General features: G+C 63.0%; 50 protein-coding genes, 1 pseudogene and 1 riboswitch (1 of these 52 only partly in view). Of the genes and pseudogenes, 24 read left to right on the top strand and 27 right to left on the bottom strand.

The annotated features are described in order from the left end of the window. The 12 genes from phaZ to gshB all read right to left on the bottom strand — a co-directional run. A protein-coding gene (gene phaZ, locus ACYCCG_RS05910; RefSeq protein ID WP_209969576.1) for a poly(3-hydroxyalkanoate) depolymerase crosses the window boundary here: on the bottom strand, positions 1-475 show its 5' portion. It extends 377 nt beyond the left edge of the window; only the first 475 of its 852 coding nucleotides appear in the window; the start codon lies at positions 473-475; the stop codon falls past the left edge of the window. 62 nt (positions 476-537) lie between these two features. Next, positions 538-2,217 (bottom strand): class II poly(R)-hydroxyalkanoic acid synthase, encoded by a 1,680-nt coding sequence (gene phaC / locus ACYCCG_RS05905; RefSeq protein WP_209969579.1) that lies wholly within the window; start codon positions 2,215-2,217, stop codon positions 538-540. 268 nt (positions 2,218-2,485) lie between these two features. Then, on the bottom strand, positions 2,486-2,863 hold the full coding sequence (locus ACYCCG_RS05900; protein ID WP_003249306.1) for a gamma-butyrobetaine hydroxylase family protein: 378 nt from the start codon (positions 2,861-2,863) through the stop codon (positions 2,486-2,488). Between the two features lie 166 nt (positions 2,864-3,029). Then, a complete protein-coding gene (gene hslU, locus ACYCCG_RS05895) occupies positions 3,030-4,373 on the bottom strand; it encodes an ATP-dependent protease ATPase subunit HslU (protein WP_459669717.1) in 1,344 nt (447 codons plus the stop codon). Between the two features lie 76 nt (positions 4,374-4,449). After that, positions 4,450-4,980, bottom strand: a complete 531-nt coding sequence (gene hslV / locus ACYCCG_RS05890) for an ATP-dependent protease subunit HslV (RefSeq protein ID WP_003249309.1) — start codon at positions 4,978-4,980, stop codon at positions 4,450-4,452. Between the two features lie 211 nt (positions 4,981-5,191). Beyond that, entirely contained in the window at positions 5,192-6,463 is a 1,272-nt protein-coding gene (locus tag ACYCCG_RS05885) for a dihydroorotase (RefSeq protein ID WP_459669715.1), read from the bottom strand. Further along, a complete protein-coding gene (locus ACYCCG_RS05880) occupies positions 6,460-7,464 on the bottom strand; it encodes an aspartate carbamoyltransferase catalytic subunit (RefSeq protein WP_021783749.1) in 1,005 nt (334 codons plus the stop codon). Before ACYCCG_RS05880 ends, ACYCCG_RS05885 begins: the two co-directional genes overlap by 4 nt. A gap of 12 nt (positions 7,465-7,476) precedes the next feature. Next, positions 7,477-7,995 carry a bifunctional pyr operon transcriptional regulator/uracil phosphoribosyltransferase PyrR gene (gene pyrR, locus ACYCCG_RS05875; RefSeq protein ID WP_176683065.1) on the bottom strand — a complete coding sequence of 173 codons (519 nt, stop codon included), beginning with the start codon at positions 7,993-7,995 and terminating at the stop codon, positions 7,477-7,479. A gap of 49 nt (positions 7,996-8,044) precedes the next feature. Then, positions 8,045-8,470, bottom strand: coding sequence for a Holliday junction resolvase RuvX (gene ruvX / locus ACYCCG_RS05870; RefSeq protein ID WP_003249316.1), 426 nt, complete (start codon positions 8,468-8,470; stop codon positions 8,045-8,047). Then, positions 8,470-9,039, bottom strand: coding sequence for a YqgE/AlgH family protein (locus ACYCCG_RS05865; RefSeq protein ID WP_252458851.1), 570 nt, complete (start codon positions 9,037-9,039; stop codon positions 8,470-8,472). Before ACYCCG_RS05865 ends, ruvX begins: the two co-directional genes overlap by 1 nt. Positions 9,040-9,208: 169 nt before the next feature. Then, positions 9,209-10,114, bottom strand: coding sequence for a TonB family protein (locus ACYCCG_RS05860; RefSeq protein ID WP_459669712.1), 906 nt, complete (start codon positions 10,112-10,114; stop codon positions 9,209-9,211). Positions 10,115-10,205: 91 nt separating this feature from the next. Next, the gene (gene gshB / locus ACYCCG_RS05855; RefSeq protein ID WP_252458849.1) at positions 10,206-11,159 is read right to left on the bottom strand and encodes a glutathione synthase; all 954 of its coding nucleotides are present in this window, start codon (positions 11,157-11,159) and stop codon (positions 10,206-10,208) included. Positions 11,160-11,397: 238 nt separating this feature from the next. On the opposite strand from gshB, the gene ACYCCG_RS05850 reads away from it, so the two are divergent. From ACYCCG_RS05850 to trhA, 7 genes are all read left to right on the top strand, one after another. After that, positions 11,398-11,799 carry a response regulator gene (locus ACYCCG_RS05850; protein ID WP_003249324.1) on the top strand — a complete coding sequence of 134 codons (402 nt, stop codon included), beginning with the start codon at positions 11,398-11,400 and terminating at the stop codon, positions 11,797-11,799. Between the two features lie 47 nt (positions 11,800-11,846). Beyond that, a complete protein-coding gene (gene pilH / locus ACYCCG_RS05845) occupies positions 11,847-12,212 on the top strand; it encodes a twitching motility response regulator PilH (protein WP_014592657.1) in 366 nt (121 codons plus the stop codon). Further along, positions 12,209-12,763, top strand: a complete 555-nt coding sequence (locus tag ACYCCG_RS05840; RefSeq protein ID WP_252458848.1) for a chemotaxis protein CheW — start codon at positions 12,209-12,211, stop codon at positions 12,761-12,763. The genes pilH and ACYCCG_RS05840 overlap by 4 nt, the downstream gene beginning before the upstream one ends. Before the next feature lie 47 nt (positions 12,764-12,810). Continuing rightward, positions 12,811-14,835, top strand: a complete 2,025-nt coding sequence (locus ACYCCG_RS05835) for a methyl-accepting chemotaxis protein (RefSeq protein WP_392520996.1) — start codon at positions 12,811-12,813, stop codon at positions 14,833-14,835. A gap of 12 nt (positions 14,836-14,847) precedes the next feature. Continuing rightward, entirely contained in the window at positions 14,848-19,788 is a 4,941-nt protein-coding gene (locus ACYCCG_RS05830) for a hybrid sensor histidine kinase/response regulator (protein ID WP_459669708.1), read from the top strand. After that, positions 19,781-20,254 (top strand): chemotaxis protein CheW, encoded by a 474-nt coding sequence (locus ACYCCG_RS05825; RefSeq protein WP_209969600.1) that lies wholly within the window; start codon positions 19,781-19,783, stop codon positions 20,252-20,254. Before ACYCCG_RS05830 ends, ACYCCG_RS05825 begins: the two co-directional genes overlap by 8 nt. A 138-nt stretch (positions 20,255-20,392) precedes the next feature. Then, positions 20,393-21,010, top strand: coding sequence for a PAQR family membrane homeostasis protein TrhA (gene trhA / locus ACYCCG_RS05820; protein WP_209969603.1), 618 nt, complete (start codon positions 20,393-20,395; stop codon positions 21,008-21,010). Here the strand turns inward: trhA and ACYCCG_RS05815 are convergent, their stop codons facing one another. Beyond that, on the bottom strand, positions 21,011-21,730 hold the full coding sequence (locus ACYCCG_RS05815; protein WP_209969606.1) for a 16S rRNA (uracil(1498)-N(3))-methyltransferase: 720 nt from the start codon (positions 21,728-21,730) through the stop codon (positions 21,011-21,013). Positions 21,731-21,878: 148 nt separating this feature from the next. Next, positions 21,879-23,285 (bottom strand): adenosylmethionine--8-amino-7-oxononanoate transaminase, encoded by a 1,407-nt coding sequence (locus ACYCCG_RS05810; RefSeq protein WP_209969609.1) that lies wholly within the window; start codon positions 23,283-23,285, stop codon positions 21,879-21,881. A gap of 371 nt (positions 23,286-23,656) precedes the next feature. Between ACYCCG_RS05810 and ACYCCG_RS05805 the strand changes: the two are divergent. From ACYCCG_RS05805 to ACYCCG_RS05795, 3 genes and pseudogenes are all read left to right on the top strand, one after another. Beyond that, positions 23,657-25,288: pseudogene (locus ACYCCG_RS05805) on the top strand (flavin monoamine oxidase family protein); the annotation flags it as partial. Between the two features lie 208 nt (positions 25,289-25,496). Then, complete coding sequence (locus tag ACYCCG_RS05800; protein ID WP_339444128.1) at positions 25,497-26,048, top strand: cytochrome b; 552 nt, start codon at positions 25,497-25,499, stop codon at positions 26,046-26,048. Between the two features lie 32 nt (positions 26,049-26,080). Then, the gene (locus ACYCCG_RS05795; RefSeq protein ID WP_003249350.1) at positions 26,081-26,659 is read left to right on the top strand and encodes a YceI family protein; all 579 of its coding nucleotides are present in this window, start codon (positions 26,081-26,083) and stop codon (positions 26,657-26,659) included. Between the two features lie 54 nt (positions 26,660-26,713). Here ACYCCG_RS05795 and ACYCCG_RS05790 read toward each other — a convergent pair whose 3' ends face one another. From ACYCCG_RS05790 to ahcY, 5 genes are all read right to left on the bottom strand, one after another. Then, positions 26,714-28,594 carry a DEAD/DEAH box helicase gene (locus ACYCCG_RS05790; protein ID WP_339444130.1) on the bottom strand — a complete coding sequence of 627 codons (1,881 nt, stop codon included), beginning with the start codon at positions 28,592-28,594 and terminating at the stop codon, positions 26,714-26,716. A gap of 218 nt (positions 28,595-28,812) precedes the next feature. Further along, positions 28,813-29,601 (bottom strand): substrate-binding periplasmic protein, encoded by a 789-nt coding sequence (locus tag ACYCCG_RS05785; protein ID WP_209969617.1) that lies wholly within the window; start codon positions 29,599-29,601, stop codon positions 28,813-28,815. 167 nt (positions 29,602-29,768) lie between these two features. Next, a complete protein-coding gene (locus ACYCCG_RS05780; RefSeq protein WP_209969620.1) occupies positions 29,769-30,845 on the bottom strand; it encodes a hypothetical protein in 1,077 nt (358 codons plus the stop codon). A gap of 93 nt (positions 30,846-30,938) precedes the next feature. Next, positions 30,939-31,784 (bottom strand): methylenetetrahydrofolate reductase [NAD(P)H], encoded by an 846-nt coding sequence (metF, locus tag ACYCCG_RS05775; protein ID WP_176683076.1) that lies wholly within the window; start codon positions 31,782-31,784, stop codon positions 30,939-30,941. A 166-nt stretch (positions 31,785-31,950) separates the two neighbouring features. After that, positions 31,951-33,360, bottom strand: a complete 1,410-nt coding sequence (gene ahcY, locus ACYCCG_RS05770; RefSeq protein ID WP_021783768.1) for an adenosylhomocysteinase — start codon at positions 33,358-33,360, stop codon at positions 31,951-31,953. Positions 33,361-33,380: 20 nt separating this feature from the next. Beyond that, positions 33,381-33,477, bottom strand: a riboswitch (S-adenosyl-L-homocysteine riboswitch). Positions 33,478-33,655: 178 nt separating this feature from the next. Here ahcY and ACYCCG_RS05765 point away from each other — a divergent pair. Continuing rightward, positions 33,656-34,057 carry an acyl-CoA thioesterase gene (locus ACYCCG_RS05765; RefSeq protein WP_459669701.1) on the top strand — a complete coding sequence of 134 codons (402 nt, stop codon included), beginning with the start codon at positions 33,656-33,658 and terminating at the stop codon, positions 34,055-34,057. 112 nt (positions 34,058-34,169) lie between these two features. On the opposite strand, the gene ACYCCG_RS05760 is transcribed toward ACYCCG_RS05765, so the two are convergent. Beyond that, positions 34,170-35,405 (bottom strand): cation:proton antiporter, encoded by a 1,236-nt coding sequence (locus ACYCCG_RS05760; RefSeq protein ID WP_176683079.1) that lies wholly within the window; start codon positions 35,403-35,405, stop codon positions 34,170-34,172. Between the two features lie 282 nt (positions 35,406-35,687). On the opposite strand from ACYCCG_RS05760, the gene ACYCCG_RS05755 reads away from it, so the two are divergent. After that, complete coding sequence (locus tag ACYCCG_RS05755) at positions 35,688-36,521, top strand: EamA family transporter (RefSeq protein WP_176683080.1); 834 nt, start codon at positions 35,688-35,690, stop codon at positions 36,519-36,521. A 28-nt stretch (positions 36,522-36,549) separates the two neighbouring features. After that, a complete protein-coding gene (locus ACYCCG_RS05750) occupies positions 36,550-36,936 on the top strand; it encodes an MAPEG family protein (protein WP_176683081.1) in 387 nt (128 codons plus the stop codon). A 111-nt stretch (positions 36,937-37,047) separates the two neighbouring features. On the opposite strand, the gene mltA is transcribed toward ACYCCG_RS05750, so the two are convergent. Next, positions 37,048-38,199, bottom strand: coding sequence for a murein transglycosylase A (gene mltA, locus ACYCCG_RS05745; protein ID WP_176683082.1), 1,152 nt, complete (start codon positions 38,197-38,199; stop codon positions 37,048-37,050). Positions 38,200-38,318: 119 nt separating this feature from the next. On the opposite strand from mltA, the gene ACYCCG_RS05740 reads away from it, so the two are divergent. Further along, positions 38,319-38,777 (top strand): c-type cytochrome, encoded by a 459-nt coding sequence (locus ACYCCG_RS05740; protein WP_209969626.1) that lies wholly within the window; start codon positions 38,319-38,321, stop codon positions 38,775-38,777. 188 nt (positions 38,778-38,965) lie between these two features. On the opposite strand, the gene ACYCCG_RS05735 is transcribed toward ACYCCG_RS05740, so the two are convergent. The 4 genes from ACYCCG_RS05735 to ACYCCG_RS05720 all read right to left on the bottom strand — a co-directional run bounded on the left by ACYCCG_RS05735 (position 38,966) and on the right by ACYCCG_RS05720 (position 43,631). Then, a complete protein-coding gene (locus tag ACYCCG_RS05735; protein WP_084850245.1) occupies positions 38,966-39,358 on the bottom strand; it encodes a DUF1090 domain-containing protein in 393 nt (130 codons plus the stop codon). Positions 39,359-39,490: 132 nt separating this feature from the next. Then, positions 39,491-41,191 carry an NAD-dependent DNA ligase LigB gene (ligB, locus tag ACYCCG_RS05730; protein WP_209969629.1) on the bottom strand — a complete coding sequence of 567 codons (1,701 nt, stop codon included), beginning with the start codon at positions 41,189-41,191 and terminating at the stop codon, positions 39,491-39,493. A gap of 238 nt (positions 41,192-41,429) precedes the next feature. Next, positions 41,430-42,620, bottom strand: a complete 1,191-nt coding sequence (gene metK, locus ACYCCG_RS05725; RefSeq protein WP_003249375.1) for a methionine adenosyltransferase — start codon at positions 42,618-42,620, stop codon at positions 41,430-41,432. A gap of 18 nt (positions 42,621-42,638) precedes the next feature. After that, positions 42,639-43,631, bottom strand: coding sequence for an ArsR/SmtB family transcription factor (locus ACYCCG_RS05720; protein ID WP_339444133.1), 993 nt, complete (start codon positions 43,629-43,631; stop codon positions 42,639-42,641). Between the two features lie 251 nt (positions 43,632-43,882). On the opposite strand from ACYCCG_RS05720, the gene tkt reads away from it, so the two are divergent. The 9 genes from tkt (at position 43,883) to ACYCCG_RS05675 (ending at position 53,364) form a co-directional block, all read left to right on the top strand. Continuing rightward, the gene (gene tkt, locus ACYCCG_RS05715) at positions 43,883-45,880 is read left to right on the top strand and encodes a transketolase (protein WP_339444134.1); all 1,998 of its coding nucleotides are present in this window, start codon (positions 43,883-43,885) and stop codon (positions 45,878-45,880) included. A gap of 152 nt (positions 45,881-46,032) precedes the next feature. Further along, complete coding sequence (gene epd / locus ACYCCG_RS05710; protein ID WP_209969632.1) at positions 46,033-47,094, top strand: erythrose-4-phosphate dehydrogenase; 1,062 nt, start codon at positions 46,033-46,035, stop codon at positions 47,092-47,094. Between the two features lie 12 nt (positions 47,095-47,106). Then, on the top strand, positions 47,107-48,270 hold the full coding sequence (locus ACYCCG_RS05705; protein ID WP_176683087.1) for a phosphoglycerate kinase: 1,164 nt from the start codon (positions 47,107-47,109) through the stop codon (positions 48,268-48,270). Next, a complete protein-coding gene (locus tag ACYCCG_RS05700; RefSeq protein WP_176683088.1) occupies positions 48,270-48,521 on the top strand; it encodes a hypothetical protein in 252 nt (83 codons plus the stop codon). Before ACYCCG_RS05705 ends, ACYCCG_RS05700 begins: the two co-directional genes overlap by 1 nt. 160 nt (positions 48,522-48,681) lie before the next feature. Then, positions 48,682-49,011 carry an MliC family protein gene (locus tag ACYCCG_RS05695; RefSeq protein WP_176683089.1) on the top strand — a complete coding sequence of 110 codons (330 nt, stop codon included), beginning with the start codon at positions 48,682-48,684 and terminating at the stop codon, positions 49,009-49,011. A 100-nt stretch (positions 49,012-49,111) separates the two neighbouring features. Then, positions 49,112-50,176 carry a class II fructose-bisphosphate aldolase gene (gene fba / locus ACYCCG_RS05690; protein ID WP_176683090.1) on the top strand — a complete coding sequence of 355 codons (1,065 nt, stop codon included), beginning with the start codon at positions 49,112-49,114 and terminating at the stop codon, positions 50,174-50,176. A 212-nt stretch (positions 50,177-50,388) separates the two neighbouring features. Next, positions 50,389-52,515 carry a putative bifunctional diguanylate cyclase/phosphodiesterase gene (locus tag ACYCCG_RS05685; protein ID WP_459669689.1) on the top strand — a complete coding sequence of 709 codons (2,127 nt, stop codon included), beginning with the start codon at positions 50,389-50,391 and terminating at the stop codon, positions 52,513-52,515. Between the two features lie 39 nt (positions 52,516-52,554). Continuing rightward, entirely contained in the window at positions 52,555-53,055 is a 501-nt protein-coding gene (locus ACYCCG_RS05680) for a M48 metallopeptidase family protein (RefSeq protein WP_176683255.1), read from the top strand. A 12-nt stretch (positions 53,056-53,067) separates the two neighbouring features. After that, a complete protein-coding gene (locus ACYCCG_RS05675; protein WP_003249396.1) occupies positions 53,068-53,364 on the top strand; it encodes a winged helix-turn-helix domain-containing protein in 297 nt (98 codons plus the stop codon). Positions 53,365-53,421: 57 nt separating this feature from the next. On the opposite strand, the gene ACYCCG_RS05670 is transcribed toward ACYCCG_RS05675, so the two are convergent. Continuing rightward, a complete protein-coding gene (locus tag ACYCCG_RS05670) occupies positions 53,422-53,874 on the bottom strand; it encodes a GNAT family N-acetyltransferase (RefSeq protein WP_176683092.1) in 453 nt (150 codons plus the stop codon). A 153-nt stretch (positions 53,875-54,027) separates the two neighbouring features. Between ACYCCG_RS05670 and ACYCCG_RS05665 the strand changes: the two genes are divergently transcribed. Next, a complete protein-coding gene (locus ACYCCG_RS05665; protein WP_209969638.1) occupies positions 54,028-54,765 on the top strand; it encodes a substrate-binding periplasmic protein in 738 nt (245 codons plus the stop codon). Positions 54,766-54,795: 30 nt separating this feature from the next. Here ACYCCG_RS05665 and yccS read toward each other — a convergent pair whose 3' ends face one another. Next, positions 54,796-56,979, bottom strand: a complete 2,184-nt coding sequence (gene yccS, locus ACYCCG_RS05660) for a YccS family putative transporter (protein ID WP_176683094.1) — start codon at positions 56,977-56,979, stop codon at positions 54,796-54,798. Between the last annotated feature and the right edge of the window lie 123 nt (positions 56,980-57,102).

Here is a 57,102-nt window from a genome sequence, read left to right as displayed (position 1 = left end):
TGCGGATGACATGCGATGGCTGCACGTAACGCCGGGGGCTGGCCATCATCCATAGCACCTTGGGCTTGCCTGGCACCATGACCGCACCGGCAGCGGTGGCGGCCAGCACCAGCTTCTTGCAGCGCTCGGGGTAATCGTGAGCAAACTGCTGGGCCAGGGCGCCGCCCCAGGACACGCCGATGACGTTGACCTGGCCGTAGTCGAGGTAGTCGAGCATCCGCGCGGTCAGCTTGGCCAGCCCAGGGAAGCGGTACGGGTTGCGTGGCGTAGACGAGCCGCCGACCCCGGGCACATCGAAGGCGATGACTTCCAGGTCCGGGTCAAGTGCTTCGATGAAAGGAAACACCAGCTCGAGGTTGGCGCCGATGCCGTTGAAGATCAGCAACGGCGTCAGGTGCGGCTTGCCGGGGCGAACAGCGGTGCGGATGGACTGGTTGTCCAGCTCGACGGTCCTGAAGATATAGGGTTGCGGCATGCACGTGACTCTTGGGTGAAGTAAACACCGTGGCGCCTTGCAGGCCGCCACGGCGCTGTAACTCAACGCTCGTGAACGTAGGTGCCTGGGGAGGCTTCACCGGCGGCATACGCACGGTTGCCCAGGCGGGTCGGTGCCTTTTTCAGCGCGCCGGCACGCTCGCCCAGCCAACTCTGCCAGTGCAACCACCAGGAGTCTGCATGCTTGATGGCGTTTTCCTGCCAGGCCACCGGGTCGCCCGGGCGGTCGGCACCGGTCATGAAACGTGCCTTCGGGTTACCCGGCGGGTTGAGGATGCTCTGGATATGCCCGCTGTTGGACAGTACGAATTCGATCTTGCCGCCGAACAGATGTGCCGAGCGGTAGCATGACGGCCATGGGGTGATGTGGTCGTTGGTGCCGGCGAGGCTGTAGATGTCGCATTTGACCTGTTTCAGGTCGATCGCGGTGCCGCACACTTCCAGGGCGTCGGGGCGGGTCAGCGGGTTGCTCTTGAACATTTCGATCAGGTCGCCGTGGAAGGCGGCCGGCAGGCGCGTGGTGTCGTTGTTCCAGAACAGGATGTCGAACACGGGGGGCTCATTGCCGAGCAGGTAGTTGTTTACCCAGTAATTCCAGATCAGGTCGTTGGGGCGCATCCAGGCGAACACCTTGGCCATTTCGCTGCCTTCCAGCACGCCCGCCTGATAGGAGTGGCGCTTGGCAGCCTCCAAGGTCTGCTCGTCGACAAACAATGCGACCTGGTTGTCCATGGTGGTGTCCAGCACGCTGACCAGCAGGGTCAGGGCGTTGACCTTGTTCTCGCCAATGGCGGCATAGTGGCCCACCAGCGCGGTGCAGGTGATACCGCCGGAGCAGGCGCCGAGCATGTTCAAGTCTTTGCTGCCGGTAATCGCCAGCACCGCGTCGACGGCTTCTTTCAGCGCATCGATGTAGGTGGACAGGCCCCACTCGCGCTGGGCCTTGGTCGGGTTGCGCCAGCTGATGATGAAGGTCTGCTGCTGCGAGCGCAGGCAGAAACGCGCCAGGCTCTTTTCCGGGCTGAGGTCGAACACGTAGAACTTGTTGATCTGCGGTGGTACCACCAGCAGCGGGCGGGCATGCACCTGTTCGGTGATGGGGCTGTACTGGATCAGCTCCAGCACATCGTTGCGGTATACCACCGCGCCTTCGCTGGTGCCCAGGTTCTTGCCCACTTCGAAGGCATCCATGTTCACCTGGCTGGGCATGCCGCCGTTATTGACCATGTCCTTGGCCAGGTTGGACAGGCCATCGAGCAGGCTCTTGCCGCCGGTTTCGAAGAAGCGTTTGACCGCAGCCGGGTTGGACAGGGTATTGGTCGGCGCCATGGCCTCGGTCATCAGGTTGATGACGAACTGGCCGCGGCTGATGTCCTGGGGGGACAGGTCGCTGCTGCTGACCCAGTCCTGCAGCTCCTTGCGCCAGGCCAGATAGGTTTGCAGGTAGCGGCGGTACAGCGGGTTGTTGCTCCAGGCCGGGTCATTGAAGCGACGGTCGTCGCTTTCCGGGGCCAGGCTGGATTTGCCCAGCAGCACGTTCTTCAGCTCCAGGCCAAAGTGAGCCACATGTTTGGCGCTGTGCAGCGGTTGGCGCACGGCCTGGCGCAGCACGGTGCGTGCCGAGCTCAACAGGTCCTTGCGGCGGATGCCGATGACCGGGTTCAGCCCCAGGGTGTTTTCCGAGGCCTGCCGCTGCAGCTCATCGTTGTTCTTGTTACTCATCTACGACGCTCCGTTGTCCTGAGACGAGTACCGGTTGCTGTGGCGGGTGCACAGCCCTGAGCCCGGTACTGCTACTCGGGTGACCAGTGATAAGGAACAGCGGTGCTGCGTGGCTCCTGACGACCTGAAAAGCCATGCAGGGAACTTGCCACACACATTGGTTACCCGACTTTCGTGTAATGCGCAAGACAGCCCTTCACTGGGCTGTCTTCAAGTCATTCAAACAGATGAATTTAGAAAATGCGCTCTAAACCCCGCAGGCCTTGCGCTAGAGCATGAGCTTGACCACAGATTCGGCCGGGTCGCGGGATTTGCCGGCCTTGTGTAACTCGTCGAGGTACTCCGCCCACAGTTGTTCCTGGCGCAAGCACAGTTGCTCAAGGTATTCCCAGGTGAACAAGCCGCTGTCATGACCGTCGTCGAAGGTCAGTTTCAGTGCATATTGGCCGGCAGGTTCCAGGCCACTGAGGCCGACATTGATCTTGCCGAACTGCAGGATGGGATTGCCGTGGCCCTGGACCTCGGCGGAGGGAGAGTGCACGCGCAGGAATTCGGCGGGCAGGTGGTAGACCTCGCCGGGCGCGTAGGTGAGGCTGAGGGTTTTGGAGGCTTTGTGCAGGTTGATGGCGGTAGGCAGGCGGGCCATGGGCAGAATCTCTCGGGAGCTGATGAAGCACAGCTTCCAGCTTATGGGAAAGGGATTCAAGGGCCTCTTCACGGGCAAGCCCGCCCCTGCACAGATCACGACATGCCTTGGGCCTGTGGTGGTCCGTATAGGAGCGGGCGTGCCCGCGAAGCTGTCGCAACCGGTCTTACAGAATGTAACGCGACAGGTCTTCGTTCTGTGCCAGCTCACCAAGGTGGCTGTTCACATACGCCGCGTCGATCTGGATCGGCGCTTCGTCATGGGTGCTGGCCAGGTCGCCCGCACTGAACGACACCTCTTCGAGCAAGCGCTCGAGCAGGGTGTGCAGGCGGCGGGCACCGATGTTTTCGGTTTTCTCGTTGACCTGGTAGGCAATCTCGGCCAGGCGCTTGATGCCGTCGGCGAGGAACTCGATGTTCAGGCCTTCGGTCTTCAGCAATGCCTGGTACTGCTCGGTCAGCGACGCGTGCGGCTCTTGCAGGATGCGCTCGAAGTCTTCCGGGGTCAGTGCCTTCAGCTCGACACGGATCGGCAGGCGGCCTTGCAGCTCGGGCACCAGGTCGCTCGGCTTGCTCAGGTGGAAGGCACCCGAGGCAATGAACAGAATGTGGTCGGTCTTGACCATGCCCAGCTTGGTGTTGACGGTGCAGCCTTCGATCAGCGGCAGCAGGTCGCGCTGCACGCCTTCGCGGGACACGTCGGCGCCGCCAACGTTGCCACGCTTGGCAACCTTGTCGATTTCGTCGATAAACACGATGCCGTGCTGTTCGACCGCTTCCAGGGCCTTGGCCTTGAGCTCTTCCTCGTTGACCAGGCGGCTCGCTTCTTCATCGCGAACCATCTTCAGCGCTTCTTTCACCTTCAGCTTGCGCGCTTTGCGCTTGCCCTTGCCCATGTTGGCAAACAGGCTCTGCAGCTGGTTGGTCATTTCTTCCATGCCGGGCGGCGCAGCAATTTCGACACCGACGGCATCGGCCACTTCGATCTCGATTTCCTTGTCGTCCAGTTGGCCTTCGCGCAGGCGTTTGCGGAACAGCTGGCGAGTGTTGGAGTCGTTGCTGGTCTGTGCGGCTTCTTCGCTGAAGCTGGTGACGCGCGCCTGGGGCAGCAGGGCGTCGAGGATGCGGTCTTCGGCGGCGTCTTCGGCGCGGTGGCGCACGCGGATGATTTCCTGCTCGCGCAGCATCTTCAGCGCGGCATCGGCCAGGTCACGGATGATCGACTCGACGTCGCGGCCCACGTAGCCCACTTCGGTGAATTTGGTGGCTTCGACCTTGAGGAACGGCGCGTTGGCCAGCTTGGCCAGACGGCGGGCGATTTCGGTCTTGCCGACGCCGGTAGGGCCGATCATCAGGATGTTCTTGGGGGTGACTTCGGCACGCAGCTCGGCAGGGAGCTGCATGCGCCGCCAGCGGTTGCGTAGCGCAATGGCCACGGCGCGCTTGGCGTCGTCCTGGCCGATGATGTGGCGGTTGAGTTCGTGGACGATCTCGCGGGGGGTCATGGACATGATCAATACGGTCCTTGGGCAGATGAGTCAGCGTGGAAAAGCCCCTTCGCCGGGAAGGGGCGCCAGAACAGCTGAATCAGTCGGCCAGGTCCTGCTCCTCGATGGTCAGGTTGTGGTTGGTGAACACGCAGATGTCGCCGGCGATGTTCAGGGCGGTCTCGGCGATTTCGCGGGCCGAGAGGTCGGTCTTGTTCAGCAGGGCACGGGCTGCGGCCTGGGCATAGGCGCCGCCGGAACCCATGGCGATCAGGCCGTCTTCGGGTTCGACCACGTCACCGTTGCCGGTGATGATCAGGGATGCATCCTTGTTGGCCACGGCGAGCATGGCTTCCAGGCGGCTCAGGGAGCGGTCGGTACGCCATTCCTTGGCCAGCTCGACGGCGGCGCGTACCAGGTGGCCCTGGTGTTTTTCCAGCTGACCTTCAAAGCGCTCGAACAGGGTGAAAGCGTCGGCGGTAGCGCCGGCGAAGCCCGCGATGACCTGGCCGTGGTACAGGCGGCGCACCTTCTTGGCGTTGCCTTTCATCACGGTGTTGCCAAGGGATACCTGGCCGTCGCCGCCCATGACGACTTTGCCGTTACGGCGGACAGAAACGATTGTGGTCAAGGGGAGAGTCTCCACGCAGCGGGGCGAAAGTGCCTGATGCAGACTCATATGGGGGTGGGGGGAAGGATTTCAACCGGGGGGGATGAATGGTCGCGCTTGGCGGGGGGACTATGTGAAGGCATTCGCGGGCATGCCCGCTCCCACAGGGTTACCACATGCCTTGGAGTTGTGGTGATCCTGTGGGAGCGGGCGTGCCCGCGAAGCATGTTACTCAGGCCTCGTGGCAGACGTGGCCATCGACCAAGGTATAACGCACCGCACCCGGCAGGCAGTGGCCGATGAACGGGCAGTTCTCGCCGCGGGAGAACCATTGTTCGCCGGCAACGGTGGACGCTTGTGGGTCGAACAGCACCAGGTCGGCCTCGCCCCCCACTTTCAGCTCCCCGGCCGGCAGGCGCAGGGCGGCAGCCGGGCCGCTGCTCAGACGGGCCAGCAAAGTTGGCAGGTCGAGCAGGCCGTCCTGCACCAGGGTCATGGCCAGTGGCAGCAGCAACTCGACGCTGCTGATACCCGGCTCGGTGGCGCCGAACGGTGCCAACTTGGCGTCGCGCTCGTGCGGCTGGTGGTGGCTGGAGATTGCCTGGATCACCCCCGACTTCACCGCCTCGCGCAATCCGTCACGGTCGGCAGCGGTGCGCAGTGGCGGCTGCACGTGGTACAGGCTGGAGAACTCGCGCAGCGACTCGTCGGTGAGGATCAGCTGGTACAGCGCTACATCGGCGGTCACCGGCAGGCCCAAGGCCTGGGCCTGGGCGATCAGCCGCGCGCCACGGGCACTGGTGATCTGGCTGAAGTGCGCACGCACGCCGCTTTGTTCCACCAGCAGCAGGTTGCGCGCCAGGGCCACGGTTTCGGCGCTTTCCGGGATGCCTGGCAGGCCGAGGAAGCTGGCCATGGCACCTTCGTGGGCCAGGCCGCCCTGGGCCAGATCGCGGTCCTGGGAGTGGAACACCACCGTCAGATCGAAGGTGGCGGCATACTCCAGGGCGCGGGCCAGGGTACGGTTGTTGGGGATTTCCTTCAGGCCGTTGCCAAATGCTACGCAACCGGTGTCACGCAGGGCCACCAGTTCGGCCAGTTGCTCGCCTTCCAGGCCCTTGGTCAGGGCGCCGACCGGGTAGACCTTGCTGTTGGCGGCTTCGCGGGCGCGGTCAAGGATAAGCTCGGCCACTGCCGATGTGTCCAGCACTGGCTTTGTCTGCGGCGGGCAGCACAGGCTGGTGACACCGCCGGCAACGGCAGCGCGGGTTTCGCTGGCGATGTTGCCTTTGCGGCTGTAACCCGGCTCGCGCAGGGACACGCCCAGGTCGACCAGGCCGGGCGCAGCGACCAGGCCATCAGCCTGGATCGTGCGGCTGGCGCTGAAACCGGCCGGTGCGGCACCGATGGCGGCAATGCGGCCGCCGTCCAGGTGCAGGTCGGTGACCTGGTCCAGGCCGCTGTTGGGGTCGATGACCCGGGCGCCGAGAATACTGATGGTCACTGGGCGTTCTCCTGGTCGAATTGACGTTGCGCGTTCTGCCCGCTCATGGCCATGGACAGCACGGCCATGCGCACGGCGATACCGTAGGTGACCTGGTTGAGGATCACCGAGTGCTTGCCGTCGGCAACCGCCGACTCGATTTCCACGCCACGGTTGATCGGGCCCGGGTGCATGACGATTGCATCGGGCTTGGCCGCGGCCAGGCGTGCAGTCGTCAGGCCGAACAGGCGGTAGAACTCGCCCTCGCTGGGGAGCAGGCCACCGGCCATGCGCTCACGCTGCAGGCGCAGCATGATCACCACGTCGACGTCTTTCAGGCCTTCGGCGAGGTCGGTGTAGACCTTCACACCGTACTGCTCGATACCGATCGGGATCAGGGTTTTCGGGCCGATCACGCGAATGTCCGGGCAGCCCAGTGCCTTGAGGGCGAGCATGTCGGAACGGGCCACACGCGAGTGCAGGATGTCGCCGACGATGGCCACGGACAGGTTCTCGAAGCTGCCTTTGTGGCGGCGGATGGTGAGCATGTCGAGCATGCCCTGGGTCGGGTGCGCGTGGCGGCCGTCGCCGCCGTTGATCACGGCAACCTCCGGGCACACGTGCTCGGCGATGAAGTGCGCGGCGCCGGAGTCGGAATGGCGCACGACGAACATGTCGGCCGCCATGGCTTCGAGGTTGCGCAGGGTATCGAACAGGGTCTCGCCCTTGCTGGTCGAGGAGGTCGACACATTCAGGCTGATCACGTCGGCCGACAGGCGCTGGGCTGCCAGTTCGAAGGTGGTACGGGTACGGGTCGAGTTCTCGAAGAACACGTTGCACACAGTCTTGCCGCGCAGCAACGGGACTTTTTTCACAGCCCGGGCGCCGACTTCCAGGAAGGAGTCGGCGGTGTCGAGGATCTCGGTGAGCAGTTCGCGGGGCAAACCGTCAAGCGAGAGGAAGTGGCGCAGCTGGCCCTGATCATTGAGCTGCAGCGGGCGCTTGGCGTCGATTGGCGTCATCGCGGGGGACTCTTAAAGGGCGGAAGCGGAGGCGAGGTCCTGGCGCTCGAGGGCGAGCGGTGCGGGTCCGGTCAATTTTACCCGTTCATGGGCGGCCAGCGACAGGGTGGCGCCGAGCACGTTCGGGCGAATCGGCAGTTCGCCGGCATCCAGGTCCAGCAGGCAGACCAGGGTAACGCTGGCCGGGCGGCCGTAATCGAACAGTTCGTTGAGCGCCGCTCGGATGGTACGACCGCTCATCAGCACGTCGTCCACCAGCACCAGGTGCTGGCCTTCGACCTCGAACGGCAACTCGGACGGGCGCACTTGCGGGTGCAGGCCGTTCTGGCTGAAGTCGTCGCGGTAGAACGACACGTCCAGGGTGCCCATGGGGCTGGTGTCGCCCATGGCTTCCTGCAGGGCCTGGGCAACCCAGACACCGCCGGTGCGGATACCGATGTAACGGGGCTCGGTGATTGCCCGGCGTGCCAGATGGGCACGAAGGTCGACAGCCATCTGCCGGATCAGCTCGGCGGGATTGGGTAGGCTCATTGCGGGCTCCTCGGAAGGGTGCGCCGGGTGGGCCCGGCGGCAAAGAAGATCAGGTATTGGCCTCCAGCCAGCCTTGCAGCAACAAGGCAGCGGCAATGGCATCGACCGGGTTGTCGCGGTAGCTGCCACGCTGGCCGCCACGGGCCATGCGCTCGCCTTTGGCCTCGAAGGTGGTCAGGCGCTCGTCGTGCGTGTGCACGGGCAGGTTGAAGCGGCCGTTCAGGCGGCGGGCGAACTTTTCGGCGCGGGCGCTCATTTCGCTGGGCGTGCCGTCCATGTTCAGCGGCAGGCCGACCACAATGGCATCTGGCTTCCATTCGGCAATCAGCTTTTCCACCTGGGCCCAGTCCGGTACGCCGTTCTGCGCCTTCAGGGTGCACAGTTCGCGGGCCTGGCCGGTAATCACCTGGCCGACGGCCACGCCGATCTGTTTGCTGCCATAGTCGAAGCCCAGCAGCAGGCGTAGCTCAGCCATCAGGAGTGGCCCGCCTGGCTGGTCAGCAGGTGCAGGTTGATCCCCAGGCTGGCGGCCGCAGCCTCCAGGCGCAGGTCGCTGGCCATCCCGAAGACAATGTCCGGGTCGAACGGGCAGTTCAGCCAGGCGTTGTCGGCCAGCTCCGCTTCCAGTTGGCCCGCTTCCCAACCGGCATAGCCCAAGGTGATCAGGCTCTGCTTCGGGCCCACCCCGGCGGCGATAGCCAGCAATATGTCCTGTGACGTGGTCAGCGACAGCCCTTCCAGCGCCACGCTGGCCTGGAAGCTGCACTCGCTGCTGTGCAACACGAAACCGCGGTCGGTTTGTACCGGGCCACCCTGGTAGATCGGCACCTGCAAGGTGCTGGCCGGCGGCATTTCGTCCGGGCGCAGTTGCTCGAGGATGTCGGCCAGGCTCAGTTCCTGTGGTCGGTTGACCACCAGGCCCATGGCGCCATGCTCATTATGCTCGACGATGTACGTGAGGGTCTGGGCGAAGTTCGGATCGGCCATGTGCGGCATGGCGATCAGGAACTGGTGCTTGAGGTAGCTCGGTGCGAGGGTTTTCATGGGGGATAGTGTGGCGCCAGGTGGCGAGACTGACAAGGTGGGCTTTGTGTCGCTTGTGCCGGCCCCTTCGCGGGCATGCCCGCTCCCACCGGTACTCCACAGGCTTCAGAGCCGGTTAGCAACCTGTGGGAGCGGGCGTGCCCGCGAAGGGGCCGGAACAGGCAGAAAATCAGTTACTGGACAAACGGTCCCCACGGGCAAAGCGCCAGGTGCGGATGATCTCCAGCCGGTCGAACTCGGCCAGGTCCCCGGTAAACGGTGCAAACGGCGCCGCCAGCCGCACGATGCGCTGCGCCGCCTGGTCCAGCACGGGCTGGCCGGATGATTCCAGCACCAGCACCTCGTACAGCGAGCCATCGCGGTTGATCGACACCATCATGCGCAAGTTGCCGTAGATCTGCTTTCGTCGTGCTTCGTCGGGATAGTTCAGGTTGCCCACGCGCTCGACCTTCTTGCGCCACTCTTCCTTGTACCAGGCGCCCTTGTCGCGCATGGTCGACGCGGCGTTCAGGCGATGGATGCGCGGGCGCTTGGCGTACATCTGCTGCTCGTTGGACAGCTCTGCCTCCAGGCTGGCGATCTGGCTGGACAGCTGCGAGCTGTCGAAGTCCGGCACCGGTGCGGCTGGCTTGGGCTGTGCTTTGCTTTCCTTGGGTTTGGGTTCGACCTTGTGCGGCTTGGGCGCCGTAGTCACCACCGCCGACTTTTTCGGGGTAGGGGGTGGAACCACCTCGGGCCTGGCCGCAGGCGGTGGGGTGATCTTGTTGATCTTGCTGTCCTGGAAAGGCGCCAGTTCGGTGGTCTTGGGCACCGCTTTCTTGTCCAGGGTGCCGCTGCCTTGCTGGTTGTCCTGGGCCTGAAAGTCAGCCTTCTCGGGCGGCTTCTCGCTCTTGAAGGTGGCCAGGGTGATGTCCATGGTGTGGCGGATTTCGGCAGGCTTGACCACGGTGAAACCCACGCCGAGGATCAGCGCCAGGTGCACCAGCGCAGCCAGGAACAGGGTGAAGCCGAGCCGGTCCGCAGGGCGAACACGGGGAGGCAGCAGGTCGGCAGGGACGTCAGCGGGCAGCGTCATCAGGTATCCAGCAACCGCAGGGCGGGGCAGCAGCTCAGTCGAATAGGACCGGCATCATACCCCACTCTACGGCTTTACTTCGCGTTGGCTGTCAGCGTGCCTTGAGCTTGCGATCAATGGCATCCATCAGCTTGCCACCGATATCGGTGTTGTAGGCGGCATCGATTTCGCGAATACAGGTGGGGCTGGTGACGTTGATTTCGGTGAGGTAGTCGCCGATTACGTCCAGGCCAACGAACAGCAGACCCTTCTCGCGCAGCGTCGGGCCGACCTGGGCGGCGATCCAGCGGTCGCGCTCGGTCAGTGGGCGGGCTTCGCCACGCCCGCCAGCGGCCAGGTTGCCACGGGTCTCACCGCTGGCCGGAATACGTGCCAGGCAATAGTCCACTGGCTCACCGTCGATCATCAGGATGCGCTTGTCGCCGTCCTTGATTGCCGGCAGGTAGGCCTGGGCCATGATCTGCTGGGCACCCAGTGCGGTCAGGGTTTCCAGGATCACCGACAGGTTGGGGTCGCCCGCCCGGTGACGGAAGATCGACGTACCGCCCATGCCATCCAGTGGCTTGAGGATCACGTCGGCATGCGTGGCAGCGAATTCGCGAATGATGTCCGGGCGGCGGCTGACCAGGGTTGGGGTGGTGCATTGCGGGAACAGCGTGGCGAACATTTTTTCGTTGCAGTCGCGCAGGCTTTGCGGGCGGTTTACCACCAGTACGCCTTCGGCCTCGGCTTGCTCCAGCAGGTAAGTGCTATAGACAAACTCCATATCGAAGGGCGGGTCCTTGCGCATCAGGATCACGTCCAGCTCGGCCAGCGGGCTGTCCTGCTCCTCGCCCAGTTCGAACCAGCGCGCCGGGTCGGCAAACACGTTCAGCGGCCGCATGCGGGCGCGGGCCTTGCCTTCGCCCTGATACAGGTCTTGCTGTTCCATGTAGAACAGGCTCCAGCCGCGTGCCTGGGCGGCCAGCAGCATGGCCAGCGAGCTGTCCTTCTTGTAGGAGATGGACGCGATGGGGTCCATGACAATGCCGAGGCGAACGCTCATGGGGGTTCCTCTTGGCGGCAGGTGGCCGCGGTGGATCGAAAGAAAAGTGGCTCAGGGTGGCGCCGCGAACGCCGCCGGTCAAGGGGCGCGGCAGATGGAATGGCCACCCGGAGTATGCTAAAAATGCAGCTGCAAGCCTTGAGCTACAAGCCTCAAGAAAAGAGCATCCATGCGCCGAGCTGCTTTCTTGCAGCTTGCCGCTTGCAACTTGCGGCTTCAATCCTACTGGTAGGCATCTATGGAACAACCCCTGAAGGTGATGGTGATCGACGATTCCCGCACGATCCGCCGCACCGCGCAGATGCTGCTCGGTGAAGCGGGTTGCGAGGTGATCACTGCCAGCGATGGCTTCGATGCCTTGGCCAAGATCGTCGACCATCAGCCCAGCATCATTTTCGTCGATGTGCTGATGCCACGCCTGGACGGCTACCAGACCTGCGCGGTAATCAAGCACAACAGTGCCTTCAAGGACACCCCGGTTATCCTGTTGTCGTCGCGCGATGGCCTGTTCGACAAGGCCCGCGGCCGGGTGGTCGGTTCCGATCAGTTCCTGACCAAGCCGTTCAGCAAGGAAGAACTACTCGACGCGATCCGCGCCCATGTGCCCGGGTTTGCCACACCTCAACAACACGCACCCTGACCGAGCCCCGCCATGGCGCGGTCCTACTTTCCTGATGGGGAAACAGCATGGCCCGAGTTCTGATTGTCGACGACTCGCCGACAGAGATGTACAGATTGACCGAATGGCTGGAAAAGCACGGCTACCAGGTGCTCAAGGCCAGCAACGGTGCCGACGGCGTGGCTCTGGCCCGGCAGGACAAGCCCGACGCGGTGTTGATGGACATTGTCATGCCTGGCATGAACGGTTTCCAGGCCACCCGCCAGCTCAGCAAGGACCCGGAAACCAGCGCTATTCCAGTGATCGTGGTAACCACCAAGGACCAGGAAACCGACCGTATCTGGGCCACGCGCCAGGGTGCCCGTGACTTCCTGACCAAGCCGGTGGAAGAGGAGGCGCTGATCGCCAAGCTCAAAGAAGTGCTGGGGGCTTGACCACCCGCCCGCAAGGCGCGTCGCTGACCGCCTTTGAGTTGTTGCTGGACATCGACCGGCGCTGCCGCCTGCTGGTCGCCGACCAGCCGCTGCAGGACAACCGCGTGCAGCAGTGGAGCGGCATTGGCTTTCGCATTGCCGGGCAGTGGTTCGTCGCGCCCATGGGCGAAGTGGCCGAGGTGCTGCGCGAACCGCGCAGTAGCCGCGTCCCCGGCGTGCAGCCGTGGGTGTGCGGGGTGGCCAACCTGCGTGGCCGGCTGTTGCCGGTGATGGACTTGAGCTGCTTCTTCGGCCTGGGCCACGCTGCACCGGGCAAGCAGCGGCGAGTGCTGGTGCTGGATCACGACGACCTGTTCGTCGGCTTGCTGGTCGACGAGGTGCTGGGCCTTCAGCACTTTGCCCTCGACAGCCTGCAGCTGTCGCCGCCGCAGCCTCTGATCGCTGCCGCTGCACGCTTTGTGCAGGGGTATTTTCCGCGTGAACGTAACTGGGCAATCTTCAGCCCCTTTGCCCTGGCCCAGGCGCCGGGCTTTCTCGATGTGGCGTTATAGGACCTGCGAACGTGAACAAGCCTGCCACCCCCGTCACTGCCACCACCGTGAGCCCACGTACCCGCAGCATCGCGCAGATCACCGTGCTGTTCCTGATACTGATCCTCTCGATCATATTGCTGTTTGCCAACTTTGCTTACCTGAATACCCAATCCAACTACGACAAGCAGTACATCGGCCATGCCGGCGAACTGCGCGTGCTGTCGCAGCGTATCGCCAAGAACGCCACCGAGGCGGCCACCGGCAAGGCCTTGGCCTTCAAGCTGCTGTCGGATGCGCGCAATGATTTCGAGCAGCGCTGGGGCTACCTGCGCCAAGGTGACAAGTCCACTGGCCTGCCGCCTGCGCCGCCTTCGGTGCGTGACGAGATGGAATCGGTACGCCGCGACTGGGAAAACCTGCGCAAGAACACCGACATCATCCTGGCCAGCGAGCAGACCGTGCTGTCGCTGCACCAGGTGGCAGCGACCCTGGCCGAGACCGTGCCGCAGCTGCAGGTGGAATACGAAAAAGTGGTCGAGATCCTGCTGCAGAGCGGTGCCCCGGCGAGTCAGGTTGCAGTGGCCCAGCGCCAACTGTTGCTGGCCGAACGTATTCTTGGCTCGGTCAACACCGTCCTGGCCGGTGACGACAGCGCCGCCCAGGCGGCCGATGCCTTCGGCCGTGACGCCGGGCGCTTTGGCCAGGTGCTGGAGGGCATGCTCAATGGCAATGCGACGATCCAGGTAACCCGTGTAGAAGACGCCGACGCCCGCGCACGGCTGGCCGAAATCGCCGAGTTGTTCCAGTTCGTTGCCGGTTCGGTGGACGAAATCCTCGAAACCTCGCCCGAACTGTTCCGTGTGCGTGAGGCTGCGGGCAACATCTTCAGCCTGTCGCAAACCTTGCTCGACGAAGCTTCGCACCTAGCGAACGGTTTCGAGAACCTGGCCGGCGGTCGCACCCTCGACACCGTTGGCGGCTATGCCTTGGGCCTGCTGGCGCTGGCCTCGATCATCCTTATTGGCCTGGTCATGGTGCGTACCACCAACCGCCAACTGCGCGAGACCGCAGAAAAGAACGAACGTAACCAGCAGGCCATCATGCGCCTGCTCGACGAAATCGAAGAGCTGGCAGATGGCGACCTGACGGTGACCGTATCGGTGACTGAAGACTTCACCGGCGCCATTGCCGACTCGATCAACTATTCCGTGGACCAGTTGCGCGATCTGGTCGCCACCATCAACCACAGTGCAGTGCAGGTCGCGGCCGCCGTGCAGGACACGCAGAACACCGCGCGGCAACTGGCCAAGGCCTCCGAGCACCAGGCCGCACAGATCAGCGAGGCGTCCGAGGCGGTGGGTGACATGGTCGAGTCGATTGACCGGGTTTCGGCGCATGCTTACGAATCGGCCAAGGTGGCCGAGCGTTCGGTGGCCATCGCCAACAAGGGCAACGAGGTGGTGCACAACACCATCAACGGCATGGACAACATTCGCGAGCAGATCCAGGACACCGCCAAGCGGATCAAGCGTCTGGGCGAGTCTTCTCAGGAAATCGGTGACATCGTAAGCCTGATCGACGACATTGCCGACCAGACCAACATTCTTGCCCTGAATGCCGCCATTCAGGCTTCGTTGGCCGGGGAAGCCGGCCGTGGGTTTGCCGTGGTTGCCGACGAGGTGCAGCGCCTGGCTGAGCGCTCATCGTCTGCCACCCGCCAGATCGAGGCGCTGGTGCGTACCATTCAGGCCGATACCAACGAAGCGGTGATCTCCATGGAGCAGACCACCGCCGAAGTGGTGCGTGGCGCACGCCTGGCCCAGGATGCCGGGGTGGCGCTGGCCGAGATCGAAGGGGTGTCGCAGAACCTCGCCGACCTTATCCACAGCATCTCCGACGCTGCCCAGTTGCAGACCTCGTCAGCCGGGCAGATCTCCCACACCATGGCAGTGATCCAGCAGATCACCGCGCAAACCTCCGCCGGCTCCGGTGCCACCGCCGACAGCATCCGCCACCTGGCCCGCATGGCGAGCGAGATGCGCCGTTCGGTGTCCGGATTCACCCTGCCGCCACCTACCGAGCCGCGTTGAGGAATAGTGACCATGGCGTCTGCAGTAAGCCCCGAGCGTCACGAAACAGTGGCGCTGGCCTGGACCAAGGCCGCCATCCTCGATTGCCTGGGCCAGGCACGGCAAGCGCTGGAGCGCTTTGCCGGCGAGACGGACGACCTTTCGATGATGGCTTTCGTGGTCGACAACCTGCACCAGGTGCACGGCTGCCTGCGCATGCTCGAACTGCGCGGCGCCACGCGTCTGGCCGAGGAATTGGAGCTGTTCGCCAAGGCATTGGCCGACGGCCAGGTCAGCCCCCGGGGTGATTGCCTGGGGGCGTTGTTCCGCGGCCTGGAGCAGTTGCCCTCGTATCTGGAGCGGTTACGCGGTGCCCGCCACGACCTGCCGCTGGTGATGCTGCCGTTGCTCAACCAGCTGCGTGCCTGCCGTGGCGAGGAACCGCTGGCCCAGGCCAGCCTGATGACCGGTGCCGCCCAACGCTTTGCAGGTGACGATGACCTTGCCAACCTCGACCTGTCGCTGGGCAACTGGCGTGATCAGTTGCAGGCCGGGTCGGGGCGCGATGCGCTGCGTTCGGTGGTGACTGCACTGTGCGATGACTTGATGCGCATCAAGGAGCGCCTGGACCAGTACGGGCGCGGGGACCGTCAGCACCGCGAGCAGCTCGATGCACTACTGGCACCGTTGCGCCACGTGGCTGACACCCTGGCGGTACTGGGCTTTCAGCAACCGCGGCGGGTGATCATCGACCAGGTGCTGGCGTTGCAGGCATTGGCTCAGGGCGAGCGGACGGTGGACGACGCGGTGTTGATGGATGTGGCGGGGGCTCTGCTGTACGTGGAGGCCTCCCTGAACGGCATGGTCGGCCCTTTGGAGGAAAACGGCCAAGGCAGCCTGCCGGGCTCGGACCTGGCCGAGATACGCCAGCTGGTGCTGAATGAATCGCTGAACGTGTTGCAGCAGGCCAAGGATCTGATCGGCGATTACCTGGAGTCCGACTGGCCTCGGCAACGCCTGCAACCCTTGCCGGGGCTGTTGCAGCAGGTCCGCGGGGCACTGGCCATGTTGATGCTGCCCGCCGTGGCCGAGCTGTTTGCCGGCTGCGCAAGCTATGTGCAGCGTTGGTTGCAGCACCTGGAGGAAGAGCCACCGATTGATGAGCTGACGCACTTGGCCGAGGCACTGAGCGCTGCCGAATGCTACCTGCAATGGCGGGCGGCCGACCCGCTGGCCGATGGCCAACCCTTTATCGAGATGGCACGGGCCAGCTTGGCGGCGCTGGGTGTGCAGTGCGCGGTGGTCGGGGCCAGCCCAGACCAGGACGGCAGTGGCGATGGCATCGATGACGAGCTTCGCGAAGTGTTCCTTGAAGAAGCGGGCGAGCTGCTGCCGGAAATCGAGCGCCATTGGCTGCGCTGGCGTGCCGACAACCAGCAGCGCGAGGCGCTGGGCGAAGTGCGTCGCGCGCTGCATACGCTCAAAGGCAGCGGCCGCATGGTGCATGCAGAGGCGGTGGCTGAACTGGCCTGGGGCGCCGAGCACCTGCTGAACCGGGTGCTCGAGGGCCGCAGCGTGCTCAGCCCGGAAGGGGTTGTAGCGCTGCAGCAGGTGTTCGTTCACCTGCCTGACCTGCTGGCCGATTTTGCCGCTGGCCAGTTGCCGCAACTGACTGAAATCGAGCAGTTGGCCGGGCACCTGCACAGCCTGGCTGAAAACGATGCCCCGGCGGCTGCCGGTGTCGATGGCCTCGATCCGCAGTTGCTGGGCATTTTTCGCACCGAGGCGCAGGGCCATCTGGCCAGCCTCGAGGGTTATCTGCAAGGCGCTGGCGGCCACGACACGCCGATCAGCGATGACTTGCAGCGTGCCTTGCACACGCTCAAAGGCAGTGCCGCCATGGCCGGGGTGATGCCGGTCGCCGAACTGGCCACCGCCTTCGACCGCCTGGCCCGTGAATACAAGGGCCATCAACTGCCACTGCAAATGGCCGAGATGGAGTGGCTGGAAGCTGCGCGCTCGTTGTTCCATCTGGGCTTGGCGCAACTCGATAGCACACCATTGGCCGCCATCCCCGGCGCCGCGGAACTGATCGAACAGGTCGGCCAGGCAGTGGACGGCCGCCTGGCCAGCCTGCATGAAGACCCGCACCATGCCGGCCGCCGCAAGCATGATCCGCAGTTGGTCGCCAGCTTCCTGGCGCAGGCCATGGACATCCTGCTCGATGCAGAGACGCTGTTGTCGCGTTGGCAGCAACAGCCCGCCCAGCGTGACGCACTGGATAATCTGCTCGACCAGATGACCACCCTGGGGCACGCCGCGCACCTGGCCGACCTGTGGCAGATGGATGAGGTGTGCGAGGCGTTGCTGGACCTGTATGGCGCTGTGGAGGAGGGCAGCCTGCCTGCCGATGCCCGCTTCTTCAGCCAGGCGCAGCGGGCCCATGAGACCCTGCTGGACATGCTCGACGAAGTGGCCGCCGGGCAGGATATTCCGCCGCGCCCGGAGCTGGTCGACAGCCTGCGCAACTTGCTGGACCAGGCCCTGGCGCCGGATGCCACCGGCCTGGTGGGCATCGATACGGTCACACCACTGCACCCGGACATGGACCTGTCCGACACCTTGGGGTTGCCACACCCGCCGTTGCAACCGGAGGTGGCCGAGCCGCTTGCCGAGAAACCGGAAAGCCCCGGCGAAGAGCTGCTGGAAGTGTTTCTGGAAGAAAGCTCGGACATCGTCGAAAGCGCCGCGGCGGCCTTGGCACGTTGGCAGGCCGACCCGCGCAGCAGCGTCGAGGTGGACAACCTGATGCGCGACCTGCACACCCTCAAGGGCGTGGCGCGCATGGTCGAAATTACCCCGATCGGTGACCTGGCCCACGAACTGGAGTTTCTCTACGAGCTGTTGGCTGCCGGCAGATTGCCGCCAAGCGCGCCACTGTTCGCCCTGCTGCAGAACTGCCACGACCGGTTGGCGCATATGCTTGACGCTGTGCGCCTGGGGCAGCCGCTGCATGCCGCTACAGCGCTGATCGACTACATTCGCAACTTCAGCAGTGCGGCACTGACCGACAGTGCCGCGGGCCAGGGGCCGCCAGAAGCTGCAACCGCCGAAGCACCGGCAGCAGCGCCAGAGCGGGCACCGGGTGACATGGTCAAGGTCGACGCCGAGCTGCTCGACGACCTGGGTAACCTGGCCGGCGAGCACTCGATCATCCGGGGGCGCATCGAGCAGCAGGTCAACGACGCGCAGTTCGCCCTCAACGAGATGGAAACCACACTCGAGCGCATGCGTGATCAGTTGCTGCGTCTGGATGTGGAGACCCAGGGGCGAATCTCCAGCCGGCAGCAGTTCGAAGGCGATGCCTATGACGACTTCGACCCTCTGGAAATGGACCGCCACTCCCAGCTGCAGCAGCTGTCACGGGCCCTCTTCGAGTCTGCCTCGGACCTGCTGGACCTGAAGGAAACCCTGGCTCAGCGTGCTCAGGAGGCCTACAGCCTGCTGCAGCAGCAGGCGCGGGTGAACAGCCAGTTGCAGGAGGGCCTGACGGCCACCCTGATGGTGCCGTTCGAGCGCCTGGTGCCGCGCTTGCAGCGCGTTGTGCGGCAGGTGGCCAGCGAGCTGGGCAAGCAGGTGGAATTGGTGGTTGGCAATGCCGAGGGCGAACTGGACCGCAGCGTGCTGGAACGCATGGTGGCGCCACTGGAGCATATGCTGCGCAACGCCGTTGACCACGGCCTGGAAAGCCGCGCAATGCGCCTGGCCGCCGGCAAGCCGGAGCAGGGCACCATCCATCTGAATTTGCTGCATGAGGGCGCCGATATCGTCATCGAAATGACGGATGATGGTGCCGGCGTGCCACTGGAAGCGGTGCGGCGCAAGGCCATCAAGCGCGGCCTGCTGGACCCGCAGGCGCAGTTGAGTGACCACGAGATCCTGCAGTTCATCCTGCGGCCAGGCTTTTCTACCGCCGAAAAGATCACCCAGATTTCCGGGCGCGGGCTGGGCATGGATGTGGTGCACGAGGAGGTCAAGCAACTGGGTGGCTCGATGAGTATCGAGTCTGCGCAGGGCAAGGGGGCGCGTTTCCTGATCCGCCTGCCGTTCACCGTGTCGATCAACCGTGCGCTGATGGTGCACCTGGGCGAAGAGCAATACGCCATTCCGCTCAATACCATCGAGGGCATCGTCCGCGTGCCACCTGCCGAGCTCGCGGCGTGCTACCAGCTGGACTCGCCCCGCTATGTCTATGCAGGCCACGAATACGAACTGCGCTACCTGGGCGAGTTGCTGCAAGGCCTGCCGCGCCCGGCGCTGCTGGGGCAGAGCGTGCCGTTGCCGGTGCTGCTGGTGCATTCCAAGGAGCAGTCGTTCGCCATCCAGGCCGACAGCCTGTCGCCCAGCCGCGAGATCGTGGTGAAAAGCCTGGGGCCGCAGTTTGCCGCGGTTGCCGGGTTATCGGGGGCGACACTGCTGGGCGATGGCCGGGTAGTACTGATTCTTGACCTGCTGGGCCAACTGCGCGGCCAGCAGCGACGGCTGGCCCGCCTGCCCGGTGGCGGTAGCCAACGCCAGTTGCTTGGCCCGGCACCGCGCCGTGCCTTGCTGGTGATGGTGGTGGACGATTCGGTAACCGTACGCAAGGTGACCAGCCGCCTACTGGAGCGCCACGGCATGAGCGTGCTCACGGCCAAGGATGGCGTCGATGCCATGGCCTTGCTGGAAGAGCACCGGCCCGACGTGTTGTTGCTGGACATCGAGATGCCGCGCATGGACGGCTTCGAGGTGGCCACACGTATCCGCCGTGACGCGCGGCTCAAAGACTTGCCGATCATCATGATCACCTCGCGCACCGGGCAGAAGCACCGGGACCGCGCCATGGCCATCGGCGTCAACGAATACCTGGGCAAGCCGTACCAGGAATCGCTGCTGTTGCAGAGCATCGCCCATTGGAGCCAGGCCCATGCTTGAACTGATTTCCGGCCAGCGCAGCAGCCTGACCGGGCTGTTGCTGCCGTTGGGGGACCGCACGCTGGTGTTGCCCAACGTGGCGGTGGCCGAGTTGAGCGGGCAGCGTAACCTGGTGTGCCAGCATGGCGACCCCGCCTGGCACCTGGGGTGGATCGACTGGCGTCAGCAACGCCTGCCGTTGATCGGTTTCGAGGCCGCGTGCGGTGGTGAGACGCCGTGCGGGGAGCGGGCTCGCGTGGTGGTGCTCAATGCCTTGGGCGATACCGGTTTGCGGTACCTGGCGCTGTTGCTGCAGGGCATTCCGCGCTCGTGCAAGCTCGACAGTCAGCTGAACTACGTTGATGTGGCGCTGGGCAGGCTGGAGCTGGCGGCGGTGCAGGTGGGTGAGCAGGTGGCGCGGGTGCCGGACCTGGTCGCACTGGAAAGGCTGGTGCGTGACGCGGATCTGCAACCTGATCTTGGGTAGGATGTGAGGCACAGGGCCTCTTCGCGGGTAAACCCGCTCCTACAATGGCTGCGCTCCGTTGTAGGAGCGGGTTTACCCGCGAAGGGTTCATCAACATCACATCAGGAACCCAGCCCACCTCAGGAGGTCTGTGTTTGCATGTATTACGGTGAACGCTTCAACGCCTGGACCCACCTGGTCGGTGCCGTCCTCGCTGCTATTGGTTCCATCTGGCTGATCGTGGTCGCTGGCCTGCAAGGCGACCCGTGGAAGATTGTCAGCTTCTCCATCTACGGCGGCACGCTGCTGTTGCTGTACAGCATCTCCACTCTGTACCACAGCACCCGTGGGCGGGCGAAAGTGATCATGCGCAAGCTCGACCATCTGTCGATCTATCTGCTGATTGCCGGCAGCTACACGCCGTTTTGCCTGGTCAGCCTGCGCGGCCCTTGGGGATGGAGCCTGTTCGGCGTGGTCTGGGGGCTGGCGATCATCGGCATGTTGCAAGAGATCAAGCCGCGCTCCGAGGCGCGGATCCTCTCGATCATCATCTATGCGGTAATGGGCTGGATCGTGCTGGTGGCCGTCAAACCACTGCTGAATTCGCTGGGCACTGCCGGCTTCGCCTGGCTGGCTGCCGGCGGCGTGTTCTACACCGTCGGCATCATCTTCTTCGCCTTCGACAGCCGCTTCCGCCACTGGCATGGCATCTGGCACCTGTTCGTGATCGCTGGCAGTCTGATGCACTTCGTGGCGGTGTCGCTCTACGTACGCTAATTAAAAATCGCCCCACAACTGCTGTGCCACCGACAGCGCCACCACTGGCGCGGTCTCCGTGCGCAGCACGCGCGGGCCAAGGCGTGCTGCGTGGAAGCCGGCGGTTTTGGCCTGCTCGACTTCGGTTTCGCTCAGGCCGCCTTCGGGGCCGATCACGAAGGCCAGGGTTGCGGGCTTTTCATGGCTGGTGAGCGGCTCGGCCACCGGGTGCAGGACCAGTTTCAAGTCAGCCTTGGTGCTGCTCAGCCATTCGGCCAGGGTCACAGGCGGGTGGATGACTGGCAAGGTAGAGCGCCCACATTGTTCACAGGCGCTGATCGCCACTTGGCGCCAGTGGGCCAGGCGCTTGTCGGCGCGTTCGTCTTTCAGGCGCACTTCGCAGCGTTCGCTGACGATCGGGGTGATTTCGTTGGCACCAAGCTCGGTGGCCTTCTGGATCGCCCAGTCCATGCGCTCGCCACGGGAAAGGCCCTGGCCCAGGTGCACATGCAGCGGTGAATCGGCCTGGCCGGCAAAGGCCTGGTCAAGGCTGACGCGGACAGTTTTCTTGCCCACCTCAAGCAACTGACCACGGAATTCCTGGCCGCTGCCATCGAACAGCTGCACGGCGTCGCCGGGGGCCATGCGCAGCACGCGGCCAATGTAGTGGGCCTGAGCCTCGGGCAGGTCGTGCTCGCCAAGGCTCAGGGGGGCGTCGGTGAAGAAGCGGGACAGTCTCATGGGTTTGCTCGGTAAATAGAGAGACGCAGATCCCCTGTGGGAGCGGGCGTGCCCGCGAATCAGGCGCCGCGGTGCCTGGCAAGGGCTTCGCCCTTGTTCGCGGGCTCGCCCGCTCCCACAGGAAAAGTGGTGTGGCGAATTGCCGGGCCTAGCCCGGGTCGCGGAAATCGGGGTGGAAGTTGGCCGGCACTGCGATACTGACGCTGTCGCGGGTGGCGATATCGATGCCTTCGCTGGCCACTTCGCCAAGGAAGTCGATCTGCTCGGGGGTGATCACGTACGGCGGCAGGAAGTACACCACACTGCCCAGCGGTCGCAGCAGAGCGCCGCGGGTCAGGGCGTGCTCGAACACCTTCAGGCCACGGCGCTCCTGCCAGGGATAGGCAACCTTGCCTGCCTTGTCCTGAACCATTTCGATGGCCAGGGCCATGCCGGTCTGGCGAATTTCTGCAACGTGAGCATGATCGGCCAGGTGTGCAGTGGCTGTGGCCATGCGCTTGGCCAACGCTTTGTTGGCCTCGATCACATTGTCCTGCTCGAAGATATCCAGGGTTGCCAGCGCCGCAGCGCACGCCAGCGGGTTGCCGGTGTAGCTGTGCGAGTGCAGGAATGCGCGCAGTGTCGGGTAATCGTCGTAGAACGCCTGGTACACCTTGTCGGTGGTCAGGCAGGCGGCCAGCGGCAGGTAGCCGCCAGTCAGGGCCTTGGACAGGCACAGGAAGTCCGGGCGGATGCCGGCTTGCTCGCAGGCGAACATCGTACCGGTGCGGCCGAAGCCTACGGCGATTTCGTCGTGGATCAGGTGCACGTCGTAGCGGTCGCAGGCTTCGCGCAACAGCTTGAGGTACACCGGGTGGTACATGCGCATGCCACCGGCACCCTGTATCAGTGGCTCGACGATCACGGCGCTGATCGAGGCATGGTGTTCGGCCAGGGTCTGCTCCATGGCCTGGAACATGTTGCGCGAGTGCTCTTCCCAGCTCATGCCCTCGGGGCGCAGGTAACAGTCAGGGCTTGGCACCTTGAGGGTGTCGAGCAGCAGTGCCTTGTAGGTTTCGGTGAACAGCGGCACATCACCCACCGACATGGCGGCAATGGTTTCGCCGTGGTAGCTGTTGGTCAGGGTGACGAAGCGCTTCTTGTCCGGTTTGCCGATGTTCTGCCAGTAGTGGAAGCTCATCTTCAGCGCCACTTCGATGCACGACGAGCCATTGTCGGCATAGAACACCCGGTCGAGGCCGGCCGGGGTCATGGCGACCAGGCGCTCGGACAGCTCGATCACGGGCTGATGACTGAAGCCGGCCAGGATCACGTGTTCGAGCTGGTCGACCTGGTCCTTGATGCGCTGGTTGATGCGCGGGTTGGCATGGCCGAACACGTTGACCCACCAGCTGCTCACCGCATCCAGGTAGCGTTTGCCCTCGAAGTCTTCCAGCCACACGCCTTCGCCGCGCTTGATCGGGATCAGCGGCAGCTGCTCGTGGTCTTTCATCTGGGTGCAGGGGTGCCACAGGACCTTGAGGTCGCGTTGCATCCACTGATCATTGAGGCCCATGGGCACTTCTCCTGGCTTTGCGGCGTGGTTCGACCGCGTAAGCCTAAGCAATGCCGCAGGGCAGGACAACCGCTGCCGTTCAATGGGGTGGGTGCCGGTCCATTCGAGCTTGCTGCCTTGCATGGAGCAAAGCCCTCCAGGATGTGTTGCCGGAGCGGAGGCTCAGGCCTGAGGCTGTGCAAAGTCACCAAGATCATGCAGAGCTCCCCTGCCACTGTGTGGCCTAGCGACTGACAAAAATGTGAGCTGCCAAAAGGACTTGATGTCACTGCGCTGGCAGGGTGGTCGGACCTGACGTATTCTTAACGCATCTACCCGGGGCATTCCTGCCTCTCCCCGTTTCTGTAACCTCTGACTCGGAGTTCGCCGACATGGCTGCTGCTTGGGTGCGTCTGTGCGCGTTGATATTGATTGGTGTGTCCAGCGGCGCTGCGCTGGCGAAAGACAAGACGCCCACGGCGATTGTCGTGGGGGGAGGCCTGGCAGGCCTGACGGCAGCCTACGAGCTGCAGAACAAAGGCTGGCACGTGACCCTGCTGGAGGCCAAGGCGGGCATGGGCGGGCGTTCGGGCCTGGCCACCAGCGAGTGGATCGGCAACGCCAAGGCACAGCCGGTGCTTAACCAGTACCTCAACCGTTTCAAGCTTGAAACACTGCCGGCGCCGGAGTTTGTGCGTACCCCGGGTTACCTGATCGACGGCGAGTACTTCAGCGCCAGCGACCTGGCCACCAAGCAACCGGCCACTGCCGAGGCGCTCAAGCGTTACGAGAAAACCCTCGATGACCTGGCCCGTTCGATCGATGACCCGCTGAACCCGCAGGCAACCAGCACGCTGTTCGCCCTGGACCAGATCAACGTCTCCACCTGGCTGAACAAGCTGCAACTACCGGCCACCGCCCGTCAGTTGATCAACCAGCACATCCGTACCCGCTACGATGAACCGTCGCGCCTGTCGCTGCTGTACTTCGCCCAGCAGAACCGCGTGTACCGCGGCGTCAGCGACCGCGACCTGCGCGCCGCGCGGCTGCCCGGCGGCAGCCCGGTGCTGGCTCAGGCTTTCGTCAAGCAACTGAAAACCATCAAGACCAGATCGCCGGTTACCGCGATTGTCCAGGACAAGGATGGTGTCACGGTAAAAGTCGGCAGCGTCGGCTACAAGGCAGATTATCTGGTCATGGCCGTGCCTTTGCGCGCGCTGGCCAGGATCCAGATGACCCCTGGCCTGGACAGCCAGCACCTGGCGGCGCTCAAGGGCACCAACTATGGTTGGCGCGACCAGATCATGCTCAAGTTCAAGAAACCCGTATGGGAAAGCCGTGCACGCATGTCGGGCGAAATCTTCAGTAACGCCGGCCTCGGCATGCTGTGGGTCGAGCCGGCGCTCAAGGGGGGGGCCAACGTGGTGATCAACCTGTCCGGCGACAACGCTCGTCTGCTGCAGGCCTTTGGTGACAAGCAGATGGTCGACCAGGTGCTGATCCGTCTGCATGCGTTCTACCCCCAGGCCCGTGGTGCTTTCACCGGTTACGAGGTCAAACGATACAGTGCTGACGTGGGCACAGGTGGTGCCTACCTGGCCTACGGCCCGGGGCAGATCAGCAAGTACTGGCGCCTTTGGGAGCGTCCGGTGCAGCGCATTGCCTTTGCCGGTGAGCACACCGATGCCCTGTACCCCGGCACTTTGGAAGGCGCCCTGCGCAGTGGCCAGCGTGCGGCCAGCCAGGTACAGGACCTGTTGGCCGGCAAGTCGTTCGACCCGGCCAAGACGGCGCCAGTTGCGGTGACGGCAGGTGCGGCGGCCGCCAAGGAGAGCAAAGGAGGGTTCTTCTCCAATATGTTCGGCGGTTCGTCCGACAAGGGCGACAAGACTGACAAGGCGCCGGTCAAAGCTGAGCCGAAGCCGTCCGAGGAGGCGAAGCAGGACAAGCCAGGCTTCTTCAAGCGCGTGTTTGGTGGGGCGGACACGCCCGAGGTGAAGGCTGCAGCCAATACCCAGGCCAAGGCTGGCTGATTGTTCGACAGTGTCGGCCTGTTTGCAGCCTGAAGGCCGGCACTGCAACCCCAGCGCTCCGACTATCGTTAATGTTTTCTTAATGGTGAGCCAACAGAATAAATATCGGATTCCTCGATAATCCGAAGCAATTTTTTCCGCTTTTCTTCGATACGTTTCGCGTTAGTCTGTGCACAGCTTTCACGGGGAAACACGCAACATGCAACTGCGCAATTCACCTTCTCGCTATGGCGTGGTCAGCATCATCCTGCACTGGGGTGTGGCGCTGGCAGTCTTCGGCCTGTTTGGCCTGGGCCTGTGGATGGTCGGCCTCGACTACTACAGCCCCTGGCGCAAGGCCGGCCCGGACCTGCACAAGAGTATCGGCCTGGTGCTGCTGGCGGTGATGCTGCTGCGAATGTTCTGGCGTTTCATCAGCCCGCCACCACCGGCTCCGGTCAATCATGGTGCACTCACTCGCCTGGCGGCCAAGCTGGGTCACCTGGTCCTGTACTTTGGGCTGTTTGCGGTGATGGTTGCCGGTTACCTGATTTCCACTGCCGACGGGGTCGGCATTCCGGTGTTTGGCCTGTTCGAAGTGCCGGCACTGATCAGCGACCTGCCCGACCAGGCAGATGTGGCGGGTGTGGTTCATTTGTGGCTGGCCTGGGGCTTGGTGATTTTCGCCGTGCTGCATGCCCTTGCCGCGCTCAAGCACCATTTCATCGACCGTGACGCGACCCTGATTCGCATGCTGGGCCGCAAAGCTTGACTCTCAACCTCAATTACACAGGAAGGAACAGGATGTTGAAAAAGACTTTTGCCGCTCTGGCGCTCGGTACCGCTCTGCTCTCTGCTGGCCAGGCCATGGCTGCCGAGTACAAGATTGACAAGGAAGGCCAGCACGCGTTCGTTGACTGGAAAATCAGCCACCTGGGCTACAGCTTCATCCACGGTACCTTCAAGGATTTCGACGGCAATTTCAGCTGGGACAGCGCCAAGCCTGAAGCCAGCAAGATTAGCGTCGACTTGAAAACCGCCAGCCTGTGGTCGAACCACGCCGAGCGTGACAAGCACATCGCCAGCGCCGACTTCCTCGACGTGAAGAAGTACCCAGACGCCAAATTCGTCTCCACCAGCGTCAAGTCGACTGGCGACAAGACGGCTGACGTGACTGGCGACCTGACCATGCACGGTGTCACCAAGCCGGTGACGTTCAAGGCTACCTTCAACGGTGAAGGCAAGGACCCATGGGGTGGTGAACGCGCTGGCTTCAACGCCACCACCACGCTGAACCTGAACGACTTCGGCATCAAAGGCCCAGGTGCCACTTCGCAGACCCTGGACCTGGATATCAGTGTTGAAGGTGTGAAGCAGAAGTAATTTCTGCCAGCTGAAGACCGAGGGGGCCGCAAAGCAGCCCCCTCGGCATTTCCATCAGCCCTTGCGGGTCAGCAGCGCCGGGCGCTCACCACGTGGGCGGCTTGGCAGGTCATCCAGTTGCTCAGGCGTCGGGAAGCGGTCCAGCTTGGACTCCTTGCGAATGATCACTGGCTGTTTTTCCGGCTGACGCGGGTTGCGCAAGGCCGGCTCTTGCCGGGCAGCATCGTCACGCGCAGGGCGACCACGGCCACCGCCGCCATCACGACGGGTACCGCCACCGTTGTTGGCGCGGGGCGGGCGTTTTTCTCCGCCACCACTGCGTGGCTGGCCGCCATTGCGGGCTTGGCCCTGGCCGCCAGCGTTGCTGCGTTGGCCATTGCCTTGCCCCTGACCTTGGCCAGCACCCCCCGGGCGGCGGTTGCGGCCCTGGTTCTTGCCCTGGTAAGGGCTGACATAGTCGGCGCGGTTACCGAAGTTATCGAGTTCGTCGTCCAGGAACTCTTCCGGGTCGCGGTCTGCCGGCGGCTTCGGCACGCTGTTATTGCTGGCCTGCTGCGGGCGTGGTTTCTTGTCACGCGGCTTGCGCGGTTGCTGCTTGTCGCCGCTCTTTTCCTTGTCGTCCGGCTTGGCCGCAGCTTGCTGCCTGGCTTTGCCTTTGTCCTTGCCTTTGTCCTTGCGGCCGCCGTTGGTGTCTTTACCACCTTCGCCACGGGCTTGCTGGTTGCGGCCACCGCGGCCGTTATTCTGCGGGCGCTCGCGTGCTTCGGGCTTCTCGGCTTCTACCTGGCTGGCGTCGAAGCCCATCAGGTCGCCATCCGCGATGCGCTGCTTGGTCACCCGCTCGATGCTCTTGAGCAGCTTCTCTTCATCTGGCGCGACCAGGGAAATAGCTTCGCCCGAACGACCGGCACGGCCGGTACGGCCGATGCGGTGGACGTAGTCTTCCTCGACATTCGGCAGCTCGAAGTTGACAACATGGGGCAACTGGTCGATGTCCAGGCCGCGGGCAGCGATGTCGGTGGCGACCAGTACGCGCACGCTGTTGGCCTTGAAGTCGGCCAGCGCCTTGGTGCGGGCGTTCTGGCTCTTGTTGCCGTGGATCGCGGCGGCGGTCAGGCCTTGCTTTTCCAGGTACTCGGCCAGGCGGTTGGCGCCATGCTTGGTTCGGGTGAACACCAACACCTGTTCCCAGGCGCCCAGGGTGATCAGGTGCGCCAGCAAGGCACGCTTGTGGCTGGCAGGCAGGCGATATACCCGCTGCTCGATACGCTCGACGGTGGTGTTCGGCGGGGTGACCTCGATACGCTCCGGGTTGTGCAGGAGCTTGTCGGCGAGGTCGGTGATGTCCTTGGAGAAGGTGGCCGAGAAGAGCAGGTTCTGGCGCTTGGCCGGCAGGCGGGCGAGGACCTTCTTGACGTCGTGGATGAAGCCCATGTCGAGCATGCGATCGGCTTCATCCAGTACCAGGATTTCCACGTGGGCCAGGTCGACCTTGCCTTGGCCGGCGAGGTCGAGCAGGCGGCCTGGGCAGGCGACCAGCACATCAACGCCTTTGGCAATGGCCTGGATCTGCGGGTTCATGCCAACGCCGCCGAAGATGCAGGCGCTGACCAGTGGCAGGTCACGGGCATAGACCTTGAAACTGTCATGCACCTGGGCTGCCAGTTCGCGGGTCGGTGTCAGGACCAGAACGCGAGGCTGGCGCGGGCCGTGGCGCTGTGATTTGTCGGGATGGCCGGCCGGGAACAGGCGCTCGAGAATCGGCAGGGCGAAGCCGCCGGTTTTACCCGTACCTGTCTGTGCGGCAACCATCAGGTCGCGGCCTTGCAACACGGCGGGAATTGCCCGCTGTTGCACGGGGGTCGGCTGGGTGTAGCCCGCAGCCTCGATAGCGCGGACAAGAGCCTCGGAGAGACCGAGGGAAGCAAAGGACATGGGCGATCCTGTTCTCGTGTGGGCTGGGCCCGTTGGGATGTTCTGCCTGGCGCGACGGGCATCGGTGGAATGCGATCGCGTCCGGTCCAGCTGGGCTTTCACTGCACATCCGGGAAACGGAGGCTGGACGCAAAGGAGCGTCGGTGCCGATCGGGATGCCTGTTGCGAGGCCGAGCGTCCGGGCGTGAGCCGGGCGGGAAGGCCCGAGTATAACAGAGCTATCGCGCTGTGCTGCTTTCCTGCTGCTCAACGGCGTTGAGAATGTTTCCGGTGTCGCTTGTGTAGCGGTTGCTGATCGCTGCATAGGCCGGTTCCTGCTTGAACCGCTGCAGCTCTTCGGCAAAGGCCAGAGCCAGTGCCTCCCGGCCGGGTTTGCGCACTAAACCCAGGTACTGTGACTGATGGCTTACTACCAGCGGCAACTCTTCGACTTGCCGCTGCAAGCCAAGTTGGTGAAGCAGGTAATGGCCAACCCTGCGATCGGTGATCGCCAGATCGATGCGGCCCAGCATCAGCTTGCCGAAGTTGGCTTCGAGGGTAGGCGCGGCTTCGCGCTTGAAGTAAGAGGCCTCGCTGAACGCGGTGCCATAGGTATAGCCGGGCGATGTGCCGACGGTAAGGCCAGAAAGGTCCTTCAGCTGGGTGACCGCATGGCGACGTGCATGAGCCTGAAACAAGACGAATTCGACCTCCGACATGGGCTCGGGGGCATATACCAGGTAGGGGCGGCGCGACTCGATCATGAAGATGTCGAGGATACCGTCGGCCAAACCTTGCTCGACCATCGCCAGGCAGCGCTTCCACGGCAGGAACTGCCATTCCACCTCGACCCCCAGGCGCTTGAAGACCTGAGTGGTAACCTCGTAGTCGATACCGCGTGGCTGGCCTTCATGCTGATACACGTAGGGCGCCCAGTCATCGGTCACCAGACGCAGTCGCTCACCCAGAGCCAACGGGCTCAGGCTGGCGAGCAGCAGGATCCAGAACAGACGGGCGATATGTGGCATGGCCGGAGATTACGCGTTCGGCCGGTGTACGGTAAAGGCATGCACGATCGATGCGGGAGCGGGCGTGCCCACGAACACCGGCGAAGCCGGTTCTAACTATCGGGTTGCGCTCTTCGCGGGCACGCCCGCTCCCACAACCGCGCAAGACAATGAATTTTGCGGGCACATCAGGATTGAGTGGTTCGCAGCAGATGCGCCTCGATATCCTTGCGCCGCTCGCCCAGCGATAGCCGCAACCCTGGATGGCGCAGACACTGACGCAGCCGCTCGGGCTCCATGTAGCCATGGCGGTCGTAGAGGTTTTCCAGAGCCTTGTCCCACCAGGCGGACGCGCAGGCGCGGTCGAACTCATTGGGGTAGGGGTAGCAGCCATAGAGCAATTCGCGGGCAAACTGGCGCTCGTGGCTGGGCAGGGTCAGGCTCAGCGCCTTGTAACCCAGACGGTGCAGGGTTGGTGGCCGCGGCAGTTGGTCGTTGACCCGCGCAACGTCCGCCAGGGCCGAGGGGCTGAGTGGGTCGTGGTCGTGCTTGCGCAGCCAGGCCTGGATCTTGGCCCGGAACTGCGCCTTCCGGCTCCAGTAGTGATGGATGACATCGGTGCACTCGGCCAGCTCCAGGTTGCGGTAGGCCGCCACTGCCAGGCAGAACTCCTCAAGGGTATAGGCCTCACGCGCCAAGGGGTAGAATTCGTCCATCATGGCGATGGAGCGGTCGAGGGTGCCGCAGTCCTCGGCAGTGAGGCCGATAACGCCGGAGTTGACGAGCGGCATCTGGCAGTCGGCCAGTCCCCGGGACTCGAGAATGGCCAGCAGGTTCTTGTACAACAGGCACTTCTGGTCAGCGCCGTAGCGTGTGCCGATGGCGTTGCACAGCAGGCGGTTGGGCGCCACACGGGCGAACAGATGCAGCGGCGAAGTGCGGAAAAAGGTGTCTGTGTCGATCAGCACTGCCAGTGGGTGTTCCTGCAGTACCCGGCGCAACAGCACATGCTTGCTGCGAAAGTGATAACCGTGCGGGGCGTTCCATGCCTGGCGCGTGGCCTCGTCCAGCAGATGGACGGTGACGGGCAGCTTGGCGTAGGGCTGCGCATTGTCGGTGTAGACCTGGATGTCCATGGCCTCGCCGGCTGCACTGCCCAACTGGGCGAGGGCGCTGACGATGCTGAAGCAGGCTTCCTGATGGTAGGTTGCCGGGCCGAAAGCCAGATATACAAGCTGTGGGCGCGAAGGTTGGGGACGCTGCATGGCAGGCAAGACCTGTTTAACCCGAAAATGAATAAGGCTTTAGTCTATGACCAAAGCCTTAAGCATTTCTTAAGCAGACTTTGCCAAAAGATTTCAGCGCGGCAGCTTCAGGTTGTTCCAGATCGCCAGGCTCGGTTCGGCCTGGTTCAAGGTATAGAAGTGCAGGCCCGGTGCGCCGCCTTGCAACAGCTGTTCGCACATGCGGGTAATCACTTCTTCGCCGAAGGCCTGGATGCTGGCGGTGTCGTCGGCATAGGCCTCCAGCTGCTTGCGGATCCAGCGCGGGATCTCGGCGCCACAGGCATCGGAGAAGCGGGCCAGCTTGCTGTAGTTGGTGATCGGCATGATGCCCGGTACCACCGGAATGTCCACGCCCAGCTTCTGTGCGCGCTCGACGAAGTAGAAGTAGCTGTCGGCGTTGAAGAAGTACTGGGTGATGGCGCTGTCGGCACCGGCCTTGACCTTGTGCACAAAGTTGGCCAGATCGGCCTCGAAGTTGCGCGCCTGCGGGTGCATTTCCGGGTAGGCAGCGACTTCCAGGTAGAAGTGGTCAGCGGTTTCCTGGCGGATGAATTCGACCAGCTCACTGGCGTAGCGCAGTTCACCACTGGCCATGCCCATGCCCGACGGCAGGTCGCCACGCAGAGCGACGATGCGTTTGATGCCGGCGGCCTTGTACTCGGCCAGCAGGGCGCGCAATTCGGCCTTGGTATCGCCCACGCACGACAGGTGCGGCGCGGCAGGGATCTTCACTTCGCTTTCCAGCTGCAGCACGGTATTGAGCGTGCGGTCGCGGGTCGAGCCACCGGCACCGTAGGTGCAGGAGAAGAAGTCCGGGTTATAGGTGGCCAGCTGGCGGGCAACGCCCATCAGCTTTTCGTGACCGGCGTCGGTCTTGGTCGGGAAGAACTCGAAACTGTAGCGGCGTTCTTGTGACATCAGGCGTTCCTCTGGCAACAAGCGTCTTGCGGCAAGCTGCAAGTAAAAGCCAGATCGGTGATGGCCGGTCTGGCTTGGGCGTCGTTCAAGATCTGTGTTTCCTGAGCTGCAAGTGGCAATGGCGCGGACCGCCTTTGCTTGCCGCTTGCAGCTCCAAGCTTGCCGCTTAGTAGCGGTAGGCGTGCGGCTTGAACGGGCCTTCGACGGTCACACCGATGTAGTCGGCTTGCTGCTTGGTCAGCTGAGTGACCACGCCGCCGAAGCCGCGGACCATTTCCAGGGCCACTTCTTCGTCGAGTTTCTTCGGCAGCACTTCAACGGTCAGGCGCTCGGCTTTCTTTTCGGCCGGCAGGTCAGCGAACTTCTGCTCGAACAGGAAGATCTGTGCCAGAACCTGGTTGGCGAACGAACCGTCCATGATGCGGCTTGGGTGGCCAGTGGCGTTGCCCAGGTTGACCAGGCGGCCTTCGGCCAGCAGGATCAGGTAGTCGTCGTTTTGCGGGTCGAAGCTGCCAGCGCCGGTACGGTGGATCTTGTGAACCTGCGGCTTGACCTCTTCCCAGGCCCAGTTCTTGCGCATGAAGGCGGTGTCGATTTCGTTGTCGAAGTGGCCGATGTTGCAGACTACGGCACGCTTTTTCAGGGCCTTGAGCATGTTGGCGTCGCAGACGTTGACGTTACCGGTGGTGGTCACGATCAGGTCGATCTTGCCCAGCAGGGCCTTGTCGATGCTGGCTTCGGTGCCGTCGTTGATACCGTCGATGAACGGCGAGACCAGCTCGAAGCCGTCCATGCAGGCTTGCATGGCGCAGATCGGGTCAATTTCGGAGACCTTGACGATCATGCCTTCCTGGCGCAGGGACTGGGCCGAGCCCTTGCCCACGTCACCGTAGCCGATCACCAGGGCCTGCTTGCCCGACAGCAGGTGGTCGGTACCACGCTTGATGGCGTCGTTCAGGCTGTGACGGCAGCCGTACTTGTTGTCGTTCTTGCTCTTGGTGACCGAGTCGTTGACGTTGATCGCCGGGACTTTCAGCTCGCCCTTGGCCAGCATGTCCAGCAGGCGGTGCACGCCGGTGGTGGTCTCTTCGGTCACGCCGTGCACGCGGTCCAGTACCTGCGGGTACTTCTTGTGCAGCAGTTCGGTCAGGTCACCACCGTCGTCGAGGATCATGTTGGCGTCCCATGGCTGGCCATCTTTCAGGATGGTCTGCTCCAGGCACCACTCGTACTCTTCTTCGGTTTCACCTTTCCAGGCGAACACCGGGATACCGGCGGCGGCGATCGAGGCGGCGGCCTGGTCTTGAGTCGAGAAGATGTTGCAGGACGACCAGCGCACTTCGGCACCCAGGGCAACCAGGGTTTCGATCAGCACGGCGGTCTGGATGGTCATGTGGATGCAGCCCAGGATCTTTGCACCCTTGAGCGGTTGCTCGGCCAGGTACTTGCGACGCAGGCCCATCAGCGCAGGCATTTCCGATTCGGCAATGATGGTTTCGCGACGGCCCCAGGCGGCCAGGGAGATGTCGGCGACTTTGTAATCGGTAAAACCAGCAGGCATGTTTGCAGCGCTCATGAGAGCCTCCATTCGTAATGTGCGAATGGGCGCCGTTGTGCGTTAAGCGCTCGCGGGAGCGAGCAACGCCCCATCCGAGCCTGACAGGCCTAGCCTGCTGCAGCGCCCCTCGGACAGGTGGCGGGCATGGCACCGCTGTGGGCAACCATGTAAAACGGCGCAGATTATAGCTGCCCCCGCCGGCTTGCCCAAGGTTTTCCGTCGATTAATCGCGACGATAGTCGATGTTCAATGGAGCGAAGGCAGCCGCTCTGCCATCATTGCTACACGTTAGCCAAGCAGGTCAGGAGTACAGATGAACTTTCACACCCGCAAGTGGGTTAAACCCGAAGACCTCAACCCCAATGGCACCCTGTTCGGTGGCAGCCTGTTGCGTTGGATCGATGAAGAGGCGGCGATCTACGCCATCGTCCAGCTGGGCAACCAGCGTGTGGTGACCAAGTACATGTCGGAAATCAACTTCGTCAGTGCTTCGCGCCAGGGCGACATCATCGAGCTGGGCATTACAGCCATCGAGTTCGGCCGCACCTCGATCACCCTCAAGTGCGAAGTGCGTAACAAGATCACCCGCAAGAGCATTCTGACTGTCGACAAGATGGTGTTCGTCAACTTGGGTGAAGACGGCCAGCCGGCGGCCCATGGGCGCACCGAGATCAAGTATGTGCAGGACCAGTTCCCGGATTCGGCAGTCGAATAGTTCCTGGTTGTCTGTGCTGGCCTCTTCGCGGGTGAACCCGCTCCTACAGGGGTACGCGATCCCGTAGGAGCGGGTTCACCCGCGAATGGGCCGCAAAGCGGCCCCGGCATTCTCAAGGCTGGGCGCTGACCTTGCGTACCACCCGCCCAATGCTCAACCCCTGCACCAGAATCGACGACAGCACCACGATGTAGGTGATCGACAGCAGCAGGTCCCGTTCCTCGCCCAGCGGTAGCGACAGCGCAAGTGCCACCGACACGCCACCGCGCAGGCCCCCCCAGGTCAGCACCCGCACCGTGCCTTTGGGCACCGGACGCCAGCGCCGCAGCAGCACGATCGCCGGAGCCACGGTCAGCAGGCGCGACAGCAGCACTGCCAGTGCCAGTACGCCGCCAGCCGCCAGGTGCATCCAGTTGAACGGCAGCAGCAACAGCTCCAGGCCGATCAATGCGAACAGCAGGGCATTGAGCATGTCGTCGATCAGTTCCCAGAAACCGTCCATGTAACGGCGGGTCATGTCATTCATCGCCAGGTTGCGCCCCAGGTTGCCGATGATCAGGCCGGCCACCACCATGGCGATCGGCGCCGACACATGCAGCTCGTAGCACATTGCCGAACCACCGATCACCAGCGCCAGGGTCAGCATGACTTCCACCTGATACTGCTCGACGCTCTTGATCATGCGGTAGGTGGCATAGCCGATCAGGCCACCGAACACCGCACCGCCAATGGCCTCGCGGGCGAACAGGATCGCCGTGTCGGTCATGCTCGGTGTTTCACCCAGCCGGATGATGCCCAGCAGCACGGTGAATACCACGACTGCCGTACCGTCGTTGAACAGTGACTCGCCGACGATGGTGGTTTTAAGCGGTTTGGGCGCATTGGCAGTACGCAGCGCGCCAAGTACGGCAATCGGGTCGGTCGGTGAGATCAGTGCACCGAACAGCAGGCAGTAGATCAGTGGCACCTGCCAGCCGAACAGGGCAAACACCCAATGCGCCAGGTAGCCGATGACCACGGTGGCGATCAGCACACCCAAGGTGGCCAGCAGGCCAATCGGCCAGCGGTAGCTGCGCAGGTCGCTGAGGTTGACGTGCAGGGCGCCGGCAAACAGCAGGAACGCCAGCATCCAATGCATGAGCAGGTCGTTGAAGTCGATCTGGTTCATCAGCCCTTCGACGCGTTCTTCCAGGCCAGGGAAGCCGATAACGCTCAGGCCTTGCAATATCAGGGAAAACAGCAGCGCTGTAACCATCACGCCGATAGCGGGGGGCAGGCCGATGAAGCGGTAATTGACATAGGTAAGAAGGGTGGTGAGGCAAATAAACGCGGCAACGAGTTCAAGCATCCTGAATCCTGTGACAGTGGCTTCCAAGTCTCAACCCGAATGGCTCGGGCAGTTCTTTGATGACCTGGCGCGGGGTTCGGGGCACAGGGTTTGACCGAATTAGTCCAAATCGTTCCCGTGACAGTCTGCACTGGTTACCCTGTGGGAGCGGGCGTGCCCGCGAACACCGGCAAAGCCGGTGCCATACACCGAGTTGCATTCTTCGCGGGCATGCCCGCTCCCACAAAGCCCCCCTGAACGCTATATATTCACAGCCATGAAAAGCCATAAGGATAAGAAGGCGTGTTGGCAACATCTCTGGTGCTGGTTGCCGCCCTGCTGCATGCAACCTGGAATACCTTGATCAAATTCAGTGGCGAGCGCTTGCTGGTAATTGCCAGCATGGACACGGTAGCGCTGGCCTTCGCGGTGCTGGCGGTGCCCTTTGTCGATGTTCCGCCTGCTGAAATCTGGCCCTGGTTGGTAGCCTCGGCACTGGCTGAGCAGTTGTACCGCTATCTGCTGATCCAGGCCTACCGCGTGGGCGACCTGGGGCTGGTCTATCCTCTGATGCGCGGGCTGTCACCGCTGGTGGTGCTGGGGCTGACCCTGGCCTTTGCCGGGGAATCGCTGAGCCAGCAGCAGATCATCGGTATCCTGTTGATCCCCTGTGGCATGGCCTGCCTGTTGTGGCAGGGCGGCGGCGGTGACCGGCTGCCATGGTCGATGCTGCCGGTGGTTGCCTTGATTGGCCTGTGCATTGGTTGCTACACCTGGTTCGACGGCCAGGCCGTGCGCCTGTGGGGCAAACCGTGGGATTACCTGGTCTGGCTGACCCTGCTCAGCGCCTGGCAATTCCCGTTGTTGGCGAGCGTCGCGCGGCGGGCGCCATTCGTACTGTTCTGGCGAACCCAATGGCGCCTTGGGTTGGCGGTAGGGTTCTGCGTATTGTTCAGCTATGCCCTGGTGCTGTGGGCCATGCACCTGGGGTCAGTGGCCGAGGCGGCGGCTCTGCGGGAGTTGAGCGTGATCCTGGTGGTGGTGCTGGGTATGCGCTACCTCAAAGAACCTTTTGGCGGGCCGAGACTCCTAGCTTGCGGGCTGGTGTTGGCCGGCATGCTGGTAATGAAGCTTTGACCTGAAGACTGAACAAGGAGTCCTGTCCATGACTGTTGCCCTGTGGTGCATCCTGATTGCGCTGCTGTTGAACCCGCTTTGTGCCTTGATCGCCAAGGCGAGCAGTGGCCGCTTCGGCCTCAAGGACAATCACGATCCGCGAGCCTTCCTCGATACCTTGTCGGGCCTGCCACGGCGTGCCCATGCTGCGCAGCAGAATGGCTACGAAGCGTTTCCGGCATTTGCTGCGGCGGTGCTTGTGGCAGATATCGTGGGCAATGCAGAGCAGGTGACCCAGGATGTGCTGGGGGTGATGTATATCACCAGCCGCTTGCTTTACATCATCTGCTACCTGGCCGACTGGGCTGCCTTGCGATCGCTGATGTGGTTTGCCGGCTTGGCGTTGATCGTGTCGTTCTTCGTGGTTTCCATCTGAAACCGAGTGGCCTTCTTCGCGGGCTTGCCCGCTCCCACAGGTACACCACAGTATTCAAGGGCTGTGGTGTACCTGTGGGAGCGGGCAAGCCCGCGAAGAATCCACCGCCGATCAAGGTACCTTAGGTACCTCAGGTAGCGGCTGGCCTTTAGGCCAGAGCATCCAGATCTGCCCCTGCTGCTTCATGTTCCCCGCCAGCTCGCCGGCTTCCGGCCCGGTGCCCCAGAACAGGTCGGCACGCACTTCACCCGCAATCGCCCCACCAGTGTCCTGCGCACCCACCGGGCGCACCACTGGCGAGCCGTCCGGGCGCGTAGTGGAAAGCCACAACAGGCTGCCCAGCGGAATTACCTTGCGGTCGATGGCCACGCTGTAGCCGGCGGTAAGCGGTACGTTCAGCGAGCCGCGCGGGCCTTCGTTGCTGTCCGGGCGGGTGCTGAAGAATACGTAGCTGGGGTTGCTCGCCAGCAGTTCTGGTACGCGCTGCGGGTTGGCCTGGGCCCAGGCATGAATGGCACCCATGCTCACGTCTTCTTTTTTCAGCTGGCCCTGTTCCACCAGCCAGCGGCCGATCGGCCGGTAAGGGTGGCCGTTCTGGTCGGCATAGCCCAGGCGCAGTTGACGGCCATCTTCCAGTTGCACCCGGCCAGAACCCTGGATCTGCAGGAATTGCAGGTCCATCGGGTCGGTCAGCCAGGCCAGCACCGGTGCCTTGACGCCGTTACGGTTGATGACTTCGGCCGTGTCGTATGGCTTGAGCACCCGCCCCTCCAGACGGCCGCGCAGGCGTTTGCCCTTGAGTTCGGGGTACACGCTGGCCAGGTCGACCACGATCATGTCATCAGGGATGCCGTAGACTGCCACATGGTTGGTTGCCGATTGGCTCAGGCTGCCTGGGTAGACTGGTTCGTAGTAGCCGGTAATCAGGCCATTGGCGTTGTTCTCTGCAGAGCGCAGGCCGTACACCTGCAGGTTCTGCTCAAGGAAGGTACGCACTTGGGCGGCGCTGGCTGTGGCACTGCCGGCCGCTTCGCAGGTGGCGGCCCACACCGGATCGCGCTTGAGTTTTTCGCAGCCGTTGCGCCATGCATAAAAGCCTGCCAGCAGGTCTTCATCGCTGACGGCCGGCAAGTCTTTCCAAGTGGCCGGGGCATAGGTGGCGACAGCGTGGGGCTCGGGCTTGGCGCTCTCGCCGCCGTTGCAGCCGGCCAGCAAAGCCAGCACCGGCAGTGTCCAGGCCAGGTGACGCAGGGCAGATTTCATGTGTGCATTCCTGTCAGAAGCGAACATGAAGGTTCGCCCCTGCCTTTTATGTGGCTATTGGTGTTTGGCCTGGGGGCAGCGATACTGGCCGCCCATTTGCGTAGGCCGAAGTGAGCGTGATGTTTAAGCGATTGACCGTTGTTCTGCTGGCAGTACTTACCCTGGGAGGGGCTCTGACGGGGTGTGACCGGGTAGATCCGAACTCGCCGCTGGGGAAACGCAAGGTGATCTTCAAGGACATGCTCAAGACCAGCGAAGACCTGGGTGGCATGCTGCGTGGCCGGTTGCCGTTCGACGGGGTGAAGTTTGCCGACGGTGCATTGAAGCTGGACAGCCTGTCGCATCAGCCGTGGCAGCATTTTCCACAGGTGCGCGATGGTGGTGACAGCGCCGCCCGCGCCGAGGTGTGGGAGCGCCAGGCGCGGTTTCATGACCTGGCCCGGCAACTGGAAGGTGTCACTGGTGAACTGGTCGATGTCAGTCGCAGCCAGCCGCTGGATGCTGCGCAACTGAAAGCACCGATGGACAAGGTCGAGGCTGCGTGCAAGGCCTGTCATAGCGAATTTCGTAATCATTGAATGGCTGTGCTGTTTGCGCAAACCGTCGAGGCGTGTCCAAATTCCTGTGGGAGCGATCTTGTGTCGCGATAGGGCCGCGCAGCGGCCCCAGGATTTCAGCAGAAATGCATGCATAGCCGGGGCCGCTGTGCGGCCCTATCGCGACACAAGGCCGCTCCCACAAAGACCAGGCTTGCCGGCCAGATGCCTTAGCGGTCGAGATCGTCGACCGCTTCCTGCAGCTCTTTGCGCGACTCGGCCAGCTTGTCCTTGCGCTTGTTGATCTTCTCGGCGTCGCCTTTCTTCTCGGCTTTCTTCAAGTCCTTTTCCCGCTGCGCCACTTCATGGCGTGCGTCGAGCACCTTCTGCTCACGCTCTTTGCGCAGGCTGGCGTCGGTGCAGTTGTCCACACCACGCAGGGCTTCTTCCAGCCCGGCGACCTGGTCGCTGTTGCCGTGGTCACGGGCAATCTTCAGTTGGTTTTCAATGGCGCTACGCTTGGCGGCGCAACCGGTCAGGCCCGGGTCCGGCTGGGCAGCTTGCACGCTGCCCGCAGCCAGGCCCAGTGTCGCGAGCAGGAAAAGAGTCGAAATACGTTTCATGAAAAGCCTCTTGAACGGGGCGGGGCAGCAAAAGTTGGTGGAAATCCTGCCTTGGTTTTGCCCATTTAGAAACCCTTGGTGGGGTTTTCTGCCCGAGTCTCGGGTTTTTCCTACGCACTATTTGGTAAAAAATCATTGCTCAATGCGCTGGGACGGGGTCAAGAACCCTTCTATACCGGTTTCTGCCAACTGTGCGGCAATGGCTTGCACCTCAGAGGCCGCGAAAAATTCCACAAGTTGGCGCGAGCGTTTTGCGCCGATGCCGGGCACGGTTTGCCATTGGCCGGCACTGCGTGAGGCCAGTTCCTGCCAGTCGCCAGTCAGTGGCAAATGCTTGCCAATGGGCGCGCCAAGGGCGCGCAGCCACTGATCGAAGGGGCGTGAGCGTGCTTCGTCGAAACTGCCCAGCAAGTGTGCCGCAGTGAGCCTGCTGATTCCGGGGGCCTGCTGCAGGCGCTCGGCATCGAGCTGCAGCCAGTCGGTCATGGACGTCACCAGGCCCGCTTCGACCAGCCGACGCCATGTGCCGGGCCCGGTGCGCGGCAAGGCCAGGCCCTGTTTGCCGCTAAGCCAGGTGAGGCGGGCAATGAACTGCTCATCGCAGCCCTCGCCGGCCTGCCAGCAGCTGTGGGCATGATGCTGCTCGGGTGCTGGCGCGGTAATCGGTTGGCGCTCTACAGCGCGGTGCACGACGTGATCGAGCCGCGGAATGGTCAGCCCGGCAAGGCTGATAGCCACCTGATCGCCGGGGCGAATATCCAAGGTTTGCCAGCGCGCCAGCGACCCAAGGCTGACCTGGGTAATACGACGGTCATCGAGGGTAACGGGTTGCACTTGCAGAACGGGCGTGACCCTGCCAGTGCGGCCGACCCGAAAGCGCACGTCCCGTACTTCAGCCAAGGCTTGTGCATAAGGGTACTTCCAGGCCGCGATCCAGTAAGGTGCCTTGGCCTGCCAGCGCTCGGCAGGCGGCCGGCTGCCCTGGCGCAGGATTACACCGTCGGTGGCGAAGGGCAGAGCAGAGCGATACCAGTGCTCGCGCCAGTGTGCCGCATCCTCCAGCGTGTCGATGGCGATGCTGTAACGCTGGCTGTCCGGAAACCCCAGCCGTGCCAGCTGGTCGAGGCGATCGGCCTGTTGCTCGGGGCCGTGCGGCCAGCCCCACACGAACAGGCCGATAGCGTTGCCTTGTGCGCCAGTCAGTTGCTTGCGTGCAAGCAGCCCTGCCACGGTACCCCGGGCGTTGGCGCTGCCTGCCATGGCTTGCACATGGTCGTCCAGGCGCAGATACAGTTCACCTTGCAAGTGCAGGTCGACCGCCTCAGGCAATTGCCGAGTGACAGCGCCGAGTTGTGGAATGTGTCGGCTCCAGTCATGGCCGTGTACACCGTCCCCCCGGCTGGTCAGTTGTACCAATCGGCCCTGCTGGTAAGTGAGGGAAACTGCAACACCGTCGACCTTGGGCTGTACCCACACGCCGGTCTTGCCGGCCATCCATCGCGCCACGGCCTGGCGGTCTGCCAGCTTGTCGACGCCGGTATGCGGCACGGTGTGGGGGACCGGGCCGCGAGCACTGACCAGGGGGGAGGGGCTGGTGCCAACCGCGAAGCACTGCTGCAGGTGGTTCAGGCGCTCGCGGCTCTGGTCGTACAGTTCGTCGGCCACCAGGGCTATGCCCTGGCGATGGTAGTGCTCGTCCCATCGGGCAAGTGTGGCGCGCAGTTGTGCAACTTCGGCCTTGGCCTGTTGCAGGTCCCAGTGTGGGCAGGAGGCAGCCCTGGCCAATGGGACGTTCAGCGCAAATAGCAGGGCGAACAACAGCAGGTACGGCATGGCCTGGCATCCTTGCATGGCGGTGAAGCGCTTAGCGTAGGCGGGTAGCGGGGCGGCTGGCGTGTGCAGTTGTCAGGTGATATTTCGCAGATGTTCGTCTTCAATCCCGGGCTGGGGCAAGAAACCAGCGCCGCTTGGGCGGCGGCCGATCTCACAGGCGATGAAAATGCTGTGACAGGCACAAAAAAGCCCCTGCCGATCACTCGGCAGGGGCTTTCGTCCAGCGCTGCAGGAAAATTTACAGGCCGGCAGCGTCACGCAGCGACTGGGCGCGGTCGGTGCGCTCCCAGGTGAAGGTGGTGAAGGTGTCGTCGCCGACAGTCTTCTGCTGCGGTGTGCGGCCGAAGTGGCCGTAGGCAGCGGTTTCCTGATACATCGGGTGCAGCAGGTCGAGCATGGTGGTGATGGCGTACGGACGCAGGTCGAAGCATTCGCGCACCAGCTGGATGATCTTGTCGTCGGAGACCTTGCCGGTACCGAAGGTGTTGATCGAGATGGACGTCGGCTGGGCCACGCCAATGGCGTACGACACCTGGATCTCGCAACGCTCGGCCAGGCCGGCGGCGACGATGTTCTTGGCCACGTAGCGGCCGGCGTAGGCGGCGGAACGGTCAACCTTGGACGGGTCCTTGCCGGAGAACGCGCCACCACCGTGGCGGGCCATGCCGCCGTAGGAGTCGACGATGATCTTGCGGCCCGTCAGGCCGCAGTCACCCACCGGGCCACCGATGATGAAGTTGCCGGTCGGGTTGATGTGGTACTGGGTGCCTTTGTGCAGCAGTTCGGCCGGCAGGGTGTGCTTGACGATCAGCTCCATCACGGCTTCCTGCAGGTCTTTCTGCGAAACCTCCGGGTTGTGCTGGGTCGACAGCACCACGGCGTCGATACCGACCACTTTGCCGTTCTCGTAGCGGCAGGTGACCTGCGACTTGGCATCCGGGCGCAGCCACGGCAGCAGGCCGGACTTGCGCGCCTCGGCCTGGCGTTCTACCAGGCGGTGCGAGAAGCAGATTGGTGCAGGCATCAGGACTTCGGTTTCGTTGCTGGCATAGCCGAACATCAGGCCCTGGTCACCGGCGCCCTGGTCTTCCGGCTTGGAGCGGTCCACGCCTTGGGCGATGTCTACCGACTGTTTGCCAATGATGTTCATCACGGCGCAGGTGGCGCCATCGAAGCCGACGTCAGAGCTGTTGTAGCCGATGTCGATGATGACTTTGCGCACCAGGTCTTCCAGGTCGACCCAGGCCGAAGTGGTGACTTCGCCAGCGATGATGGCGACACCGGTCTTGACCAGGGTTTCGCAGGCTACGCGGGCGTATTTGTCCTGAGCGATGATGGCATCAAGGACTGCGTCCGAAATCTGGTCGGCGATCTTGTCCGGATGCCCTTCGGACACGGACTCGGAGGTGAAAAGGGAGTATTCGCTCATCTCGAAGGTTCCTGAAATTTACCGATGGTGTATGTCGCCAGCCGTCCGCTGAAAATGGCGGACCTGGATCTGGAAACCGTTACGCAAGCCCACGTACAGGCTGTCCGCATGGGCCAGCCCGGCAGCGTTGGCCCAGCGCGCCAGGTCGTCCTGTTCGAAGCCCAGCCAGAGGTCGCCGCAGGCTTCGCGCGCCCACCCCTGGTCATGGCTGCACAGTTCGGTGACCAGCAGGCTGCCGCCTGCCTTTACCCGTTTGGCCAGCTGGCGCAAGGCCAGGGCCGGGTCGCTGAAATGGTGCAGCACCATGTTCAGCACAACGCAGTCGGCGGCCACATCCGTTGCACCCAGTGCATCGGCCAACTGCAGGTTCACGTTGTCGAGCCCTTCGCGCTGGCACACCTGACGTGCAAGTTCGAGCATGGTAGGGCTGTTGTCCAGGGCGGTGACCTGGGCAAAGCGCCGGGCCAGGTCGGGCAGGAAGCCACCGTCGCCGGGCCCGACTTCCAGCGCGCTGGCAGCCGGGTCGAAATGCAGTTTGTCGAGCAGCGCCAGCAGGCTTTCGCGGTACTGCGGAAGGCCGGCGATCAGGTCTTGCTGGGCACGGAACTTCTCTTCAACGCGCAGGAAGAAGTCCTGGCTGGTAGCCGCCCGGCGCTGCTGCACCTGGGCGATGCGCGCCTGCACATCGGGCGGCAGGGCCAACTCGTCGACTTCTTCGAGCAGCGCTGCATGCAGCCGGCCACCCAGGCGCAGGCCATCGGGCAGGGCACGGCGGTAGAAGATGGCGTTGCCTTCGCGGCGGGTTGCCACAAGGTCGGCCTGGGCCAGCACCTTAAGGTGGTGGCTCATGCCCGACTGGCCGATGTCGAAGATCTGCGCCAGTTCCAGCACGCCGAACGAGTCGTTGGCCAGGGCGCGCAATACGTTCAGGCGCAACGCATCGCCACTGGCTTTGCACAGGGCAGCCAATGTTTCGCGTTGCTCGGGGATCGATTGCGCACGCAGATTCATGGGGCGGCAGTCTAGACAGGCATCGATGCCCTAGCAAGGCCAATATCAAAAAGTTTTGATATTGGCGATGAGCTGCAAGCCGAAAGCTTCAAGCTACACGCTTTGGAGCGCTCCGAGTCGCGCTCTGTTTCTTCACTTGCAGCTTAAAGCTTGCGCTTGGCGCTTAAATGTTTGCCCCAAGCGCCCCCAGTGGGCGAAAATGGCCGCCTTTTTCGTGACACCACCTATTCAAGCCCCCTAGGAGATCAGCGATGCCCAGCCGTCGTGAACGTGCCAACGCCATTCGTGCCCTCAGCATGGATGCCGTGCAAAAGGCCAACAGCGGCCACCCAGGTGCCCCCATGGGCATGGCGGATATCGCCGAAGTGCTTTGGCGCGACTACCTGAAGCACAACCCGAGCAACCCGAGTTTCGCCGACCGTGACCGCTTCGTACTGTCCAACGGCCACGGTTCGATGCTGATCTACTCGCTGCTGCACCTGACCGGCTACGACGTCACCATCGATGACATCAAAGGTTTCCGCCAACTGCACAGCCGCACCCCGGGCCATCCGGAATACGGCTACACCCCAGGCGTCGAGACCACCACCGGTCCGCTCGGCCAGGGTATCGCCAACGCCGTGGGCTTCGCCCTGGCCGAAAAAGTGCTGGCTGCCCAGTTCAACCGTGACGGCCACAATATCGTCGACCACAACACCTATGTGTTCCTCGGCGACGGCTGCATGATGGAAGGCATCTCCCATGAAGTCGCCTCGCTGGCAGGCACCCTGGGCCTGAACAAGCTGATCGCCTTCTACGATGACAATGGCATCTCCATCGACGGCGAAGTGCACGGCTGGTTCACCGACAACACCCCGGCGCGCTTCGAAGCCTACAACTGGCAGGTGATCCGCAACGTCGACGGCCATGACGCCGAAGAAATCAAGATGGCCATCGAGACCGCCCGCAAGAGCGATCGCCCGACCCTGATCTGCTGCAAGACCATCATTGGTTTTGGCTCGCCGAACAAGCAGGGCAAGGAAGATTGCCACGGTGCACCGCTGGGCAACGACGAAATCGCCTTGGCCCGTAAAGAACTGAACTGGAACCACGGCCCGTTCGAAATCCCTGCCGACATTTATGCCGAGTGGGATGCCAAGGCCGCTGGCGCCAAGGCCGAAGCCGAGTGGAACCAGCGCTTCGAGGCCTACGCCAAGGCCTACCCGGAGCTGGCTGCCGATTTCAAGCGCCGTGACAGCGGCGAGCTGCCGGCCGACTTCAGCGAAAAGGCCCAGGCCTACATCAACGAAGTGGCTGCCAAAGGCGAAACCATCGCCAGCCGCAAGGCCAGCCAGAACGCCCTGAACGCCTTTGGCCCGCTGCTGCCGGAGTTCCTCGGTGGTTCGGCGGACCTGGCCGGCTCCAACCTGACCCTGTGGAAAGGTTGCAAGGGCGTCGAAGCCAATGACGCCAGCGGCAACTACGTGTTCTACGGCGTGCGCGAGTTCGGCATGACCGCCATCATGAACGGCGTTGCCCTGCACGGTGGCCTGGTGCCTTACGGCGCGACCTTCCTGATGTTCATGGAATACGCCCGCAACGCCGTGCGCATGTCGGCCCTGATGAAGCAGCGCGTGATCCACGTGTACACCCATGACTCCATCGGTCTGGGCGAAGACGGCCCGACGCACCAGCCGATCGAGCAGCTGACCAGCCTGCGCAGCACGCCAAACCTGGATACTTGGCGCCCAGCCGACGCGGTGGAATCCGCCGTGTCCTGGAAAAACGCCCTGGAGCGCAAGGACGGCCCATCGGCGCTGATCTTCTCGCGCCAGAACCTGCAGCACCAGGACCGCGATGCCCAGCAGATCGCCGACATCAGCCGCGGTGGCTATGTGCTCAAGGACTGCGCCGGCGAGCCCGAACTGATCCTGATCGCCACCGGTTCCGAAGTGGGCCTGGCTGTTCAGGCCTTCGACAAGCTGACCGAGCAAGGCCGCAAGGTGCGCGTGGTTTCCATGCCGTGCACCAGCGTGTTCGATGCCCAGGACGCTGCCTACAAGCAGTCCGTGCTGCCGCTGGAAGTCGGTGCGCGCATCGCCATCGAAGCTGCCCACGCCGACTTCTGGTACAAGTACGTTGGCCTGGAAGGTCGTATCATCGGCATGACCACTTACGGTGAGTCGGCGCCGGCTTCGGCACTGTTCGAAGAGTTTGGCTTCACCCTGGAGAACATCCTCGGTACTGCCGAAGAGCTGCTGGAAGACTGATTTAAAGATCTGCGGGCGGTGTCGCCTTCTATTCGCGGGCAAGCCCGCTCCCACAGAGGTTGCATGAAACCCTGTGGGAGCGGGCTTGCCCGCAAATGCCACACCGCAAACTCCGCAGGCTGACGACAATTGAACTGTCTCGTGAGCCCCGAATGCCCCACCTGCGTCCCTACAAAGTTGCACTCAACGGTTATGGCCGTATCGGCCGCTGTGTCCTGCGCGCGCTGTTCGAGCGGGGGGCAAAGGCCGGCTTCGAGATCGTAGCGCTGAACGATCTGGCCGATCAGGCCAGCCTGGAATACCTGACACGCTTCGACTCCACCCACGGGCGTTTCCCCGGCGAGGTCAAGGTCGACGGCGACTGTCTGCACATCAATGGCGACTGCGTGAAGGTAATGCGCAGTGCCACCCCCGAAGGCATCGACTGGGCTGCGCTGGGCACCGACCTGGTGCTGGAGTGTTCCGGTGCCTATAACACCCGTGCCGATGGCCAGCGTTTCCTCGACGCCGGTGCACCAAGGGTGCTGTTCTCGCAGCCCATGGCCAGCGAGGCCGACGTTGACGCCACGGTGGTCTACGGCATCAACCAGGCCTGCCTTACCGGCAGCGAGCGCCTGGTGTCCAACGCCTCGTGCACCACCAACTGCGGCGTGCCGCTGCTGCGTGTGCTGGACCAGGCGTTCGGCATCGAATACGTGCAGATCACCACCATCCACTCGGCGATGAACGACCAGCCGGTGATCGATGCCTACCACCACGAAGACCTGCGCCGCACGCGTTCGGCCTTCCAGTCGGTGATCCCCGTGTCCACCGGCCTGGCGCGTGGTATCGAGCGCCTGCTTCCGGAACTTGCCGGGCGAATCCAGGCCAAAGCGGTACGTGTACCGACCGTCAACGTCTCGTGCCTGGACATCACCCTGCAGACCGCCCGCGACACCAGTGCGGCCGAAGTCAACCGAGTGCTGCGCGAGGCCGCGCTGGAAGGCCCGCTCAAAGGCTTGCTGGCCTACACCGAGCTGCCGCACGCCAGCTGTGATTTCAACCATGACCCGCATTCGGCGATCGTCGATGCCAGCCAGACGCGTGTTTCCGGCCCCCGCCTGGTAAACCTGCTGGCCTGGTTCGACAACGAATGGGGTTTTGCCAACCGTATGCTCGACGTTGCCGAACACTTTCTGCACGTCGTTCACCCAACCCGCAACAAACAGCCCTGAAGGACTGCATTCATGACCGTGTTGAAGATGACCGACCTCGACCTGCAAGGTAAGCGCGTACTGATCCGCGAAGACCTCAACGTGCCTGTGAAGGACGGTGTGGTAGCCAGCGACGCACGTATCCTGGCAGCGCTGCCGACCATCAAGCTGGCCCTGGAGAAGGGTGCAGCGGTAATGGTCTGCTCGCACCTGGGCCGCCCGACCGAAGGCGAATTCTCTGCCGAGAACAGCCTCAAGCCGGTCGCCGATTACCTGAGCAAGGCCTTGGGCCGTGACGTGCCGCTGGTTGCCGACTATCTGGACGGTGTCGCGGTACAGGCCGGTGAACTGGTGCTGTTCGAGAATGTGCGCTTCAACAAGGGCGAGAAGAAAAACGCCGACGAGCTGGCGCAGAAGTACGCTGCCCTGTGCGACGTATTCGTCATGGACGCTTTCGGCACTGCACACCGCGCCGAAGGCTCGACCCATGGCGTCGCCAAGTTCGCCAAGGTTGCCGCTGCCGGCCCGCTGCTGGCAGCCGAGCTGGATGCCTTGGGCAAGGCCCTCAAGGCTCCGGCCAAGCCAATGGCGGCCATCGTTGCCGGCTCCAAGGTTTCCACCAAGCTGGACGTGCTGAACAGCCTGAGCAGTGTTTGCGACCAGTTGATCGTTGGTGGCGGTATTGCCAACACCTTCCTGGCAGCTGCTGGCCACCCGGTGGGCAAGTCGCTGTACGAGCCTGACCTGGTCGACACCGCCAAGGCCATTGCCGCCAAGGTCAGCGTGCCGCTGCCAGTCGACGTGGTGGTTGCCAAAGAGTTCGCCGAGAGCGCTGAAGCTACGGTCAAAGCCATTGCCGACGTAGCTGCCGACGACATGATCCTGGACATTGGCCCGCAAACCGCAGCCAACTTCGCCGAGTTGCTGAAGTCGTCGAAAACCATTCTGTGGAACGGCCCGGTTGGTGTGTTCGAATTCGATCAGTTCGGCAACGGCACCAAGGTACTGGCCAAGGCGATCGCCGAGAGCGCTGCGTTCTCCATCGCCGGTGGCGGTGACACCCTGGCGGCCATCGACAAATATGGCGTCAGCAAGGAAATCTCCTACATTTCTACCGGTGGTGGCGCCTTCCTCGAGTTTGTCGAGGGCAAGGTCCTGCCAGCTGTGGCAATCCTGGAAGAGCGGGCCAAGGCCTGATGACGTCGGCGCTTGGCAAAGGGAGTGGCCTGGTGGTCAAGCAATTGTCTGTGATGATGCTGGCCGGTCTGCTGAGCGCTTGCGCGGGCAGCCCGACCTCGGATGCCGACCCGGCGCGATCGCACAAGGGCGGTTGCTACCAGTCCGAATGGCAGGCCGAGACCGTGCCGGTCATCGGCAAGCGCGTGGGCCCGGAAGGCCTGGAAAAGTACGACGAAGACCACCAGCGCAAGGCGCCGGGTTGCCCTTGATCGGGTAATAGGCAACCTGAAGGTTGATTTGTGGTCTTGAAGAAGGGGCCGCTGTGCGGCCCTTCGCGGGCTCGCCCGCTCCCACAGAGACCGAACTGTACCTGTGGGAGCGGGCGAGCCCGCGAAGGGCTGCACAGCAGCCCCAAATCGAGGAAACTGAATGAAAGCGCTTTTGGCCGTGACGGCCCTGGCGACACTGGCAGGATGCTCACTGCTGCAGCCGGCGCAACCCGCCCCGGCAGACAACTGGACCCGTTGGGTCTGCGACACCCAGGCTGAGGTGCTTTGGCGCTTTGCCGATGTGCAACGCGAACAGGTTGACGTGCGCCTTGGCGGCGGCGACCAGGTCTACCGGCTCAAGGCTGAACCGGGTGCCTCAGGCGCGCTGTACAGCGATGGCATGCTGGCCTTCCACACCAAGGGCGAAGAAGGCCTGGTGTACTGGGTGGCAACCAACGATCTGATTGGGCGGGGCTGCAAGGCACCGTGACTGGCCGGGCCGCAAGGGTGGCCCACACTACTTGAACAGCAACCGCCCCTGCGGCAGGCTTGCACGAAACAAACGACGCTTGTCGGGAGAGAGATACACAATGGCACTCATTAGCATGCGCCAGATGCTGGACCACGCCGCCGAGTTCGGCTATGGCGTTCCAGCTTTCAACGTCAACAACCTCGAGCAGATGCGCGCCATCATGGAAGCGGCCGACAAGACCGACTCCCCCGTGATCGTCCAGGCTTCGGCCGGTGCCCGCAAATACGCTGGTGCGCCATTCCTGCGCCACCTGATCCTGGCTGCCATCGAAGAGTTCCCGCACATCCCGGTGTGCATGCACCAGGACCACGGTACCAGCCCTGACGTCTGCCAGCGCTCGATCCAGCTGGGCTTCAGCTCGGTCATGATGGACGGTTCGCTGGGTGAAGACGGCAAGACCCCGACCGACTACGAGTACAACGTCCGCGTTACCCAGCAGACCGTTGCCATGGCTCACGCTTGCGGCGTTTCGGTTGAAGGCGAGCTGGGCTGCCTGGGTTCGCTGGAAACCGGCATGGCCGGTGAAGAAGACGGGATCGGCGCCGAAGGCGTGCTGGATCACAGCCAGATGCTGACCGACCCGGAAGAAGCCGCCGACTTCGTCAAGAAGACCCAGGTCGACGCCCTGGCGATCGCCATCGGTACCAGCCACGGTGCCTACAAGTTCACCAAGCCACCAACCGGTGACGTGCTGGCCATCGATCGCATCAAGGAAATCCACAAGCGCATTCCCAACACCCACCTGGTGATGCACGGTTCGTCCTCGGTACCGCAAGAGTGGCTGGCGATCATCAACCAGTACGGCGGCGACATCAAAGAAACCTACGGTGTACCGGTCGAAGAAATCGTTGAAGGCATCAAGCACGGCGTGCGCAAGGTCAACATCGATACCGACCTGCGTCTGGCGTCCACCGGTGCCATGCGCCGCCTGATGGCGCAGAACCCGAGCGAGTTCGACCCGCGCAAGTTCTTCGGTGAAACCATCAAGGCCATGCGTGACGTGTGCATCGCCCGTTACGAAGCCTTCGGCACCGCTGGCAATGCCTCGAAGATCAAGCCGATCTCCCTGGAAGGTATGTTCCAGCGCTACCTGAAAGGTGAGCTGGCCGCCAAGGTCAACTGATCGACTGGTAACCCTGAAAAACCCGCAGCGATGCGGGTTTTTTTATGGGCGATGGATACGTGGACATAAATCAGGCAGACCGACCGTTAGTCGGCTACCGTACAGTTTGGCCATTGATAGCGTTCTGATTGCATTGCGTGTTGCTGCCTCAGGTCTAGAGTACTAATGGATCCAACCGTATTTTGAAGTCGGTCACATAACAGAGAAGCAGCATGGATGGCGCTCACCCTAAACAGCAGCCACTGGATGGCAGCTCAGTTCTTCTGGTGGTAGACGACTACCCCGAGAACCTCATCAGCATGCGGGCCTTGCTGGCCCGGCAGGATTGGCAAGTATTGACGGCAAGCTCTGGGATAGAAGCCTTGAGCGCATTGCTGGAGTACGAAGTCGACCTGGTGTTGATGGATGTACAGATGCCGGAAATGGACGGCTTTGAAGTCGCACGGCTGATGCGCGGCAATCAGCGTACCCGACTGACCCCGATCATTTTCCTCACCGCCAACGAACAGTCCGAAGCGGCCGTGCTCAAAGGCTACGCCAGCGGCGCCGTGGACTACATGTTCAAACCGTTCGACCCGCAAATCCTCAAGCCCAAGGTTCAGGCTCTTCTCGACCAGCAGCGCAACCGGCGCATGCTGCAGCAGCTGAGTCGCGAGCTGGAGGCGGCCAGGGCATTCAATGCGTCCATCCTGGAAAATGCCGCTGAAGGCATTCTGGTGGTTGATGCCAATGGCATTATCAGTTTTGCCAATCCGGCCATTTCCCGTTTGCTGGGGGCGCCGGTGCAACAACTGCAGGGCACCCAATTGCTCGACGTTGTGCATCTGGCCAGTGCCAGCCTATGGCGCGAGTCGGACTTCTACAAGGCCTATCAGGGGCGGCAGATCTTCCGCGTACACGATGCCCAACTGCGTACCCAAGGGGGTGAATCTGTACCGGTGGCGCTGTCCTGTGCGCCGTTGCCGGCCGACCAGCAGGCGATGGTGGTGACCGTGCTGGACATGTCGGTGGTGCGTAACTTGCACCAGCAGCTGGAATACCAGGCCATTACTGACCCGCTCACCGGTCTGCTCAACCGCCGGGGTTTCTACCAGGCTGCTGAAGGTGCTCTGTTACGCAACGAGCGCTCGGCCAAGGCGCAGGCGCTGATGTACATGGACCTGGATGGCTTCAAGCGCATCAACGACTCGCTCGGCCACGACGCGGGCGACCGGGTGTTACGCTGGGTCGCCGAGCAACTCAAGGACTGCCTGGGCAGTGAGGCCTTGCTGGCGCGTATGGGCGGCGATGAGTTCACCGCACTGTTCGACAGCTTGCCCTACCCGGAGCAGGCCGGGCGTTATGCCGAACGGTTGCTCGAGCGTGTTTCCATCAGCCATGAGGTAGATGGGCTCGATGTCTGCCTTGGGGTCAGCATCGGCATTGCCACCTACCCGGACTGCGGCGCCAATGTCGAAGGCCTGCTGCGTTCGGCCGATACAGCGATGTACGCAGCCAAGCAAGCTGGGCGTCAGCAATACCGCTTCTACGACCAGGAGCTCAATGGGCGGGCACGCTCGCGGTTGATGCTCGAAGACAGCGTGCGCGCGGCCATCGAGCAGCAGGACTTTACCTTGGTGTACCAGCCACAGGTAGCTTTCCACGATGGTCGGCTGCGTGGTTTCGAGGCCTTGCTGCGCTGGCAGCACCCCAGCGTTGGCGATGTACCGCCGGGGCTGTTCATCCCGTTGCTGGAAGAAGCGCGGCTGATCAACCGCCTGGCCAGCTGGATCTACCGCCAAGGGGCCGCGCAGCGGCAGGCCTGGTACGATCGGTTTCCGCCGGACCTCGTGCTTGGCATCAGCCTGAGCCGCGCGCAGTTCGTCATGCCTGGCCTGGTCGAAGAACTGCAACGGGTCATCCAGCTCTACCAGCTTGTCCCGACGCAGTTGGAAGTGGAAGTGGCGGAAACCTCGCTGATGTACAACATCGATGCGGCCGTCAAACAGATACACCGCTTGCGTGAGCTGGGCGTGAGGGTGGCCCTGGATGACTTCGGTGCGGGTGACTGTTCGTTGCGCATGCTGCGCGACCTGCCTATCGATACCCTCAAAATCGACCGCCATCTGGTGGCACGCCTGCCCGATTCGGCGGTAGATGCTGCGTTGGCTCGCAGCGTGATCGGCCTGTGCGCCGACTACCGTATAACGGTGATCGCCGAAGGCGTGGAGACCCCGGCGCAGGCAGCCTGGCTCAAGGCCAATGGTTGCGAATACGTTCAGGGCTTCCTGGTGGCTTATCCGATGACTGCTGCTGACGCCAGCGGCTTCCCGGCAATTTTCTCCTGGCCAGGGCCGTGATTGGCTAGAATCGGTATTCGTTACGCCGAATACAGCGCCATGACCGTACTACGTTACTTGCAAGCCTACCCCCCGCACCTGCAGCAGCAGGTGCGGCAGATGATCGACAGCGACCGCCTGGGTGAATACCTGCAGCGCCGTTACCCTGACCGCCATGACGTGCAAAACGACAAGGCGCTGTATGGCTATGCCCAGGATCTGCGCCAACAGTACCTGCGAAGTGCGCCAAACCTGGACAAGGTGCTGTTCGACAGTCGCCTCGACCTGACGCATCGGGCCCTGGGCTTGAACACGGCGGTATCGCGGGTGCAGGGCGGCAAGCTCAAGGCGAAGAAGGAAATCCGTATTGCCTCACTGTTCAAGGAAGCCGCGCCACAGTTCTTGCGCATGATCGTTGTGCACGAGTTGGCGCACCTGCGCGAGCGAGATCACAACAAGGCGTTCTACCAGCTCTGCCAGCACATGGAGCCGGACTATCACCAACTGGAATTCGACCTGCGCGTCTACCTGACCTACCGGGAGCTGCCGGGCAACCTCTAAGGAACAAGCAGCATGGAAGTAAGCAAGACCAAGAGCAGCTTCTACCGCCGGCTGTACGTGGCCTGGCTGATCGACAGCCAGACGGCGACCAGCGTGCCCGCCCTGATGGAGGCCACTGGCATGCCCCGCCGGACAGCCCAGGACACTATCGCCGCGCTGGCCGACCTGGACATCGTCTGCGAGTTCGAACAGCAGGAAGGCGCACGCAACCACGCCGGGCATTACCGCATTCATGACTGGGGGGCGATCGACAAGCAGTGGATCATCCGTCACCTGCGGCAGATCCGCGAAGTACTGGGCTACCCCTGATCTGAAAAGCCTGCGCGGTGTCAGCTTCGCGGGCAAACCCGCTCCCACGCGGTTGACTCAACCCTTGCGCATTCCGATAGACACGATGCCGTCCACCAGAGACTCCCCGCTCACCACCGCAAACCCATGGCGGGCATAAAAATCCTGCAAATGCGCCTGAGCCGACAGATAAACCGGCACCCCAGGCCAACAATGGTCCGCTGCCTCCAACCCCTTGAGCAGCAAGCTTTCTTCAAGCTTCAAAGTTCGCGCCTGCGGTGATGTCACCAATCGCCCCATCACCACATCCCCACCTTGTGACTGCGGATCCAGCAGGCGCAGGTAGGCTACCAGCTTGTCTTTGTGCCAGGCCATGAGATGCAAGGTATCGCCAGTCAGGTCCTGACCATCGACTTCCTGGTAGGCATGGCGCTGCTCCACCACGAATACTTCAGTGCGTAACTGCAGAATGGCGTAGAGCTGCTCTTTGCCGAGGTCAGTGTGGTGCTTGCACAGCCAGGCGATTGACATTGGCGCGAACTCCTTGGATGGGTCTCGATCATCGCATGCTGCATGTGCTTCGGCCAAAATAGAGGCTAAATGACACTATTGGCCGCTGCCCTCGGCAACAGCTTTGTGTAATCTCACTGCCAGTGTTGCCCTCCATTGCGAAAGGACGTGAACATGCGGCCACTGCTTTGTGTTCTGGGATTACTGGCAACGATGCTGGCAACACCCGCCCTGAGTCGCGACAAGCTACGCCTGGTGGCTGACAACTGGCCACCGTTCACCGATGCCAGGATGCCGGGCGGCGGCCTTGCGACCAGCATCGTTACCACGGCACTGGCCCGTGCCGGCTACGCCAGCGGTTATGAAGAGGTGCCGTGGGCGCGTGCGTTGCTGGGGGTAGGTGAAGGGCGCTACGACGTGCTGATCAATGCCTGGTACAACGATTCGCGCGCCAGTATCGGGCAGTTCTCCAACGCCTACCTCAGTAATCGAATTCGCCTGCTGCAACGTAAGGGCGAGACGTTTAGCTACAAGCAGCAGTCTGACCTTTATCCCTACAGCATTGCCGTAGTGCGTGATTACGCCTATTCACCGGAATTCGACGGGGATCCCCGGCTGCGCAAGGTGGTGGTGCGCAACTTTTCTTCTGCGGTACGCATGTTGGCGGCGGGGCGGGTGAGCCTGGCGGTGGAAGACGAGTACGTGGCCCGCTACAACCTGCAGCGTGAGCCGCAGGAAGTGCGTGATGGGGTGATGCTGGTGGAGCCGCCGCTGGGGGAGAACACCCTGCATATACTGGTCAGCCTGAAGCACCCGGAGCATAAGCGGATCGTCGAGCGCTTCGAGCAGGCGATAGCGGCGATGAAGGCGGATGGCAGCTATGCCCGGCTGCTGCATCAGTATGGTTTTTGAGCGCTGCGGCCAGCACAGGAGATAAAACTATCAGGCCGGGGCACCTTCCTTGATCAGGTGTGCCGCCAGGGTCCGCAATGGCCCCAACTGCCGGCATATCAACGCCAACTGCGTCTGCACCAACCGCTGATGCTCATCCAGATCTTCCGGCATCTGCTCCAGGGCATTGGCCAGCGCCTCTTCGGTATCACTGTGAATCGCCACCGGCAGCCGTGCGGCCAGGCCGTTGGCAATCTCGTCCAGGCTGCTGGCCAGGCTTTGCCCGGCGCCTTCGATCAATTGCTCCTGCACCTCCGCCGGCAACGCCGTGTCGCGGTGCGCGCCTAACCCCGAGAGGTAGCTGAGCAAGGTGTGCGACAGCACCAGGAAGCGAAAGCCAACGTCGGCCTCCTTACGGAAATGCCCCGGCTCCATCAGCATGTTGGCCAAGGTGGTGGACAGCGCCGCATCAGCGTTGTGGGCATTGCGCCGGGCCAGGCGGTAGGCCAGGTCGTCGCGCTTGCCGTGGGCATACTGCTGCATGATCTGGCGCAGGTACACGCTGGCGCAGGCCAGGGTATTGGCCAGCGCCTTGTTCAGCCGTCGGCCCTGCCAGTCAGGCAGGAACAGGAACACCGCGAGGATGGCAATCAGGCTGCCCACCAAGGTATCGAACAGGCGTGGCAGGAACAGGCCGTAGCCATCGCCGATCTGGTTGAAGCAGAACAGCACCATCAGGGTGATCGCGGCAGTGGCCAGGGTGTAGCGGGTGGTGCGGTTGACGAAGAACACCACCCCGGCAACCACGGCGAACAACGACTGGATGACCGGGTTGGGGAAGAGGTCGAACAAGGCCCAGCCCACTGTCAGGCCAACGGCAGTGCCGAAGATCCGCTGCACCAGCTTGCGCCGGGTGGCGCCGTAGTTGGGCTGGCACACGAACAGCGTGGTGAGGATGATCCAGTAGCCCTGGGTCGGGTGAATCAGGTGCACCATGCCATAGCCGATCGACAGTGCCAGCGGCAGGCGCAAGGCATGGCGGAACAACAGCGAGGTCGGTGTGAGCTGAGTGCGCAGGCGCGTCCACACGTCCTTCAGCGAGCGTGGCGAGCGGTCGAGCAGGCTGCTGTCGCTGGCATCGGCCAGGCTGTCCGGGTTGCTGGCGGCACTGAGCAGGCGGTCCAGCGTTGCCAGGTTGGCAGCCAGCGCCCGCAGCGACCGCAGCAGGCCGCGCCAGGCCGGGTTGCTCTGGATGCGCAGGTGCTCCAGCGAGGCGTTGAGGTCCTCGAGGGCTTCTGGATAGCCGCTGGCCAGCACGAACGGTTGGCGCAGGCGGATCGAGCGGGCCAGTTCCTGGCAAGATGAACCCTGCTTACGCAACAGGCGCTGGCAGCGGAACATGACGTCGCTGTGGAAAAACGCCTCGGTCAGTGCGTTGTAGGGGTAGTGCGAGGCGCTGACACGCTCGTGGATGTCCTGGGCCAGGAAGTACAGCTTGAGGTAGCGGCTCACCTTCGAGTTTGGCTGGCTGTTGCCCACCCGGTGCAGGATGATCTCCTTGGCGGCGTTCAGCGCTGCCACCACCTTGCCGTTCTGCTGGGCCAGTTCCAGGCGCCGGGCCTCGACGTCGAGCGTGCGGATAGGTTCGAACAGGCTGGCCTTGAGCTTGAGGTAGCTGCCCAGCTCGAAGAACAGTTTGGCCAGGCTCTGTTGTACCGGCTGGTTGGAAAACAGCGCCTGCCATAGTACCGACAACAGCCCGTACCAGGCCGCACCTGCCACCAGCAGCAGCGGTTCGTGCCAGAAGTCGGTGACCTGGCCGCCGCGCTGGTCCACGCCGATCATGGTGTAGACCGCAGTGATCAAGGTGGCCGAAGCGATGGCGCCGTAGCGCTCGCCCAGCGCCCCGAGCATGGTCAGGCCAAAGGCGGCCAGGGCCAGGGCAATGACGAAGATCCATGGGTAGGGGAACAGCAATTCGACCGCCAGTGCAGCGATGGCGAAACACACCAGGGTAACGGCCAGGGCGCTGAGGCGGCCCTGCCAGCTGTCGTCGGTTTCGGCCAGGGCGCTGGCGATGATGCCGAGGAACAGGGGAATCAGCAGGGCCATCTCGTTCTGGTACCAGCACAGGGCCAGGCTGCCGGTGAGGGCAATGGTGACCCGGATGCTGTAGCTGAACTTGTCTTGGCCCCACAGGCGACGCAGTGACTGACGGAACGAGCTCGATGACATGATGGCCTGCCAGGCGGTGATCAGAAGAATACCTTTCAGGGCCGGTTATTGGGGCCGCTTCGCGTCCCTTCGCGGGCACGCCCGCTCCCACACGTTCTACAAAGAACCCTGTGGGAGCGGGCG

Source organism: Pseudomonas sp. VEM90, from assembly GCF_054611535.1.
Note: the sequence above shows the minus strand (reverse complement) of the source record. Positions and strands in the feature narration are given on the sequence as shown.

Coding starts and splice junctions, on each gene's coding strand:
- ruvX (WP_003249316.1), bottom strand. CDS start 8,470: ATGGCTGAGCTACGCCTGCTGCTGGGCTTCGACTATGGCAGCAAACAG.
- ACYCCG_RS05765 (WP_459669701.1), top strand. CDS start 33,656: ATGAACTTTCACACCCGCAAGTGGGTTAAACCCGAAGACCTCAACCCC.
- yccS (WP_176683094.1), bottom strand. CDS start 56,979: ATGTCATCGAGCTCGTTCCGTCAGTCACTGCGTCGCCTGTGGGGCCAA.
- ACYCCG_RS05815 (WP_209969606.1), bottom strand. CDS start 21,730: ATGAGACTGTCCCGCTTCTTCACCGACGCCCCCCTGAGCCTTGGCGAG.
- ACYCCG_RS05720 (WP_339444133.1), bottom strand. CDS start 43,631: ATGAATCTGCGTGCGCAATCGATCCCCGAGCAACGCGAAACATTGGCT.
- ACYCCG_RS05705 (WP_176683087.1), top strand. CDS start 47,107: ATGACCGTGTTGAAGATGACCGACCTCGACCTGCAAGGTAAGCGCGTA.
- ACYCCG_RS05810 (WP_209969609.1), bottom strand. CDS start 23,285: ATGGGCCTCAATGATCAGTGGATGCAACGCGACCTCAAGGTCCTGTGG.
- ACYCCG_RS05740 (WP_209969626.1), top strand. CDS start 38,319: ATGTTTAAGCGATTGACCGTTGTTCTGCTGGCAGTACTTACCCTGGGA.
- epd (WP_209969632.1), top strand. CDS start 46,033: ATGCCCCACCTGCGTCCCTACAAAGTTGCACTCAACGGTTATGGCCGT.
- fba (WP_176683090.1), top strand. CDS start 49,112: ATGGCACTCATTAGCATGCGCCAGATGCTGGACCACGCCGCCGAGTTC.
- ACYCCG_RS05735 (WP_084850245.1), bottom strand. CDS start 39,358: ATGAAACGTATTTCGACTCTTTTCCTGCTCGCGACACTGGGCCTGGCT.
- ligB (WP_209969629.1), bottom strand. CDS start 41,191: ATGCCGTACCTGCTGTTGTTCGCCCTGCTATTTGCGCTGAACGTCCCA.
- hslU (WP_459669717.1), bottom strand. CDS start 4,373: ATGTCCATGACCCCCCGCGAGATCGTCCACGAACTCAACCGCCACATC.
- ACYCCG_RS05790 (WP_339444130.1), bottom strand. CDS start 28,594: ATGTCCTTTGCTTCCCTCGGTCTCTCCGAGGCTCTTGTCCGCGCTATC.
- ACYCCG_RS05800 (WP_339444128.1), top strand. CDS start 25,497: ATGCAACTGCGCAATTCACCTTCTCGCTATGGCGTGGTCAGCATCATC.
- ACYCCG_RS05700 (WP_176683088.1), top strand. CDS start 48,270: ATGACGTCGGCGCTTGGCAAAGGGAGTGGCCTGGTGGTCAAGCAATTG.
- ACYCCG_RS05780 (WP_209969620.1), bottom strand. CDS start 30,845: ATGCAGCGTCCCCAACCTTCGCGCCCACAGCTTGTATATCTGGCTTTC.
- ACYCCG_RS05665 (WP_209969638.1), top strand. CDS start 54,028: ATGCGGCCACTGCTTTGTGTTCTGGGATTACTGGCAACGATGCTGGCA.
- ACYCCG_RS05860 (WP_459669712.1), bottom strand. CDS start 10,114: ATGACGCTGCCCGCTGACGTCCCTGCCGACCTGCTGCCTCCCCGTGTT.
- ACYCCG_RS05675 (WP_003249396.1), top strand. CDS start 53,068: ATGGAAGTAAGCAAGACCAAGAGCAGCTTCTACCGCCGGCTGTACGTG.
- ACYCCG_RS05795 (WP_003249350.1), top strand. CDS start 26,081: ATGTTGAAAAAGACTTTTGCCGCTCTGGCGCTCGGTACCGCTCTGCTC.
- pilH (WP_014592657.1), top strand. CDS start 11,847: ATGGCCCGAGTTCTGATTGTCGACGACTCGCCGACAGAGATGTACAGA.
- ACYCCG_RS05865 (WP_252458851.1), bottom strand. CDS start 9,039: ATGAAAACCCTCGCACCGAGCTACCTCAAGCACCAGTTCCTGATCGCC.
- ACYCCG_RS05685 (WP_459669689.1), top strand. CDS start 50,389: ATGGATGGCGCTCACCCTAAACAGCAGCCACTGGATGGCAGCTCAGTT.
- ACYCCG_RS05880 (WP_021783749.1), bottom strand. CDS start 7,464: ATGACGCCAATCGACGCCAAGCGCCCGCTGCAGCTCAATGATCAGGGC.
- ahcY (WP_021783768.1), bottom strand. CDS start 33,360: ATGAGCGCTGCAAACATGCCTGCTGGTTTTACCGATTACAAAGTCGCC.
- ACYCCG_RS05680 (WP_176683255.1), top strand. CDS start 52,555: ATGACCGTACTACGTTACTTGCAAGCCTACCCCCCGCACCTGCAGCAG.
- ACYCCG_RS05850 (WP_003249324.1), top strand. CDS start 11,398: ATGGAACAACCCCTGAAGGTGATGGTGATCGACGATTCCCGCACGATC.
- phaC (WP_209969579.1), bottom strand. CDS start 2,217: ATGAGTAACAAGAACAACGATGAGCTGCAGCGGCAGGCCTCGGAAAAC.
- ACYCCG_RS05760 (WP_176683079.1), bottom strand. CDS start 35,405: ATGCTTGAACTCGTTGCCGCGTTTATTTGCCTCACCACCCTTCTTACC.
- ACYCCG_RS05900 (WP_003249306.1), bottom strand. CDS start 2,863: ATGGCCCGCCTGCCTACCGCCATCAACCTGCACAAAGCCTCCAAAACC.
- trhA (WP_209969603.1), top strand. CDS start 20,393: ATGTATTACGGTGAACGCTTCAACGCCTGGACCCACCTGGTCGGTGCC.
- mltA (WP_176683082.1), bottom strand. CDS start 38,199: ATGAAATCTGCCCTGCGTCACCTGGCCTGGACACTGCCGGTGCTGGCT.
- ACYCCG_RS05785 (WP_209969617.1), bottom strand. CDS start 29,601: ATGCCACATATCGCCCGTCTGTTCTGGATCCTGCTGCTCGCCAGCCTG.
- metF (WP_176683076.1), bottom strand. CDS start 31,784: ATGTCACAAGAACGCCGCTACAGTTTCGAGTTCTTCCCGACCAAGACC.
- ACYCCG_RS05670 (WP_176683092.1), bottom strand. CDS start 53,874: ATGTCAATCGCCTGGCTGTGCAAGCACCACACTGACCTCGGCAAAGAG.
- tkt (WP_339444134.1), top strand. CDS start 43,883: ATGCCCAGCCGTCGTGAACGTGCCAACGCCATTCGTGCCCTCAGCATG.
- gshB (WP_252458849.1), bottom strand. CDS start 11,159: ATGAGCGTTCGCCTCGGCATTGTCATGGACCCCATCGCGTCCATCTCC.
- pyrR (WP_176683065.1), bottom strand. CDS start 7,995: ATGAGCCTACCCAATCCCGCCGAGCTGATCCGGCAGATGGCTGTCGAC.
- metK (WP_003249375.1), bottom strand. CDS start 42,620: ATGAGCGAATACTCCCTTTTCACCTCCGAGTCCGTGTCCGAAGGGCAT.
- ACYCCG_RS05825 (WP_209969600.1), top strand. CDS start 19,781: ATGCTTGAACTGATTTCCGGCCAGCGCAGCAGCCTGACCGGGCTGTTG.
- ACYCCG_RS05750 (WP_176683081.1), top strand. CDS start 36,550: ATGACTGTTGCCCTGTGGTGCATCCTGATTGCGCTGCTGTTGAACCCG.
- ACYCCG_RS05830 (WP_459669708.1), top strand. CDS start 14,848: ATGGCGTCTGCAGTAAGCCCCGAGCGTCACGAAACAGTGGCGCTGGCC.
- ACYCCG_RS05695 (WP_176683089.1), top strand. CDS start 48,682: ATGAAAGCGCTTTTGGCCGTGACGGCCCTGGCGACACTGGCAGGATGC.